54 protein-coding genes (1 of these 54 only partly in view) are annotated in these 57552 nt (G+C 55.7%); 30 read left to right on the forward strand and 24 right to left on the reverse strand.

Annotated elements, in window-relative coordinates; all coding sequences use genetic code 11:
• From OCA8868_RS17025 to OCA8868_RS08785, 4 genes are all read right to left on the reverse strand, one after another.
• The coding region (locus OCA8868_RS17025) for a TnsA endonuclease N-terminal domain-containing protein (protein ID WP_143849584.1) at positions 1–695 on the reverse strand (695 nt) is incomplete at its 3' end.
• 306 nt (positions 696–1001) lie between these two features.
• Positions 1002–1235: an RNA 2'-phosphotransferase gene (locus tag OCA8868_RS08770; RefSeq protein WP_245848147.1), complete on the reverse strand. Its 234-nt coding sequence runs from the start codon at positions 1233–1235 to the stop codon at positions 1002–1004.
• A 641-nt stretch (positions 1236–1876) separates the two neighbouring features.
• Positions 1877–3292 carry an AAA family ATPase gene (locus tag OCA8868_RS08780; RefSeq protein WP_143849588.1) on the reverse strand — a complete coding sequence of 472 codons (1416 nt, stop codon included), beginning with the start codon at positions 3290–3292 and terminating at the stop codon, positions 1877–1879.
• 551 nt (positions 3293–3843) lie between these two features.
• Positions 3844–6105: an adenosylcobalamin-dependent ribonucleoside-diphosphate reductase gene (locus tag OCA8868_RS08785; RefSeq protein WP_093996755.1), complete on the reverse strand. Its 2262-nt coding sequence runs from the start codon at positions 6103–6105 to the stop codon at positions 3844–3846.
• Between the two features lie 102 nt (positions 6106–6207).
• Between OCA8868_RS08785 and OCA8868_RS08790 the strand changes: the two genes are divergently transcribed.
• The 3 genes from OCA8868_RS08790 (at position 6208) to OCA8868_RS16500 (ending at position 7354) form a co-directional block, all read left to right on the forward strand.
• The gene (locus OCA8868_RS08790) at positions 6208–6639 is read left to right on the forward strand and encodes a DUF1489 family protein (protein ID WP_093996224.1); all 432 of its coding nucleotides are present in this window, start codon (positions 6208–6210) and stop codon (positions 6637–6639) included.
• A 1-nt stretch (position 6640) separates the two neighbouring features.
• Positions 6641–6997: a hypothetical protein gene (locus tag OCA8868_RS08795; RefSeq protein WP_093996225.1), complete on the forward strand. Its 357-nt coding sequence runs from the start codon at positions 6641–6643 to the stop codon at positions 6995–6997.
• 168 nt (positions 6998–7165) lie between these two features.
• Positions 7166–7354: a hypothetical protein gene (locus OCA8868_RS16500; RefSeq protein WP_143849590.1), complete on the forward strand. Its 189-nt coding sequence runs from the start codon at positions 7166–7168 to the stop codon at positions 7352–7354.
• Positions 7355–7456: 102 nt separating this feature from the next.
• On the opposite strand, the gene hisG is transcribed toward OCA8868_RS16500, so the two are convergent.
• Genes hisG through hisS form a run of 3 tightly spaced genes read right to left on the reverse strand, consistent with a single transcriptional unit; the run spans position 7457 to position 10718 of the window.
• Positions 7457–8149 (reverse strand): ATP phosphoribosyltransferase, encoded by a 693-nt coding sequence (gene hisG / locus OCA8868_RS08800; protein ID WP_093996226.1) that lies wholly within the window; start codon positions 8147–8149, stop codon positions 7457–7459.
• The gene (locus tag OCA8868_RS08805; protein WP_093996227.1) at positions 8146–9228 is read right to left on the reverse strand and encodes an ATP phosphoribosyltransferase regulatory subunit; all 1083 of its coding nucleotides are present in this window, start codon (positions 9226–9228) and stop codon (positions 8146–8148) included. Before OCA8868_RS08805 ends, hisG begins: the two co-directional genes overlap by 4 nt.
• Positions 9229–9230: 2 nt before the next feature.
• The gene (hisS, locus tag OCA8868_RS08810; RefSeq protein WP_093996228.1) at positions 9231–10718 is read right to left on the reverse strand and encodes a histidine--tRNA ligase; all 1488 of its coding nucleotides are present in this window, start codon (positions 10716–10718) and stop codon (positions 9231–9233) included.
• 109 nt (positions 10719–10827) lie between these two features.
• On the opposite strand from hisS, the gene OCA8868_RS08815 reads away from it, so the two are divergent.
• Entirely contained in the window at positions 10828–11031 is a 204-nt protein-coding gene (locus OCA8868_RS08815) for a SlyX family protein (protein WP_093996229.1), read from the forward strand.
• A gap of 3 nt (positions 11032–11034) precedes the next feature.
• Here the strand turns inward: OCA8868_RS08815 and OCA8868_RS08820 are convergent, their stop codons facing one another.
• Together OCA8868_RS08820 and dnaE are read right to left on the reverse strand one after the other, a co-directional pair.
• Positions 11035–11907, reverse strand: coding sequence for a hypothetical protein (locus tag OCA8868_RS08820; protein ID WP_093996230.1), 873 nt, complete (start codon positions 11905–11907; stop codon positions 11035–11037).
• 104 nt (positions 11908–12011) lie between these two features.
• The gene (dnaE, locus tag OCA8868_RS08825) at positions 12012–15515 is read right to left on the reverse strand and encodes a DNA polymerase III subunit alpha (protein ID WP_093996231.1); all 3504 of its coding nucleotides are present in this window, start codon (positions 15513–15515) and stop codon (positions 12012–12014) included.
• A 138-nt stretch (positions 15516–15653) separates the two neighbouring features.
• Between dnaE and OCA8868_RS08830 the strand changes: the two genes are divergently transcribed.
• The 11 genes from OCA8868_RS08830 (at position 15654) to OCA8868_RS08880 (ending at position 27823) form a co-directional block, all read left to right on the forward strand.
• Positions 15654–15968, forward strand: coding sequence for an ArsR/SmtB family transcription factor (locus OCA8868_RS08830; protein ID WP_093996756.1), 315 nt, complete (start codon positions 15654–15656; stop codon positions 15966–15968).
• 117 nt (positions 15969–16085) lie between these two features.
• Positions 16086–17447 carry a xanthine dehydrogenase small subunit gene (gene xdhA, locus OCA8868_RS08835; RefSeq protein WP_093996232.1) on the forward strand — a complete coding sequence of 454 codons (1362 nt, stop codon included), beginning with the start codon at positions 16086–16088 and terminating at the stop codon, positions 17445–17447.
• The gene (xdhB, locus tag OCA8868_RS08840) at positions 17444–19798 is read left to right on the forward strand and encodes a xanthine dehydrogenase molybdopterin binding subunit (protein ID WP_093996233.1); all 2355 of its coding nucleotides are present in this window, start codon (positions 17444–17446) and stop codon (positions 19796–19798) included. The genes xdhA and xdhB overlap by 4 nt, the downstream gene beginning before the upstream one ends.
• Positions 19795–20571: a xanthine dehydrogenase accessory protein XdhC gene (gene xdhC / locus OCA8868_RS08845; RefSeq protein WP_093996234.1), complete on the forward strand. Its 777-nt coding sequence runs from the start codon at positions 19795–19797 to the stop codon at positions 20569–20571. Before xdhB ends, xdhC begins: the two co-directional genes overlap by 4 nt.
• Positions 20568–22088 carry an ABC transporter ATP-binding protein gene (locus tag OCA8868_RS08850; RefSeq protein ID WP_093996235.1) on the forward strand — a complete coding sequence of 507 codons (1521 nt, stop codon included), beginning with the start codon at positions 20568–20570 and terminating at the stop codon, positions 22086–22088. The genes xdhC and OCA8868_RS08850 overlap by 4 nt, the downstream gene beginning before the upstream one ends.
• A 69-nt stretch (positions 22089–22157) precedes the next feature.
• Complete coding sequence (locus OCA8868_RS08855) at positions 22158–23240, forward strand: ABC transporter permease (protein ID WP_093996236.1); 1083 nt, start codon at positions 22158–22160, stop codon at positions 23238–23240.
• Positions 23237–23557: a hypothetical protein gene (locus tag OCA8868_RS08860; RefSeq protein WP_093996237.1), complete on the forward strand. Its 321-nt coding sequence runs from the start codon at positions 23237–23239 to the stop codon at positions 23555–23557. Before OCA8868_RS08855 ends, OCA8868_RS08860 begins: the two co-directional genes overlap by 4 nt.
• Positions 23557–24633, forward strand: coding sequence for an ABC transporter permease (locus OCA8868_RS08865; protein ID WP_179214824.1), 1077 nt, complete (start codon positions 23557–23559; stop codon positions 24631–24633). Before OCA8868_RS08860 ends, OCA8868_RS08865 begins: the two co-directional genes overlap by 1 nt.
• A 39-nt stretch (positions 24634–24672) precedes the next feature.
• A complete protein-coding gene (locus OCA8868_RS08870) occupies positions 24673–25755 on the forward strand; it encodes a BMP family ABC transporter substrate-binding protein (protein ID WP_093996239.1) in 1083 nt (360 codons plus the stop codon).
• 595 nt (positions 25756–26350) lie between these two features.
• Positions 26351–26746: a hypothetical protein gene (locus OCA8868_RS08875; protein ID WP_093996240.1), complete on the forward strand. Its 396-nt coding sequence runs from the start codon at positions 26351–26353 to the stop codon at positions 26744–26746.
• A 3-nt stretch (positions 26747–26749) separates the two neighbouring features.
• Complete coding sequence (locus OCA8868_RS08880) at positions 26750–27823, forward strand: NAD(P)/FAD-dependent oxidoreductase (protein ID WP_093996241.1); 1074 nt, start codon at positions 26750–26752, stop codon at positions 27821–27823.
• On the opposite strand, the gene OCA8868_RS08885 is transcribed toward OCA8868_RS08880, so the two are convergent.
• Positions 27820–28362, reverse strand: a complete 543-nt coding sequence (locus OCA8868_RS08885) for a Hint domain-containing protein (protein WP_179214825.1) — start codon at positions 28360–28362, stop codon at positions 27820–27822. The two genes, OCA8868_RS08880 and OCA8868_RS08885, sit on opposite strands and share 4 nt — an antisense overlap.
• A 182-nt stretch (positions 28363–28544) precedes the next feature.
• Between OCA8868_RS08885 and OCA8868_RS08890 the strand changes: the two genes are divergently transcribed.
• Positions 28545–29510, forward strand: a complete 966-nt coding sequence (locus tag OCA8868_RS08890; protein WP_093996243.1) for a phosphotransferase — start codon at positions 28545–28547, stop codon at positions 29508–29510.
• A gap of 10 nt (positions 29511–29520) precedes the next feature.
• On the opposite strand, the gene OCA8868_RS08895 is transcribed toward OCA8868_RS08890, so the two are convergent.
• On the reverse strand, positions 29521–32031 hold the full coding sequence (locus OCA8868_RS08895; RefSeq protein WP_093996244.1) for a GcvT family protein: 2511 nt from the start codon (positions 32029–32031) through the stop codon (positions 29521–29523).
• Positions 32032–32406: 375 nt separating this feature from the next.
• Here OCA8868_RS08895 and OCA8868_RS16505 point away from each other — a divergent pair, with 375 nt between their 5' ends.
• Both OCA8868_RS16505 and OCA8868_RS08900 read left to right on the forward strand, forming a co-directional pair.
• On the forward strand, positions 32407–32607 hold the full coding sequence (locus OCA8868_RS16505; protein ID WP_143849593.1) for a hypothetical protein: 201 nt from the start codon (positions 32407–32409) through the stop codon (positions 32605–32607).
• Positions 32608–32713: 106 nt separating this feature from the next.
• On the forward strand, positions 32714–33349 hold the full coding sequence (locus tag OCA8868_RS08900) for a lipase family protein (RefSeq protein ID WP_093996245.1): 636 nt from the start codon (positions 32714–32716) through the stop codon (positions 33347–33349).
• On the opposite strand, the gene OCA8868_RS08905 is transcribed toward OCA8868_RS08900, so the two are convergent.
• Positions 33350–34336: a 2-hydroxyacid dehydrogenase gene (locus OCA8868_RS08905; protein WP_093996246.1), complete on the reverse strand. Its 987-nt coding sequence runs from the start codon at positions 34334–34336 to the stop codon at positions 33350–33352.
• Positions 34337–34446: 110 nt separating this feature from the next.
• Between OCA8868_RS08905 and OCA8868_RS08910 the strand changes: the two genes are divergently transcribed.
• Positions 34447–34986, forward strand: coding sequence for an SH3 domain-containing protein (locus tag OCA8868_RS08910; RefSeq protein WP_093996247.1), 540 nt, complete (start codon positions 34447–34449; stop codon positions 34984–34986).
• A 58-nt stretch (positions 34987–35044) separates the two neighbouring features.
• Here the strand turns inward: OCA8868_RS08910 and OCA8868_RS08915 are convergent, their stop codons facing one another.
• From OCA8868_RS08915 to coaBC, 6 genes are read right to left on the reverse strand one after another with little or no spacing between them, the layout of a single operon-like run.
• Positions 35045–37060, reverse strand: coding sequence for a M3 family metallopeptidase (locus OCA8868_RS08915; protein WP_093996248.1), 2016 nt, complete (start codon positions 37058–37060; stop codon positions 35045–35047).
• A gap of 56 nt (positions 37061–37116) precedes the next feature.
• The gene (locus tag OCA8868_RS08920; protein ID WP_093996249.1) at positions 37117–37914 is read right to left on the reverse strand and encodes an amino acid ABC transporter permease; all 798 of its coding nucleotides are present in this window, start codon (positions 37912–37914) and stop codon (positions 37117–37119) included.
• 6 nt (positions 37915–37920) lie between these two features.
• Positions 37921–38706: a transporter substrate-binding domain-containing protein gene (locus OCA8868_RS08925; protein ID WP_093996250.1), complete on the reverse strand. Its 786-nt coding sequence runs from the start codon at positions 38704–38706 to the stop codon at positions 37921–37923.
• Between the two features lie 60 nt (positions 38707–38766).
• Entirely contained in the window at positions 38767–39810 is a 1044-nt protein-coding gene (locus OCA8868_RS08930) for a HesA/MoeB/ThiF family protein (protein ID WP_093996251.1), read from the reverse strand.
• A gap of 11 nt (positions 39811–39821) precedes the next feature.
• Positions 39822–40274 carry a dUTP diphosphatase gene (gene dut / locus OCA8868_RS08935; RefSeq protein WP_093996252.1) on the reverse strand — a complete coding sequence of 151 codons (453 nt, stop codon included), beginning with the start codon at positions 40272–40274 and terminating at the stop codon, positions 39822–39824.
• Positions 40274–41461 (reverse strand): bifunctional phosphopantothenoylcysteine decarboxylase/phosphopantothenate--cysteine ligase CoaBC, encoded by a 1188-nt coding sequence (coaBC, locus tag OCA8868_RS08940; protein WP_093996253.1) that lies wholly within the window; start codon positions 41459–41461, stop codon positions 40274–40276. Before coaBC ends, dut begins: the two co-directional genes overlap by 1 nt.
• Before the next feature lie 172 nt (positions 41462–41633).
• On the opposite strand from coaBC, the gene cobU reads away from it, so the two are divergent.
• The 4 genes from cobU (at position 41634) to OCA8868_RS08960 (ending at position 45086) form a co-directional block, all read left to right on the forward strand.
• Positions 41634–42167, forward strand: coding sequence for a bifunctional adenosylcobinamide kinase/adenosylcobinamide-phosphate guanylyltransferase (gene cobU / locus OCA8868_RS08945; protein ID WP_093996254.1), 534 nt, complete (start codon positions 41634–41636; stop codon positions 42165–42167).
• Positions 42164–42739 carry a histidine phosphatase family protein gene (locus OCA8868_RS08950; protein ID WP_093996255.1) on the forward strand — a complete coding sequence of 192 codons (576 nt, stop codon included), beginning with the start codon at positions 42164–42166 and terminating at the stop codon, positions 42737–42739. Before cobU ends, OCA8868_RS08950 begins: the two co-directional genes overlap by 4 nt.
• 59 nt (positions 42740–42798) lie before the next feature.
• Positions 42799–43488 carry a glutathione S-transferase gene (locus OCA8868_RS08955; RefSeq protein WP_093996256.1) on the forward strand — a complete coding sequence of 230 codons (690 nt, stop codon included), beginning with the start codon at positions 42799–42801 and terminating at the stop codon, positions 43486–43488.
• Positions 43489–43574: 86 nt separating this feature from the next.
• Complete coding sequence (locus OCA8868_RS08960; RefSeq protein ID WP_093996257.1) at positions 43575–45086, forward strand: YifB family Mg chelatase-like AAA ATPase; 1512 nt, start codon at positions 43575–43577, stop codon at positions 45084–45086.
• On the opposite strand, the gene OCA8868_RS08965 is transcribed toward OCA8868_RS08960, so the two are convergent.
• The 4 genes from OCA8868_RS08965 to rsmI all read right to left on the reverse strand — a co-directional run bounded on the left by OCA8868_RS08965 (position 45056) and on the right by rsmI (position 48185).
• Positions 45056–45946, reverse strand: a complete 891-nt coding sequence (locus OCA8868_RS08965) for an alpha/beta hydrolase fold domain-containing protein (RefSeq protein WP_245848152.1) — start codon at positions 45944–45946, stop codon at positions 45056–45058. The two genes, OCA8868_RS08960 and OCA8868_RS08965, sit on opposite strands and share 31 nt — an antisense overlap.
• On the reverse strand, positions 45943–46878 hold the full coding sequence (gene gshB, locus OCA8868_RS08970; RefSeq protein WP_093996757.1) for a glutathione synthase: 936 nt from the start codon (positions 46876–46878) through the stop codon (positions 45943–45945). The genes OCA8868_RS08965 and gshB overlap by 4 nt, the downstream gene beginning before the upstream one ends.
• Before the next feature lie 78 nt (positions 46879–46956).
• A complete protein-coding gene (locus OCA8868_RS08975) occupies positions 46957–47328 on the reverse strand; it encodes a YraN family protein (RefSeq protein ID WP_093996259.1) in 372 nt (123 codons plus the stop codon).
• Positions 47325–48185, reverse strand: a complete 861-nt coding sequence (rsmI, locus tag OCA8868_RS08980) for a 16S rRNA (cytidine(1402)-2'-O)-methyltransferase (protein WP_093996260.1) — start codon at positions 48183–48185, stop codon at positions 47325–47327. The genes OCA8868_RS08975 and rsmI overlap by 4 nt, the downstream gene beginning before the upstream one ends.
• An 86-nt stretch (positions 48186–48271) precedes the next feature.
• Between rsmI and OCA8868_RS08985 the strand changes: the two genes are divergently transcribed.
• Genes OCA8868_RS08985 through murJ form a run of 5 tightly spaced genes read left to right on the forward strand, consistent with a single transcriptional unit; the run spans position 48272 to position 54698 of the window.
• Positions 48272–49468, forward strand: coding sequence for a penicillin-binding protein activator (locus OCA8868_RS08985; protein ID WP_093996261.1), 1197 nt, complete (start codon positions 48272–48274; stop codon positions 49466–49468).
• Positions 49458–52247, forward strand: coding sequence for a [protein-PII] uridylyltransferase (locus OCA8868_RS08990; protein WP_093996758.1), 2790 nt, complete (start codon positions 49458–49460; stop codon positions 52245–52247). Before OCA8868_RS08985 ends, OCA8868_RS08990 begins: the two co-directional genes overlap by 11 nt.
• Positions 52248–52275: 28 nt before the next feature.
• Positions 52276–52860, forward strand: coding sequence for a dimethylsulfonioproprionate lyase family protein (locus OCA8868_RS08995; protein ID WP_093996262.1), 585 nt, complete (start codon positions 52276–52278; stop codon positions 52858–52860).
• Between the two features lie 16 nt (positions 52861–52876).
• On the forward strand, positions 52877–53122 hold the full coding sequence (locus tag OCA8868_RS09000) for a YdeI/OmpD-associated family protein (RefSeq protein WP_093996263.1): 246 nt from the start codon (positions 52877–52879) through the stop codon (positions 53120–53122).
• Position 53123: 1 nt separating this feature from the next.
• A complete protein-coding gene (murJ, locus tag OCA8868_RS09005; RefSeq protein ID WP_093996264.1) occupies positions 53124–54698 on the forward strand; it encodes a murein biosynthesis integral membrane protein MurJ in 1575 nt (524 codons plus the stop codon).
• 39 nt (positions 54699–54737) lie between these two features.
• On the opposite strand, the gene OCA8868_RS09010 is transcribed toward murJ, so the two are convergent.
• On the reverse strand, positions 54738–55136 hold the full coding sequence (locus tag OCA8868_RS09010) for a VOC family protein (protein WP_093996265.1): 399 nt from the start codon (positions 55134–55136) through the stop codon (positions 54738–54740).
• Positions 55137–55138: 2 nt separating this feature from the next.
• Complete coding sequence (locus tag OCA8868_RS09015; protein WP_245848153.1) at positions 55139–55831, reverse strand: rhomboid family intramembrane serine protease; 693 nt, start codon at positions 55829–55831, stop codon at positions 55139–55141.
• A gap of 79 nt (positions 55832–55910) precedes the next feature.
• Here OCA8868_RS09015 and trpS point away from each other — a divergent pair, with 79 nt between their 5' ends.
• A complete protein-coding gene (gene trpS, locus OCA8868_RS09020) occupies positions 55911–56930 on the forward strand; it encodes a tryptophan--tRNA ligase (protein WP_093996266.1) in 1020 nt (339 codons plus the stop codon).
• Positions 56931–56949: 19 nt separating this feature from the next.
• Positions 56950–57552: the 5' portion of a hypothetical protein gene (locus OCA8868_RS09025; RefSeq protein ID WP_093996267.1), read on the forward strand. 456 nt of this gene lie beyond the right edge of the window; only the first 603 of its 1059 coding nucleotides appear in the window; its start codon is at positions 56950–56952; the stop codon falls past the right edge of the window.

Here is a 57552-nt window from a genome sequence, read left to right on the forward strand (position 1 = left end):
TCCAGAACGTCCAAATACTCTTTCACAGCGCGCGGCGCATCGTTTGGATCAATGGCGCTGCGTTCCCAATCTTCCTTTGGCGTGGAGTTTTGTTTGTTCGCATCGGCCTCGATTAAGCTAGCGTCTGGATGCTTACTAAATTCATGCAAACGACGTGCATCAGCGACAAACCATTTAGGGCAGCTTTTCTCAGTGAAGAGGGATATTTGGTTTGCAAATTCCGGCGGTACGAACTGCGCAATATACTTCAGCTTAAGCTCTGTATTTCGCCTTTGAGCGATCGCAAATGGTTTTGTCTCGAGTAAAACCCTGAAACCAGATCGATACTCAATAAGTGCATCCGCCGTATAAGCCACCTCACGACCATCCTCGCATGTGTACGTAACTGAACTGGGCTGATCCCAGATATGAACAACCTCCGGATCAGCCATGGCGACAAACAAGCCAGCCCCCTCAAGGTGGCTTTCGGTTTTCAGAGTGATGTATTTTTTTAGCTTCTGGCTAAAGAATGGGATCCCGCCCCGGCTGCTTTGTCGAGATCGCTTGCTGAGTTTTCTAGTTCCAGCGCTTTCCAACGGAATCTTAACGACTCCTTGAAAGCAATCAACGTAGGACTGGCGAGCACAAAGCTCAGGTTTCGATGTTCTTGATGGTTGTTCTTTGACCATAAGGTCATCTGTTGGTGACGACATCATGCGCCTCCCTCATTTGCGTGAAAACAATAGCTAACGCCGCCGCAAAAAGCGGCGTCGCAGCTTGACTTTTGGCGTATGAGAAGGGAAATTCGTCTGAGGTGGCGTCGAAATCTACCTACAGAGAGCCCTCAATCGTCTATGACGAGCGAGGGTTTTCGCCTTCTCGGAGAATTATTAGCTATCCATCCGAGACCTCCATGTTTTCATGGGTTGGGCCAAATATCTCATCGACCGGAGTGCCGAGTTGAAGCGCGATGAAATCTTGGACCTTTTTTGAGCGACGACTTCTATGAAGCACTTTGCTGACTAAGCTACGAGAGCCGCCCTAATCTTCAATCCGTCTTCGGACAACGTGAAGCGTTTTTTTTCGTTGGCCTCGACGATCTGGACCAATTCCTCGCGGCTTAGTTTTCGGTTGGCTTTTTTCATTTTTCGCAACAGCTGGTCAACATCAACCCAGCCGTGCTTGTCCACCTGAAGACCTATCTCTTCAGGTTTGTGCCGGAGTACCAAGCTCAAAAACTTACTCTCTTTGCTCATGATTAGACTGCGTTACCATATTGATTGATCCGCAATTATCATGGCACCCGATGGATAGGAACCGTGGAGATATCCCTTTAAGAGATATGGCTCCGCCAAAAGGCCCTTCTACAGCGTCGTCGACTAAGCCCGGGTGCACGCATTACCGTTTACCTCACCTTTCAACGTTTCCCCCAAGAAATCTCTTTCGACCGAGAGGCCAACCACTGCAAAACCCCATTGCTAGACGGCATGTTATCGGCATCTCAAAACCGCCTCATAGCATTTGGGAAAGTACGACTGATCGTGTTCTGATAGTGCTGCAACGGCACCTCTACTCTTTGCTGAGATTCTTAAGGGAACTTTGACTGACCCAACGCCAGGAACCACCACTGCAGCAGTCTTTGTTGCAAACTTTCCATCGTATTCTCCAGATTTGATGTACCTTTGAATTTTGACCAAAATGATTAGGTTGCGCTGCCGTGAACTAAGGAAGGATTTGAGTTTGTCGGTGTCGACTGCCAGCCTCTCCCCAACTGTTTCCGTCTCATGTCGGCCTTGTCCTTTCCGCATTCCCCACGCCTCTGAACGCAGGAACACATTTTGGCTTTCATCCATCCAAAAACGACCAAAATCATCAGTCCGCTTTAGTGATAACGCTGCTATCGTTTTGTCGTTTGGCCTTGTTCTTCCGGCGACATGCTTGACAGCGTATGGATCAGAAGCATCGATAGATGCAGATCGCCCACGGCATCTCCGATACGTTCGGTCCTGCATGAGGCGACCAAAAGCAATCCATCGATTGGCTCAATAAGCAAAGCCTCGATGAGCTGTTTCGCAAACGAGTTGGTGTTGGTTGCTGCTGCTCTCAGTCCGGCGTGATCCACGGCGTCAAGGAGCAAGACTATCTTCGCGGCACTACTCCGTCTTTGGACAGCAGCAGTTGCCTGCTTTAGGCGCTTAAGGCCCGTTCGCAAAAGTGAAGCTTCGTCCGCGCCAGGCAGCAAAGGGTCACAAAGTCCTTTCACCGCTATTGAGTTGACCAAGTGGACCAAACTCCGATTTACCAAGTGACGTTCGTCACCCGGCATTCTCCATCGGCCGCCGCCAAATCCATCGTGAAGTATGCAAAGACAGTTCTCACCAAAACGTTGAGCTAACGCTTGCAGAGTAACTGTTTTACCTGAACCACCAGCGCCATGTATCAACATAGGGCTTTGGGCATTGAGTAGGTCCGCAACAACGATGTCTAGGAAAGAACGAGCAACTACGTTTTCAACATCTGGAAACGATTGAGGCACAGGAAATAGGTCGTCCTCATCACTCAACTCAAGAGCTCCAAGAACATCAGTGCGTTTTACAACGTTGTCTTTGTATCCCTCCGTACCCGCCTTATCCCTTAAAAGCTGGCAAAGGCTATGGTAGCGAAGTTTAGCGAACACGTCGTTTGCGCCGCCCCAATCCGCCAAAATATTTCTAACGCTTGCTTTTTCTCCACGAAGTGAGCGACCAGCCCCGACGATATTGAGCGTGGCCAACAGCTCTACCAACTCGACCGAAGCGGTTTCTTCGCCCCCTGTCAGCGTACGATATTGTCGTTGTTGCAAACCGTTAAGAGAAGAATAGGGTTTCTCTTCGGAAATTGCCTTGATTGTTGCCCTTAAGTTATCACCGACTTCGCGATTGGTCGCAAATTCAAATTCCAAAGAGGCTTCGACCCAACTCGCCCCATTCTGCTCAATAAAGTCATGCCTCGTTTCGAGAAATTTAGATATGGTCTTTGAGATGTGGCCGGCGGAGAGCGTTGTATCAACTTCCGACGCAACGTATTTAAATTGCGTCACGATTACTTTTTTGGCGTTTTCTGACGGATGGCCTCCAAAATACTGGACCATGTCTGCTATATCCATGGTTTCGCTGGAAAGACCTTCAGATTCTTCTTTTGCGAAACCCTCCATGGCGATTGCATGGAGTTCTGAGCCCGGCAGCAATAGTGCTAATGTAACACGGGAAGCCCAAGCCTCATGATATTCGTGGCCATCTCTTGAGGCAGCTACAGTAATAGGGTCGTTTGACAAAAAAACCTCCAACAAACTCAAGCAAATATTACAACTATCGGTATAGTCTGTGCCTTTGGCCAGCGAAATTCTTCATTCGTTTGGTTGAACAACTTCGAATTCATTTTTTAATAGGTGTTATGCCCTTTTTACACATACCATCAGCAGATAATCACAGTATCTCACTACTAGAGTAGTATTGGTTTTGGCTGTCCGCGCTGCAGATATTAAGCTAAGGCCAGCACCTAAATTTCGCGCAAGCGACCATGTGCTGAAACAAAGGTGGCCACCGCAGCATAGCAACCTTCTGGTCGACGGCAGACTTAGGCAGAGGAGCTACGATGTGACCTTATTCTTACCCACAATACTCCATCGATGAATACCAGAAAATGTCGAATGCGCTCCAGACAGACTACCGCGAACGTTTGAAAACTGCTCCATTGGAACACTCTTGAGAAATTAAATCCAGCCATGCCATTTACGCAAAACTGCAGGTTAGATGTCAAAAACTGGCGGCTCGGCGTCAAAAAGTTTCACCTTATCTGTCATTCCAGAAAGGAGAACGAACCCAATCAGCCACACTTGGAATAGCCGCAATCCGAGCAGGTCATGCAGCCTTCAACCATACGAAGCGTATACTGGCCACAGCTGGAACAAGCATTGCCTTTAGGCTTCATGTTCACCACCTCAGCGTGTGGGTCCGTTTTCAAACCCATACCCTCTCCGGCCAAAAAACCAGTCGAAACCATGTGCTTTTCGATCACCCCACCAATCGCGGCGAGGATAGACGGCACGTATTTGCCGTTCATCCATGCCCCGCCACGCGGATCAAACACCGCCTTAAGCTCTTCAACAACGAAGGACACATCGCCACCACGACGGAATACCGCCGAAATCATACGTGTCAATGCAACGGTCCATGCGAAGTGTTCCATATTTTTGGAGTTGATAAACACTTCAAACGGGCGGTGCTGCCCTTGATGCAAAATGTCGTTTACGGTGATGTAAATCGCATGCTCTGAATCCGGCCATTTCAGTTTATAGGTCTGACCTGTCAGTTCGCCTGGGCGGTCCAGCGGTTCGGTCATGTAAATGACGTCGCCAGCGTTTTCATCGGCGATGACTTCGGGCTTTTTGTCTTCGGCAACCGACAATACGGACCCAGTTACATCATTGGGGCGATAGGTCGTGCAGCCCTTACAGCCTGAATCCCACGCCTCCATGTAGACCTCTTTGAAATCATCAAACGAGATGTCTTCCGGCACGTTGATTGTCTTGGAGATCGAGCTATCGACCCATTTCTGTGCAGCCGCTTGCATGCGGACATGCTCAAGCGCGGGCAGCGTTTGGGCGTTGACGAAATAGTCCGGCAATTCAGCGTCACCGTGCAGATCGCGCCACATTTTGACAGCGTAATCGACGACCTCTTCTTCGGTCCGCGAACCGTCCTTTTGCAGAACTTTGCGATTGTAGGCGTAGGCGAACACTGGCTCGATACCGCTGGACACGTTGCCCGCGTAAAGGCTGATGGTGCCTGTTGGGGCAACGGAGGTCAGCAACGCGTTGCGGATGCCATGCTCACGGATCGCGTCACGCACATCATCGTCCATCTGCATCATGTTACCCGACGCCAGATACTGATCCGCATCAAACAACGGGAACGCGCCCTTTTCCTTGGCCAAGTCCACCGACGCCAGATACGCGGCGCGGGCGATCGTTTTCATCCAGACTTCCGTCTGACGCGCCGCCTCCTCTGAGCCATAGCGCAGGCCCGTCATCAAGAGCGCATCCGCCAACCCTGTAACGCCAAGCCCGATCCGACGCTTTGCGGCGGCCTCTTTCGCTTGCGCTTCCAATGGGAATTTTGATGCATCCACAACGTTGTCCATCATGCGAACGGACGTCGCGACCAGCTCGGTCAATTCAGCTTCGTCTACATTCGCTGCTTTCTCGAACGGGAAATGCACCAAACGCGCAAGATTCACAGAGCCGAGCAAACAGGCGCCATAAGGTGGCAAGGGCTGTTCGCCGCAGGGGTTGGTCGCTGCGATAGTTTCCACGTAGTTCAGGTTGTTCATCTCGTTGATACGGTCGATGAAAATCACACCGGGCTCGGCATGGCTATATGTGGACTGCATGATGCTGTCCCAGAGTTCGCGGGCTTGAACGGTGCGCACAACAACGCCATCCCAAACAAGATCCCACGCTTTGCCTGCTTTTACCGCTTCCATGAACGGGTCTGTGACAAGCACAGACATATTAAACATCCGCAAACGGGCGGCATCGGATTTCGCGGTAATGAAGTCTTCAACGTCAGGGTGATCACACCGCATCGTCGCCATCATCGCACCACGGCGGGACCCCGCAGACATAATCGTGCGGCACATCGCGTCCCAGACATCCATAAACGACAGCGGGCCTGACGCATCCGCCGCAACACCGTGCACAGTTGCCCCCTTGGGTCGAATGGTTGAAAAGTCGTAACCGATCCCCCCACCCTGCTGCATCGTCAGCGCAGCCTCACGTAGGTTGTCAAAAATGCCAGACATCGTGTCTGGGATTGTGCCCATCACAAAGCAGTTGAACAGCGTGACAGACCGATCCGTCCCTGCGCCTGCGGTAATGCGGCCCGCTGGCAAATATCTGAAATCTTCCAATGCCTTATAAAACTTAGGCTCCCACTCAGCAGGCTTCTTTTCCACGGACGCCAGTGATTTCGCGACGCGCGACCATGTTTCTTCTACCGTTGCATCAATCGGCGTGCCATCCGCCTCTTTCAGGCGGTACTTCATGTCCCAAATTTGTTCGGCAATAGGGGCGGCAAAGCGGGTCATGTGACATCCTTTTGATTGGCTGGCAGAATCGAGAGCAGACATCTACCCTACCGAACACGGAACGAAATTGGAACATTCTTTAACTATTTGAGGCGAAAATCTGTGACCCCAAAACTGCACCTACAAAAGCTCAGCGTGGGTACAGAAAGTGTCGCAGGTTTGGCTGAATGGCACGCTTTAACGCGCACTCAAACCCCTGACGGGCTGCCACGCCACATCACGCGCATGTGGCCTAAGCGAGAGGCAGAGTTACTCGAAGGTGGGTCGATATTCTGGGTGATTAAGGGCGAATTGGCCTGTCGCCAGCGCATTATGCGTTTTGACGAAGTGATCGGCAGTGACGGCATCCGCCGCTGCGCTTTCGTTCTAGACCCCGAACTTATTCGCGTCGTTCCGACGTTAAAACGTCCTTTTCAGGGATGGCGGTATTTGAAGCCAGAAGACGCACCGATGGATCTGCCGAAGGGACGGGAGGCGGAAGAAGCGCTACCTGCTTCGCTATCTGCTGCCTTGGCAGAGATCGGGATTCTTTAGAATGAAACCACCCGAAGGCGTCAGTGCTGTGGCCGCAGCATCTGGTGCATTCAGCGCGGCAAAACGCCTGGCCCCAACGTCCGCTAACACTTTATCAACCATTATTTTTGTGTTGCTGGCGTGTTTCTTGCCAGCAAGAACAAGTCCCTATTTTTTAACGACTGATATTTTTAGAAGAACTACGATGAAAACCCTATTTATAAGTACAGCCATCGCTGTCAGGGCTGTCACCGGAGCCGCGGCGCAGGAACTTAGCTACGGTCAACTTTTTGCCAACTACGGTATGTGGTCTACGCCAGGTGGCGATGCAGACGTACCGATCCTCGGCGCAGAAGCTGGTGTGCGTTCAAGACTTTGATTTCTGGATAGACGGTGCGCAGGTAACAATATCGCCTGATGGCGCCCCAGTGAACCTGACGGGTGACGTATTCACAATTGGTGCAGGTTACACATTCGCTGACACTTACCGTGTAGACGTGTCGTCTTCTAACCTAAGTGTTGGATTTTGCGGACCTGATCCGCATTCGTGGCACGTACAACGTACCCGACACATACACATTGTATGCTGGCCTTTCGCGCTGACCTTGGCGGCACTGAATTGGACGGCTTTAACTTCGGCATGTCCATGAACTTTGGCGACAAGCCTGCCTCATACGAAACAACTGCAGATCGTCTGTTTAGTGTCGTTGAGACAGCAGCTGCGTTCGACTACTAAGTTTTTTCTTAAGTTTGCATTGGAGTAGGGCATCCTTTGGGTGTCCTATTTCGCGTTTAAGATCAGTGAATTGACAGCATAACCACCACCATCAATCCCAATCTATCGGGCTAGTTTCGCGTCAAGCGTCTTTAGGATTTCGCGTTGCTCTTTGGACCAATTGCTGCGGCGGCCGCGGAAAAGCGTGGCTTGGCTGGCATGGATTAGCCCATCACCCAATATTTTCAGCCCGTTAGCGCGCAGGGTCTCGCCCGTTGACGTGATGTCAGCAACCGCTTCAGCGGTTTCGTTGCGGATTGTGCCTTCTGTCGCGCCTTGGCTGTCGACCAACTGGTAATCTGCGACGCCATTCTCGCGCAGGAAGTCCCGCACAAGGCGGTGGTATTTTGTGGCGATCCGCAAACGGAAGCCGTGGTTGGCACGGAAAGCAGCGGCAACGGCATCGAGGTCGTCCAAATTGTCGACGTCAATCCATGCTTGCGGCACGGCGATGATTAGGTCCGCCCCCCCGAAGCCCATCTTGGCGACTTCGACAACCCGTTGATCCCAAGAGCTGAGCTTTTCACGCACGAGGTCAGAACCCGTCACGCCAAGGTGGATGCGCCCAGCATCCAACTCACGCGGGACTTCTCCGGCGGACAAAAGCACCAATTCGATGCCGTCAATTCCGTCCACAGCGCCCGCGTATTCGCGGTCGGACCCGGATTTGCGCAGCGTCACACCGCGTGCAGCGAACCAATCAAACGTCTTTTCCATCAACCGCCCCTTGGACGGCACACCGAGCTTGAGGGTCATTGTGCAGCCTCCGCGATTGCAACAAGATCTGGGCGGATCACGCCACCAACGGCGGGAACGCCTTTGCCAGCGCCCAAAACCGTTGTCAGCGCGTCATAGCGCCCACCTGTCGCCACAGGTGGAATGTTCAGGTCTGCAGCGGCCGAAAAGCCGAACACGAAACCGTCGTAATACTCCATTGAGGTCCGCCCATAAGCGGCCTCAAACGGAAGCGTCTCGACGTCGATTCCACGTGCAGACAGTGCGTCGAGCCGTGCGGACATGCCGTCGACCGCAGTAGAAATTGACGGCAAATCAACCGCAATATCGCCAAGGAGCGTCATCGCATTGGGTGCGGTTTCACGAACGCTTAGCAACGCGTCCAACAGGTCGCGCTCCATGTTCGAAATGGGGTCAGCGGCGGCATCGTCGCGTAGCGCTTCGATCCGCAATGCAATCTCAGATTCAGACCGCAAACCCAACACCGAAGGTAAGTTCGCCATCGGGTCAGCCTCGGCCAGCAACGCGGCGCGGGCTGCGGGAACCGGTGTGATACCACCAAACCTGTCCAGCAACGCCTTAAAGCGGCGCGGACGCCAAAGGTGGCGCATAAGGGCCGCGCGACGGCGTTCCGTAGTTTTAAGCCCCATCACGGCGGCACGAAGTATACCGATGTCTCCTGTAACAGGCGTAACAGGCACATCCGCGAGAATTTCAGCAAAGGTCGCGAAGACCTCGGCGTCTGCGGCTGCGACATCACTGCCGTCAAACACCTCAAACCCTACTTGAACAAACTCGGACGGACGGGCCTCGTCAATTTCCTGCTTCCGGAACACTTTGCCAAAATAGGTGTAGCGCGCAGGTTCCGCGCCAAAGGCCATGTGTTGCTGTACGATTGGCACCGTGAAATCGGGGCGCAACATCTGCTCACCGCGCAGTGGGTCTTGAGTTGTGAACGCACGGGCGCGGATGTCTTCGCCGTAAAGATCCAAAAGCGTTTCAGCAGGTTGTAGGTAATCCGCATCCGTTATCACGGCGCCGCGTTCGGCAATAGCTGCTTGATAGCTCCGCGCGCGGTCCCAATTGGATTGTCCGGTCATTGTCACTGGTTTTGCTCGTCCAATAAGGCTTTGATCCGGCTGACCAGATCGGCACGTGGAATTTCGAACTGTTGTGGGCGTTCGCTCCATTCTTCCTGCGATGCAGTCTCGGCAATCTTCGCGCCAAGGATCAGGTCTTTGACTTGCAGCGTTCCCGCCGCCAACTCGTCTCCGCCTTGGATGATTGCAATTGGGGAATTGCGCTGATCCGCATACTTCAACTGGTTGCCAAAGCTTTTGGGGTTACCAAGGTAGACTTCGGCGCGAATGCCCGCATTGCGAAGCTCGGACACAATCGCCTGATAGTCCGCCATGCGGTCACGATCCATAACGGTAACCACGACGGGGCCCGTTGTGTCCATGTTCAGACGGCCCTTCATGTGCAGGGCTGCAAGCAGGCGATCAACGCCGATAGACACACCCGTCGCCGGAACTTCTTGGCCGGTGAAGCGTTTCACGAGGTCGTCGTAGCGACCACCACCAGCAACAGAACCGAAGGAACGCGGACGGCCCTTTTCGTCTTTGATCTCGAACGTCAGTTCGGCCTCAAACACGGGGCCAGTGTAATATCCAAGACCACGCACAACCGACGGGTCAATGACGATACGGTCAGGACCATAACCGCCAGCCGCCAAAAGGTCTGCCATTGTTTGCAATTCATCCACGCCCTTTGCGCCAACTTCGCTGTCACCGATAGCGGCCCGCAGGTTCGCCAATGTGCCCTCAGTTGTGTCAGACTTGGATGTCAGAAATGCGACAACAGGCTCGGCCTGAGCATCGGACAGGCCCACGCCGTCGATATAGGCACCAGAGGCATCCAAGCGTCCCTTGCCCAGCAATTCACGCACGCCGCTTTCGCCAACTTTGTCGAACTTGTCGATGGTACGCAGGACGTTGGCGCGTTGGTCGTCATCAAACAGGCCCATAACCTCAAGCACACCGTTCAAAACCTTGCGGTTGTTGATGCGCACGACGTAGTCGCCACGATCAATTCCAACGGCTTCCAGCGTATCCGCCAGCATCGCGCAGATTTCGGCGTCTGCGGCGACATTACCAGACCCAACAGTATCCGCATCACATTGATAGAACTGACGGAACCGTCCCGGACCCGGCTTTTCATTGCGCCACACAGGACCCATCGCAAAACGACGGTAGGGCGTCGGCAAATCGTTGCGGTGCTGGGCGAAGACGCGGGCCAAAGGTGCGGTCAGATCATAGCGTAGGGCCAGCCAGTCACCGTTGTCGTTTTCATCTTCTTCCTGCCACGCAAAGACGCCCTCGTTCGGGCGATCCACGTCGGGGAGGAACTTGCCGAGAGCCTCAACGGTTTCAACAGCCGCTGATTCAAGCGCTTCGAACCCGTAGCGATGATAAACCCCAGCAATCGTGCGCAACATGTCTGTGCGCTGCGCGACTTCTGCACCGAAATAGTCGCGAAACCCTTTTGGGGTCTGCGCCTTGGGTCGTTGGGGTTTTTTCTGCTTGGCCATTGGTTTGGCTCCCGCTCAGGACATTGAATACCCGCGCTTTACCGCGCCCACACGCGCCACGCAACAGCAGGGGCTAGCAAAGCGTCGCCCAGCGCCTTAATGGATGTGTATGAGTGATCAAACAAACCTAGAAGAACAGCTCGCGCACCTTAGCCGCACGGTGGATGATTTGTCCGATATCGTCGCCCGCCAAGAAGGTGAGATCAGCAAGCTGACGTACCGCGTGCAGATGTTGATGGAACGCGAGGCGAGCCGTGAGATGGACACGGGTAGCAGCGTGCCCTTGGCAGACCAACGCCCGCCGCACTACTAGGTGTTAGCCGTCCTTTAGGGACATCGCCAAAACTTCGCCGTCATGGACAAGGATTTGCGCCCACTGCGTTGGCACAGAACTGAACGTTCCGCCAAAGAAGTTGTAGACGGTTATGAAGTGCGTATCGCGGTTCAACCGCTCTGTGCGTTCACCGCAGGGCTGACCACGACCCACGCGACATTCGCTTGCCTTTAACGCCTCATAGGCGTTGTCGGTTGTTGTGTAGTCGATGCGTTCGTTGCTGCTTTGGTAGCGGACGAATTCATGGGTTTCGATGTCGCCTGTTACGACCACAGCACCCGTAAATGTGCGCGCGCAGTTGTCGTCAAACCCAGTGATGTAAAAGGGTCGAAGGGACGTCGTGTGGGGGATTGTGTCGTAGATTTTGAAGCCTCCACCGCCATCAATTTGCGTGCCAAGCTGGTTTGAGCGTAAACCACACACACGGGCGATTTCACCGAAGGGCATTACGGTTCCGGCATCGACGTCCGTTGCATCAGGGCCTGTGCGCGGGCGATCAGCGCGGCCATTACCGCTAAACAAACCACGCAAGCCACGGCGCGGCGCCTCCGCTTGCGCAGGTTCTTGCGGAGTAACAGCGGCGGAAACTTCGACCGGTTCATCTGTGTCAGAGACTGCCGTATCAGCCAAAGCCGCTTCCACAGCGGCATTTGTCGGATCGTCAGGTTGGCGATTTAGCATCCGGCGAAATAAGCCACCGCCGCCAGCGTTATTGCGTGCCTCGGCCGGAGTTTCGGCGACGTTTGCTGCGCCATCCGCAACGGCCACATCACCCAAACGCGCCACATCGCGCAACGGATCTCCACATGCGGAAAGCCCTGTAGCTACTACCAATCCCAACAAAATATGGCGCATTAAGCGTCCTTCACCTTACCGTTTCGAATGTCTTAACGGATGGGCTGGCGTGCGTCCACCGGCCCCTTTGGACAGGCGAGGTTTTGCCGCATCTGTTGGCGGCATTAGATTTCCTGAACTTCGATCACACCAGTAAGACTGCGCAATGCGCCCTTGATCTGCGGGTTCACTGGGAATTCAGCACCGAGTTCCACGTCAATCTCGCCCAGTTCTGCATCATCAATGGTGAAGGTAATTGGCCCACGGCCACCCTTAACCTTATCGCGGATCGCGTTTTGCAAAATCTCATCGACCGTCGGGATTGCGGTGAGGTCGCCAAGGAACACCCGCAACCCGGTTGAGCCTGCATCAGCCACGGCCAGATCAATCGGCGACACGGACCGCCCGAGGAGTTTGAGCTGCTCGCTTTCCATCGTGGCTTCGACGCTTAGGACAACCTGCGCGCCTGTTTCCAGAAAATCACGCGAGGCCTCCAGCGTGTCGCTGAACATCGTGACCTCGTACTGACCCGTCGGATCAGAAAGCTGTACAAACGCAAACCGGTTGCCACGTGCAGATTTGCGTTCCTGACGGCCCGCAACTGTGCCCGCCATTTTGGACACATGCGGCCCCTGCTCGGCCTTGGCTGTCACTTCATCAAGCGTCAGCACGCCTTTGCGTTTGAGCGGGGCAAGATAGTCATCCAGCGGGTGGCCAGACAGATAGAACCCGACGGCCTTGAATTCTTCGGCAAGACGTTCGGCGGGCAACCAGTCTTCACATGCAGGCAAACGAGGTTCTGGCAGATCATCACCAGCCTCGCCAAACAACGAAACCTGATTGGAGTTTTTCTGATCGTGGATCGCAGCGGAATAGCCCACAAGCGCATCCAGTGCGCCCAGCACCTTGCGGCGGTTCGGGTCCAGCACATCAAAGGCGCCAGCGCGGGCCAGCATCTCCAGCGGGCGCTTACCGACACGTTTCAGGTCAACACGGCGGGCAAAATCGAAAAGCGTAGAAAACGGTTTTGCGCCCTCGGCCAGTCGCGCGTCTACGATCAGGCCCATCGCGTCCGCACCGACGTTCTTCAGACCTCCAAGGCCGTAAACCAACGCCCCATCCTGCACATCAAACGTGGCAAGCGATGTGTTCACGCAAGGCGGCTTCCAAGGCAGCCCAAGCCCCTTCTTCACCTCTTGGAAATACACCGCCAGTTTGTCCGTCAGGTGGATATCGCAGTTCATCACGCCGGCCATAAACTCAACCGGGTGGTTCGCCTTTAACCAAGCGGTTTGATAGCTGACCACCGCATAGGCAGCGGCGTGGGATTTGTTGAAACCGTAGTTGGCGAACTTATCCAGAAGGTCCCAGACTTCCTGCGCCTTCTTTTTGTCGACACCGTTTTCAGCGGCACCGGAAATGAACTTCGGCTTCTCGGCGTCCATCGCCTCTTGCAGTTTTTTACCCATCGCGCGGCGCAGCAAATCCGCGCCCCCAAGGGAATAGCCCGCCATTTCTTGGGCGATCTGCATAACCTGTTCTTGGTAAACGATGATGCCTTGGGTTTCGTCCAAGATATGGTCGATCGACGGGTGCAGCGTGTCACGATCGGATGTGCCGTTCTTCACCTCACAGAACTTCGGAATATTCTCCATCGGGCCGGGGCGATACAGCGCCACCAGCGCGATGATGTCTTCGATACAGTCCGGTTTCATGCGCCGCAGCGCATCCATCATGCCGCTGGATTCCACTTGGAACACGGCGACAGTTTTGGCGGCGGCATAAAGCTTGTAGCTGGCTTCATCATCCAGCGGGATCGCGTTGATCTCGTTCACGGCGCCTTCGGCAGGAACATACAATTCGGTTCCATCCGCCGCTGTGTGAATATCGCGGCCCGTTTTGCGGATCAGATCAATAGCGTTCTGAATCACGGTTAGGGTTTTCAGGCCCAAGAAGTCGAACTTAACCAGACCCGCTTGTTCCACCCATTTCATGTTGAACTGCGTCGCAGGCATATCAGATCGAGGATCCTGATAGAGCGGCACAAGTTCGTCGAGCGAACGGTCGCCAATCACAACACCCGCCGCGTGTGTCGATGCGTTCCTCAGCAAGCCTTCCAGCTGTTGCCCATAGGTGAGCAAACGATCAACGACTTCTTCGTTGTTCGCTGCCTCGCGCAGGCGCGGTTCATCCGCCAGGGCTTTGACGATGCTGACGGGTTTGACGCCCTCAACGGGGATCATTTTTGATAGCTTATCGACCTGCCCGTAAGGCAGCTGCAAAACCCGCCCAACATCGCGCACCGCCGCCTTAGACAACAAAGCACCAAAGGTGATGATTTGGCCAACCCTATCGCGGCCATATTTATCCTGAACGTAGCGAATGACTTCTTCGCGGCGGTCCATACAAAAATCGATATCGAAATCGGGCATGGACACACGTTCGGGGTTCAAGAACCGCTCAAACAGCAAGGAATACCGCAACGGATCGAGGTCGGTAATCAACAACGCATAGGCCACCAATGACCCCGCACCAGACCCACGACCAGGCCCCACCGGAATATTGTTATCCTTGGACCACTTAATGAAGTCCGCAACGATCAAAAAGTAGCCGGGGAAGCCCATGCCCTCAATGATGCCCAGCTCGAACTCGAGCCGTTTTTCGTATTCAGATACATCCGCCGCATGGGGGATAATCGCCAGACGGTTCTTGAGGCCAGCCTCAGCCTGACGGCGCAATTCGGCGACCTCGTCATCGGCGAACTTGGGCAAAATCGGGTCGCGTTTGTAGACTTTGAAGGCGCAACGTTTGGCGATTTCAACTGTGTTGGCGACGGCCTCTGGCAGATCAGCGAACAGCGTGACCATCTCTTCTTGCGACTTGAAATAGTGCTGCGGGGTCAGGCGACGGCGCGGCTCGTTTTGGTCGACGTAAGCCCCATCCGCGATGCAGATCAACGCATCATGCGCTTCATAGATCGCGGCCTTTGGGAAATAGACATCGTTGGTTGCAACCAGCGGCAGGTCCATTGCGTAGGCCATTTCAACATGGCCTTGTTCCGACAAAGCTTCGGCCTCTGGCAGGCCACCGTCAACAGGATGGCGTTGCAGTTCCACATACAAACGGTCAGGAAAAGTTTTCGCCAACCGAGTCATTAACGCCTCGGCGGCGGGTCGCTGTCCTGCACGCAACAGCCGCCCGACAGGTCCATCCGGCCCACCGGAAAGACAGATCAAACCGTCGGAATGCTTGGTTAGATCATCCAGTGAAACCTGCGGCAACTCGCCATTCGCGTTTAGATACGCACAAGAGTTCAGCTTCATGAGGTTCATGTAACCCGCCTCGCTTTGCGCGAGCAAAACAAGGGGCGCAGGTGGTTCAGGTCGGCGACCTGGCTCATCCGTACCTAACCCCAGATCGACCTGACACCCGATGATCGGCTGCACGCCAGCCTTCGCCGCGTATTCAGAAAACTCCAATGCGCAAAACAGGTTATTAGTGTCCGTCACGGCCACCGCTGGCATCCCGGCCTTTTCCGCGAGACCACTCAGCGTTTTCACGGGAACCGCCCCTTCAAGCAGGGAATACTCCGTGTGCGTGCGCAGGTGTATGAATCGCGGATCAGCCATGATCAGCACCCTAGCTGGGGCGCGAAACAGGTTAAAGCGTTGATGTGGGTTGCGGGCACTCACGGCCCTCAAATTTAAAGCTTAGCTTTTTTGCTAAGTAACTTGACGACGGCACAGAACGGCGACAAAATTCTCTACATGCCCAGAGACCTGAACGCCATTTTTGCCGCCCTTTCGGACCCAACCCGCCGCACCGTGATTGAGCAGTTGGCCAAGGGCCCGGCGAGCGTCACAACCCTCGCAAGCGACTACGACATCGCCTTACCCACCTTCATGCGCCACTTGAAAATTCTGGAAACCAGCGGCCTCGTGCGCTCGGTGAAAAAGGGGCGCGTGCGCACCTGCCACATCGAAGCCGCCCCCATGATGGAGCTGCAAGGCTGGCTTGAATGGCAGCGCCGCGTTTGGGAAAGCGGCATAGATAACAGCCGAATTGAGCCCCCAGAACCTTAGCCTTCTTGGGCCAAGGGCTTGCCAAAGCCGCCCTTTCTCGCTTTGATCGGGCACGCAGGGTCTACGCCGCATCGACCCAGCCACCAACTTTCCTTGGTACCGCGGCAGAGCTATATCATGAATGTAACGTTTCTTCTCAACGGAGAGACCGTGGTCGTGGACACACATCCCACACAAACGCTGCTCGATTGGCTGCGCGAAAAGCGCCACCTAACTGGCACGAAGGAAGGTTGTAACGAAGGCGACTGCGGCGCCTGTTCTGTGATGGTGACGGACCAAAACGGCGCACGCACCTTAAACGCCTGCATCCTGTTCATGCCGCAGCTTCATGGGAAGGCTGTGCGCACTGTCGAAGGCCTCGCCGCGCCGGACGGAACCTTGCATCCCGTTCAACAAGCGATGATCGACAATCACGGCAGCCAGTGCGGTTTCTGCACACCCGGTTTCGTGATGTCGATGGCGACTGGCCACCTGAACGGGCGCACCGATCACGATGATATTCTTGCGGGCAATCTATGTCGTTGCACGGGCTACGCCCCGATTATCCGCGCAGCCAAGGCCAGCGAGGGTGCGACTGTCCCCACCCACATGAACGACGCACCACTTAACCTAGAAGAGAATTCTCAAGTTCCAGCGCCGGAAACGAGTGACGCACTGGCGGAATGGTATATGGCGCACCCTGAAGGCACCCTCATCGCGGGTGCGACGGATGTTGGTCTTTGGGTAACGAAACACTTCGCCGATCTAGGCGATGTGGCGTTTCTAAACCGCTGCGCTGACTTGCAACAAGTTGAGGACCAAGGTGACAGACTGCGCATCGGCGCAGCCGTCACTATGACAGATGTGATGGCGGCGATGCGCGACTTGCATCCATCCTATGCTGAGATGATCCGCAGATACGGGTCCGAACAGGTGCGCAATGCGGCGACCATTGGTGGTAACATCGCCAACGGATCACCCATCGGGGACAACCCGCCTGCCCTCATCGCGCTTGGCGCCAAGTTACACTTGCGTTGTGGCGACACACGCCGCGACATGCAGATCGAGGATTTCTTCGTTGCCTATGGCAAACAAGACCGTCAGTCGGGTGAATTCGTCGAGGCTGTGACGATCCCTAAAAAGGCACCCGCTTTGCGCTGCTACAAACTGTCGAAACGGTTCGACCAAGACATTTCGGCAGTTTGCGGCTGTTTCAATGTTTCCGTCGACCGCGACACAATCACTGACGCACGCATCGCATTCGGCGGCATGGCGGGAACGCCTATGCGCGCCGCGCAGGCGGAAGCCGCTTTGGTCGGGCAACACTGGTCGCTTAAGGTCGTGCAAAGTGCCGCCAGTGCGCTCTCCCAAGACTTCCAGCCTTTGAGTGACATGCGCGCCTCCGCCACGTACAGAATGGAAGCAGCTCAGGGGCAGTTATTGCGCTATTTTGATGACCTAAATGGCAACCAAACAAATGTTCTGGAGGTCCGCGCATGAGCGTTTCAAAACCCCTCCCTCATGACGCTGCAAAGCTCCACGTTACGGGAACAGCGCGCTATGTCGATGACGTTCCAATGCCTGCCGACACGTTGCACCTTGCATTCGGCACGAGCACGATTGCACGCGGTACAGTCAAGTCGGCAAACCTAGAAAAGGTGAAACAAGCGCCGGGCGTCGTCGCTGTTTTGACGACACAGGATTTACCCTTCGCCAACGACGTCTCCCCCTCGATCCATGACGAACCATTGCTGTCAGACGGGGCCGTTCACTATGTCGGGCAACCGCTTTTTCTGGTTGTCGCGCAAACCCATTTACAAGCCCGCTTCGCAGCGAAGCAAGGGAACATTGAATACGTCGAAGAAACGCCGATCCTAAGCATCGAAGACGCGCTCGCCGCTGATGCGCGTTTCGAGGAAGGCCCACGAGTATACTCCAAGGGCGATGTCGACACCGCATTGAACTCTGCCCCCAATCGTCTTCAAGGACGGCTCGAAATGGGCGGACAAGAACACTTCTACCTCGAAGGCCAAGCTGCGCTCGCGTTACCGCAAGAAGGTGGCGATATGGTGGTGCATTCTTCAACCCAGCACCCGACAGAAATCCAGCATAAGGTGGCCGACGCGCTGGGTGTTGAGATGCATGCGGTACGTGTTGAAATCCGCCGTATGGGCGGCGGATTTGGTGGCAAAGAAAGCCAAGGCAACGCTCTCGCGGTGAGCTGCGCCATTGCCGCGCGTTTGACGGGGCACCCCTGCAAGATGCGCTATGACCGCGATGACGACATGACGATCACCGGAAAGCGCCATGATTTCCGCATCGACTACGATGTTGGCTATGATGCGAGCGGGCGCCTGACCGGTATCGACTTCACCCACTACACGCGCTGCGGATGGGCGCAGGATCTGTCGCTGCCTGTCGCGGATCGCGCCATGTTACATGCGGACAATGCCTACCTATTGCCTGCCGCACGCATAACGTCCCACCGCCTGAAAACCAACATGCAAAGTGCAACCGCCTATAGGGGCTTTGGTGGTCCTCAAGGCATGCTAGGCATCGAGCGCGTTATGGATCACGTCGCACATGCCCTAGGCAAAGACCCTGCCGAAATACGGCGCGTGAACTACTATGCCGCGCCTAATGCGCTGAGCGGGTCGCCCGAGGAAAAAGCGGGAACAGGCAAGCGTTTCGGTGGTAAGTATTCGCCTGTTGTAGAAGCTGAAAACACAACGCCCTACGACATGGAAGTCACTGACTTCATCCTGCACGAGATGACTGAAAAGCTACTTACGGATGCTGACTACGAAAGCCGTAAAGCTGCCATTTCTGAATGGAACGCAACTCATGAGACCCTCAAGAAAGGGATCGCTTTCAACCCGGTAAAGTTCGGCATTTCATTTACTTTGACGCACCTAAACCAAGCGGGCGCGCTGGTGCATGTATATCAGGATGGATCGATCCAACTGAACCATGGCGGCACAGAGATGGGTCAAGGGTTGTTCCAGAAGGTCGCGCAGGTCGCTGCGGCGCGGTTCGGGGTGGATTTGAGTGCAGTTAAAATCACGGCAACGGACACTGGTAAGGTTCCGAACACGTCGGCAACGGCGGCATCTAGCGGGACGGATTTGAACGGCATGGCTGTGCAGAACGCCTGCGATATCATTCAGAACCGCATGGCGGAATGCCTTGGCGGGCTACATGGAATTGCGGCTGAGGATGTTGTTTTCCGCGACGGATTGGTTGTGGTTGGGGATACGAAAATGTCCTTTGCGGACGCTGCAAAGGTGACCTACGAAAACCGCGTCAGCCTAAGCGCAACGGGCTTCTACAAAACCCCTGAAGTCGCGTGGGACCGGATTGCTGGAAAGGGGCGCCCGTTCTTCTATTTTGCCTATGGCGCTTCGATTTCCGAAGTCGTGATCGACACGCTAACGGGTGAAAATCGCCTTTTGCGCGTGGATGTACTTCATGATGCGGGGGCGTCCTTGAACCCCGCGCTGGACATTGGCCAAATCGAAGGTGGCTTTGTGCAAGGGGCGGGTTGGCTGACGACCGAAGAACTTGTTTGGGACGACGCAGGCCGCTTGCGCACGCATGCGCCCAGCACCTACAAAATTCCCGCGTGCAGTGACCGACCCGAAGTTTTCAACGTCGCTTTATGGGACGGCGAAAACCGCGCTGAAACTGTCTACCGTTCCAAAGCGGTCGGTGAGCCACCCTTTATGCTTGGGATATCGGCGCACATGGCCTTGGCGGATGCGTGTAGTGCTTGTGGATCGAGCTATCCGGACCTACAGGCCCCCGCGACAGCGCAAGAGGTGTTGCAAGCCGTGAAACGGGCCCGGGCATGAGCCAGAACGAAGACCCTTTCATTGCGGTGACCGTTGGTGGAGTCAAAGGCTCTGCACCGCGCGAAGTTGGTGCCGCCATGAGGGTATGGGCGGACCGTCAAGATGGGTCTATCGGTGGCGGAGCGCTGGAATTTGAGGCGGCGAAGATTGCGCGGCAAATGCTGCACGACGACATAGCGCAGGCCCGTCGGATTATGCCCCTTGGTCCCGACTTAGGCCAATGTTGCGGCGGTGCCGTGACTCTTGATTTCATCCAGGATGCCGTGCGGGTCGAACCAACTCAGCCCCCGCTTTGGATTTGGGGCGCGGGTCATGTTGGGCGTGCGATTGCGCATGTCTTAGCGCCCTTGGAAGATCGCCAAATTACGTTGATCGACACCACCGCTGAGAGGATGCCGGATGTGCTGCCGGTTACGGTTGCCCCCCTCGTTGCGGCTAACCCGATCCTTGCGGTACCGCATGCACCTGATGACACCGATCATATCATTTTGACCTATTCGCATGACCTTGATCTGGCGCTTTGTGATGCGCTTTTGCGGCATGGATTCGCCAGTGCAGGTTTGATCGGGTCCGCGACGAAATGGGCGCGGTTTCGATCAAGACTCGCCTCAATGGGGCACACCTCCGCACAGATATCACGCATAGCTTGTCCCATCGGGGATCCGAGCCTTGGAAAGCACCCGCAGGCCATTGCCGTTAGCGTTGCGGCTGCGTTAATCTCTGCTTCGGCGAACGGCGCAGTACGTCACGGGATAGGGGAACGCACAGGATGACCGAACCGCTTGTGAAGCTCGAAGGGCTGACCAAAGCCTATCCGGGAGTTGTTGCAAATTCCGATGTATCTTTTGATATACAAGCGGGCGAAGTGCACGCGCTTCTGGGCGAAAACGGCGCTGGTAAATCCACCTTGGTCAAAACGATCTACGGATTGGTTAAGCCTGACTCTGGCACGATGACACTGGACGGGCAGCCGTTTACCCCAGCAGAACCACGTGCTGCGCGTGCGGCTGGTATCGCGATGGTTTTCCAGCATTTTTCACTGTTCGAGGCCTTGAACGTTGCCGAAAACGTTGCCCTTGGGATGGAAAACCCGCCCCCGATGAACACCCTCGCCCAGCGCATCAAAGAAGTGTCCGAAACCTATGGATTACCACTGGACCCGACGCGTATTGTTGGTGATCTGAGCGCGGGCGAACGCCAAAGGGTTGAGATTATTCGCTGTCTTTTGCAGGACCCAAAGGTTCTAATTATGGACGAACCGACGAGCGTTTTGACACCACAGGAAGTCGATATTCTGTTCGAGACTTTGCGCAAGTTGAAGTCCGAAGGGACGGCGATTTTATACATCTCTCATAAGCTTGAGGAGATCCGTGCGCTCTGTGATCACGCCACGGTTTTGCGCCTTGGAGAGGTCGTTGGGACATGTGTGCCAAAGGAAACCTCGGCACGGGAAATGGCTGAACTGATGGTGGGCGGCACGCTCCATGTGCCGGAACGCGAGACTGGAGAAACCGGTGAAACATTGATGAAAATCAGTGGCTTGTCAGCCGCTTCACCGGCGGAGTTTGGCACCTCATTGAAGGACATCACGCTGGAAATTCGGGCGGGCGATGTCATCGGGATTGGTGGCGTGGCAGGTAACGGGCAAGATGAATTACTTGGGGCGTTGTCGGGCGAAATTCGGGTTGGTGCGGGACAGGTTGCCTTTATGGGGCGAGACATTGGCCAGCTCGCGCCGGATGCGCGACGAAGCCTTGGGATTTGTGCCGCGCCAGAGGAGCGCATGGGCCATGCGGCCGCGCCTGACATGTCGCTTACAGAAAACGCGGCCCTGACAGGGCGCAAACGTAAAGCACTGACGAGCAACGGTTTTATCGACTGGGGGAAGACGCGGAACTTCGCGGAAGAGATCATCGAGCGCTTTGATGTGCGCACCCCGGGGGCGGGCAATGCGGCGCGGTCTTTGAGTGGCGGAAACTTGCAAAAATTCGTCATTGGGCGGGAAATTCTACAAGATCCTCAGATACTTATCGTCAATCAGCCGACGTGGGGCGTTGATGCGAGCGCGGCGGCGGCCATTCGGCAAGCGTTGCTTGACCTCGCGGCCAAGGGGGCTGGGGTCATTGTGATCAGCCAAGACCTTGATGAGCTTATGGAAATTTCAGATCAGTTCGCCGCGTTGAACGAAGGGCGGTTGTCGAAACCGCGCCCTGCGCAGGGGCTGACGGTTGAGGAAATCGGCCTGATGTTGGGCGGCGCGCACGATATGGAGGTGGCCCATGTTGACTAATTTCACACCAAAAATGACCGTATGGAACGCGTATGGGTTTGATATGGGTTTGGTATGGGTGGATGCCGTATGATTATTCTTGAGAAACGCCCGCAACCGTCGCAGTTTTGGTCCTACGGTGCACCGATTGTTGCCGTCTTTGTGACGATGATCTTTGGGGCAGCCCTATTCGCAGCCCTTGGCCAACCACCTATCGAAGCGCTTAGTAAGATCTTTTGGGAACCGCTGTTTGGCGAGTTCAGCTTTTTCTACTTGCCGCAACTTTTGATCAAGGGTGCACCTTTGGTTGCCATCGCTCTGGGCCTGTCGCTTGGGTTTAAGGCAGGGATTTGGAACATTGGCGCGGAGGGGCAGTACATTATCGGGGCGCTTTGCGGTGCTGCCGTGGGCCTTGCGTTTTATCCGATGGAAGCGCGTTGGCTTGTCCTTCCAGCCATGTTGATTGCGGGGGCACTGGGTGGTTTCGCATGGGCCATGATCCCCGGCATTTTGCGGGTGAAGTTCAACACGAACGAGATTTTGGTGTCTTTGATGTTGGTCTATGTGGCCGAACAACTGCTGGCGGCGATGGCGCTGGGCGCGATGAAAAACCCCGAAGGCATGGGGTTTCCGGGGTCGCGCAACCTGTCGCAGTACGGTTCGGCTAGCTCGTGGATTGACCAAGGGAACGGGATGCATTGGGGCGTCGTGATTGCGCTAATCGCTGTGATTTTCGCCTATATTCTTTTTGCCCGTCACATCCTTGGGTTTCAGATCAAACTGGCAGGCCAAGCACCACGTGCGGCAGCATTTTCGGGTGTTAGCCCAGCGCGGTTGGTGCTGTTTTGCCTTGGCGTGTCAGGGGCGTTGGCGGGGATTGCTGGCCTGACGGAAGTGTCCGGCCCTGCGGGGGTTGTGAGCATCGATTTCAACGTCGGCTACGGTTTCACAGCGATCATCGTGGCGTTCTTGGGCCGCTTACATCCGGTAGGTATTTTGATGGCGGGGGCGTTGATGGCGCTGACCTATATTGGCGGCGATGTCGCGCAAAGCTCGCTTGGGTTGCCTAAGGCCGCGATCCAAGTGTTCCAAGGGACGCTTTTGTTTTCGCTGCTAGGGATTGATGTGCTGACGAACTACCGCGTGCGGATAAAGCGGGGGGCCGTGGCATGAGGATTTCCAAGCATAATACACCGATCATCATGGGTGGCCTGATGGGGCTGATGATGATGTGGATGTTGCACGGTGCCTTGACCGGTGAGGGAACGATTGGTGCGGGTGCTTTGATTGCGTTTATTGCGGCACATGTTGTTTTGGCCGCAATTGCGATTGGGATGGCTGTGTTTGCGGCCCGTTTGTCACCGCGCGTACGCCAATTCATGGACAGGCTGCACCACCCATCGCTGTCACACGTGGCTGCAATGTTCTCGAGCGCGGCAGCCGTGGCGCTGGTTTTGCATTTCGGCATTCATGGATTGGGAGGCATCTGATGTTTGGATCTATTGACCCGCAGCTGTTGCTTGCGTCCCTTATGGTGGCTGCGACCCCTATTATGCTTGCCGCGATTGGCGAGCTGGTGGTGGAACGTGCCGGGGTTCTGAACCTTGGCGTTGAAGGCATGATGATTACGGGATCTGTCATCGGGTTTATTGCTGCGATCAAAACGGGCAACCCGTGGATCGGGTTTGCTGCCGCCGCTTTGGGAGGTGCCGCGCTATCGCTGCTGTTTGGCGTGTTGACGCAGTTCTTGTTGTCCAATCAGGTGGCGACGGGTTTGGCGTTGACGCTGTTTGGGCTGGGGCTGGCTGCGTTGCTTGGGCAGGGTTATCTTGGTGTGAAGGCACCTGTATTCCCCGATTGGCATATCCCGCTGCTGGGGGACATTCCGATTATCGGGCCGATCGTTTTCCAGCATGACCCGATGGTTTACCTCGGGCTTGGCATTGTTGCTGGTGTTTGGTGGTTCCTGAAGAAATCCCGCGCCGGGCTGGTCTTGCGCGCTGTCGGTGAAAACCACGAGGCGGCCCATGCGCTGGGCTATAATGTGATCCGCGTGCGCATGTTGGCGATCATGTTTGGCGGGGCCTGTGCGGGGCTTGGCGGGGCGTATCTGTCTATCGTGCGGGTGCCGACCTATGCGGCGGGGTTGACGGCCGAGATGGGTTGGATTGCTTTGGCGATTGTGGTGTTCGCGGGCTGGAAGCCGGGGCGGTTGCTACTCGGTGCTTATCTGTTTGGCGGCGTTACGGCGTTGCAGCTCAACCTGCAGGCGGCGGGGCTTTCGTTGCTGGATGTTCTCACGATTGTCGCGCTTGTGGCAGCTGTGGTCGTCGTAAGTGTCGGGTTTATTCAGAATCGGGCGTTCACGGCAAAGATGCTATGGTGGGCTGCAAGTCTTTGCATCGCGGCGGCATTCTTTAGCTTTTATAAATGGCTTGGATGGGTTTTTAACGAAACTCTTTGGCTTTCGTCCTCGCCTTATATTGCCACCATCTTCGTTCTGGTCATTATGTCCAGCGGCGGAGCGCCAGGCTCACTTGGCAAGTCGTTCCATGCCTCACGTTGAGGCCAATTAAAAACTTAAGAAATCCTAGGGGGATTACACATGTTGAGAAGAACACTATTGGCGAGCGCTGCTGCTGCCACGTTCGTTGGTACAAGCCTCGGCGCGCAAGACGTCACAAAAGTCGGTTTCGTATACGTTGGCCCAGTCGGTGACGGCGGTTGGACGTATGAGCACAACCAAGGCCGTTTGGCGGTTGAAGCAGAATTTGGCGACGCGGTTGAGACTGTGTTCGTTGAAAGCGTTCCAGAAGGCCCAGACGCAGAACGCGTGATGACACAGATGGCGCTTGAGGGTGCTGACCTGATCTTCACAACGTCCTTTGGCTACATGGACCCGACAATCAACGTTGCGGCTCAGTTCCCAGACGTTCGTTTTGAGCACGCGACAGGCTACAAGCAGGCGGACAACGTTTCTGTTTATTCAGCACGTTTCTACGAAGGCCGCGCAGTTCAGGGCCACATCGCGGGTCAGATCACTGAATCCAACGTGATCGGCTACATCGCGTCCTTCCCGATCCCGGAAGTTATCCGTGGCATCAACTCTGCCTACTTGCACGCCAAGGAAGTGAACCCAGACGTCGAGTTCAAGATCATCTGGGCCTACACATGGTTCGACCCAGCAAAAGAAGCTGAAGCGGCTAATGTTCTGATCGAACAAGGCGCGGACGTGATCTTGCAGCATACTGACTCCACAGCTCCACAGGCTGCGGCACAGGCGGCTGGCAACGTTTACACATTCGGCCAAGCGTCAGACATGTCCGAGTTCGGCCCAATGCCGCGCGTTTCCTCCATCATCGATGACTGGGCACCGTACTACATTGCCCGCACACAGGCTGTTATGGACGGCACATGGGAAAGCACATCCACGTGGGATGGCATCGGTGCTGGCATGGTTGGCATCGGTGAAATCTCTGACGCGATCCCTGCGGAAGTGAAAGCATCTGCTGAAGACATGGTCGCGCGTTTGGCGTCTGGTGAATACCACGCGTTCACTGGCCCGATTAACAAACAAGACGGTTCTGCATGGTTGGCTGAAGGCGAAACAGCGCAGGATTACACAGACGATGGTTTGGCCGGCATGAACTTCTATGTTGAAGGTCTGACCGGTGAGATCCCGCAATAAGCGATAGTTCGAATTGACGAAAGGCCCGCCAGAGATGGCGGGCCTTTTGCGTTTGAAGGGCAGGCAAGAAAAAGCCTCGCAAAACGCGCGAGGCTTTCTCAATGGAATTGAGAATGTTGACGAGAAAACCCTCTCAACCAACAAACACGACTTCGAACAGATCCCTCCAGACCCATATTCGCCTATCGCCAGCCCTCCGTTAAAATGATCGCGAATGATCGCACGGCCCATTTGTGCTGCACTGGCCAAGCCAGAAATCGTCCAATAAACATCGGAAAATGTCATCAAATATAGAGCAACGATCGATTTGTTGCGGATCAACCCCGACTTGGCGACCGTCGAAATCAGGTCCAATCCAACCAGCTCAATCCTATGTCGTCGCACCGCTTCGTCGAAGTTCACGGCATGCCTTAACCCTACACAGTTTGAGCCAGTTGACGTTGACGTAAACCCACATACATCACAAGACCAAATGGCGATTGTCGCGATGCGCGACTAAGTCTTTGCACCTAATAGTTAAACGTTTCCCCAAAACCTCCACTTCCCTCCCCTCGCACCCTCCCCTAAGCTCGCGAAAAATTCTAAGGAACGTAAAATGCCATATCGCGGTGCAGGTGGAACGAACGGCGGGGAAGGTAGCTTTCTGATCGGGATTATCATGATGATTGCAGGGGGGTATTTGCTCCTGAAAGGGATCATGGTGCGGCCGCAATTCGGGTTCGGTAATCAAATGTTCGCTGTGGGTGGCTTTCCCGTCACAACAGGGCTGGTTCTGGTCCCTTTCGCATTCGGCGTTGGCATGATCTTTTACAACAGCCGGAATTGGATTGGCTGGGTTCTGGCGCTGGGGTCTGTCCTTGCGCTGGTTGTCGGGGTGATTGCATCTATCAACTTCACCTTGGTGCGGATGAGCGCGTTTGATTTGCTGATGATCATGATCTTGTTGATCGGTGGTATCGGGCTGTTTTTACGTTCGCTTCGGGGGCGCTGAGGTATGATTGATTTTCTGGTTATTGGCGGCGGCATTGCTGGCACGTCTGTCGGTGCGCGGTTGTCCCACCATGGGCATGTTGTTGTTTTGGAACGTGAAAGCGCGCTGGCGTATCACGCATCGGGGCGCTCTGCCGCGTTGTTTGAGGAAAGCTACGGGTTGGCGTCGACCGTTGCGTTGAATGAAGCCAGTCGCGACTATCACTTCGAGGCGAATGGCGGCGTGACCAGCCCGCGTGGGTTGATGTTGGTTGGGACGGCCGACGACAAAGACACGTTTGAAGCGGATTTGGCGGGGATGCATCTGGACACTATCAGCGTTTCAGAGGCGCGCGCGATGCTGCCGATCCTGAACGATACGGTAACGCGGGCTGGCTATGACGCGGATGCGTGGGATCTGGACACGGACCGTCTCGTGCAGAACTTTGCGAGCGAAGTGCGAGGGAATGGCGGCGAAGTACGAAGCTCGGCTGAAGTTTCAGCCGTGACCCGCACTTCGGCAGGCTGGGACGTTCGCGTTGGAGAAGACGTTTTGAACGCCCGCGTTGTCGTAAACGCCGCTGGCGCATGGGTGGATGTGGTCGCTGAAATGGCTGGTATTGCGCCGCTTGGTGTCACGCCATTGCGCCGGTCTATGGCCCGCATCCCTGCCCCCGGTGGGCATGACGTTTCAGACTGGCCGATGCTGTTTGGCCCCGGTGAAGATTGGTACGCAAAGCCTGACGCAGGTGCGCTGATTGTGTCGCCTGCCGAAGAGGTTTTCATGCCACCGATGGATGCTTGGGCGGATGATATGATGCTAGCGGAAGGTTTGGCGCGGTATGAGGCGCATGTGACGGAACCCGTAACGCGATTGCTTTCCAATTGGGCAGGACTGCGCACCTTTGCGCCAGATCGCAATCTGGTTTTGGGGCCGGACAAGGCTGATCCGTCATTTGTTTGGATGGCGGGACAAGGTGGTTATGGTTTTCAGACCGCACCCGCGGCGAGTCAATTGGCCGCCGATCTAGCAGTTGGAAACACACCGCAAATCGCAGCGGATATGGTCGCGAAGCTGTCCCCTGCCCGTTTCGTTTAGGCGACGGCGACCATCAGTTCCCAAGATCGCAATGTCATGTAGCCCAAATCGCATTCGCCCTCAGGCATAATCGACTCAATTGGAACGCCTTCTGCGAACAAGATGTGCTGTTCGGCCAGTGAAATCTGAATGTAGCTAACGGGAATTTTTGCGCGGACCACTTTCACGTTCGGGTGGCTCACGGCGAGGGACTTTGCCCGAACCAGCACCGCGTCCGCCCCAAACATTAAAGGGACGCGGATGTGTTCAAACAAAACGCGGTGCTGCGGCCCGACGTTTAGGTCAGAATGTGGAAGACCAAACCCAAGTGCGCCCTGCGCGATACAAACTGGGAAATGATTGCGTTCACTCGGTGCCGCAAATGCTTCACGGATGTTGGCAATTGGCTGTGGGCCATGATCGCGGGTTTCAACCATATCACCGATCTGCAAATCACGCGCTGCACGTTGCCCTGTGGGGGTTAAAATGCGGGTCTGTGGTGTGATGCCAAACGCTGCAATCCATGGGGCAAGCGCCTGTAGCTCTGGTTGAAATCTCATATCTGCTCTTTCCGATGTCGTTCCTCGGTTTAAACAATTTCTAATGTAGCAAACTGGCGCCATCGTGACGCAATTGAGGCAAGTGTTGTCAGTTTTACCTGTACTTTTGGACAGTTCGTTTTAAATGTTCGACGCTAGACCGTTCACGTTGACCCCACGAGAGAGACGCGCAAAAGTACCCCATGCTGAGTGAATCTGACCCTAATTTTCAAGCAATTAGCGCGATGCTGCGTGAGTTCTCGGATGCGATGGGTTTTCATGGTCTCCCAAAGGTTACGCGCATTTTCACCTCTCCGGTTTTGCCATTGGAACGTCAAGTTTTGCGAGTCGCCTTGGGCAATGACCTCTATGCGATGAAGATTGACTTCACATCTGATGTCACCGCGAGACTGGCGAAAGAATTTGATGGCTTGAAACAACTGAACGCGCATTTTCAGACCTACGAAAAACTGGGAACAGCGACGCCGATTTACCTATCCAAGGCGGGCACGTTCTTTGCCATGGATTTTCTTGCTTTTTTGACAGCTGGGCAAAGGTTGCAGCAATCACAGCAACTGCAAACAACCCGACAGGTCTACCGCCGTGCAGGGCTTTGGCTGACCGCAATGCACGAGTTTAAAGAGCCGAAACAGGGAAAGTTTGACGGCAAATGGATGGTGCATGAGATCAACGCACGGATCGAAGACGGTCAGATGGAAGCGCCATTAGCGAACGTGGAACGGATGCGTGATATCCTGCGCGAGGAGATCGTTGACGTTCACCACACAAAGAGCACCCGCGCCTGGAGCCACGGGGATTTTCACAGTGAAAACATAATGATGGCCCCCGGAATGACGTATGCCTTTGATCTAACCGAGGCACGCATGAAAATGGCGCTATACGATACTGTGGATTTTCTAAAGGTTGATATCTACCGACAGGTGCCCGGTGAAGAAATCGACCGATCCGGTATTATCGCCAAACACCGCGAGATGTTTTTCAAAGGCTACAAGCACGCGATCAAACCCAAGCTGTTTGACGTCGCGATGCGGGGACGGCTGTTGATTGACTGGGCCTCGATTGAAAGGTCCAGCTACGCCAAAAACGAAAGCCAGCAGTTGCAGTTTTTGCGGTTGAAGCAGCGTTTGGATATTGCGTTTAAAGCTTAGCCCACAGGGGCTAAGCTCCGTCAGCGTTTTTGCGAATGGTTTCGTTTTTCGGATCATAGGGGCTGTCTTCGACAACCACTGCGTCCCACAATTCACGGAACATGCGCACCTTTACCTTCGTGCCGACCTCGCACAGTTCCGGCGGCAGGTAGCCCATACCGATGGATTTGTTGAAGGCCACGGAATAGCCGCCCGAGGTTAGACGCCCGACCTTTTGGCCGTCATGGATCAGCGCTTCGCGGCCCCATGGGTCTGCGTCGGCGGGCCCGTCAATCAGCAGCGTGACGCATTTTGAACGGATGCCGATTTTCTGCATCGCTTCTTTGCCGTGGAAGTCCTTTTCGAGGTCCACAAAGCGCGGCAAGTCGGCCTCAAGCGGGGTCGCATCACGGCCCAGTTCGGTGCCGAAGGCGCGGTAGGATTTTTCCTGACGCAGCCAGTTTTGCGCCCGTGCACCGACCAGTTTCATGCCGTGCGGTTCACCCGCTTTTTCAAGCAAATCAAACAGATAGTTCTGCATTTCCATCGGGTGGTGCAGTTCCCAGCCGAGTTCACCGGTGTAGGCCACGCGGATGGCGTTGACCGGACACATGCCCAGTTCAATCTGCTTGGCAGACAACCACGGGAAGTTTTTGTTGTGTAGCGCCGTTTCTGGATTTGCGTCATTGATGACCGCGTTCAACACGTCACGGGATTTCGGGCCCGCGATGGCGAAGACGCCCCATTGGGTGGTGACGTTCTGGCAGTCGATGCGGCCAAATTCGGGTTCTTTGTCCTCGATCGCTTTGCGCAGGAAGTCGGCGTCATAGTCCGTCCATGCGCCCGCAGAGACGAGGTAATAGCTGTCCTCGCCCGTGCGCACGATGGTGTATTCGGTGCGTGTGGTGCCGTGGGACGTAAGTGCGTAGGTCAGGTTGATGCGGCCGATTTTCGGGAGTTTGTTGGTGGTGAACCAGTCAAGAAACGCGGTCGCGCCGGGGCCCTTTACGACATGTTTGGTGAAGGCTGTGGCGTCGATTAGGCCGACGCCTTCGCGGATAGCTTTGGCTTCATCCACGGCATGTTGCCACCATGCGCCGCGGCGGAAGGAGCGGCTGTCGTGATCGAAATTGTCAGGCGCATCCAGCGGGCCGAAGTAGTTCGGGCGTTCCCAGCCGTTGACGAACCCGAACTGTGCGCCGCGTGCTTTTTGGCGATCATATGCGGGGGCCGTGCGCAAGGGGCGACAAGCGGGGCGTTCCTCGTCTGGGTGGTGCAGGGTGTAGACGTGGTCGTAGCATTCCTCGTTTTTGCGGGCGGCAAACTCGGTGGTCATCCAGTCGCCGTAGCGTTTGGGATCGAGGCTTGCCATGTCGATTTCGGCTTCGCCGTCCACCATCATCTGCGCGAGGTAGTAGCCTGTACCGCCAGCAGCGGTGATGCCGAATGAGAACCCTTCGGCGAGCCACATGTTACGCAATCCCGGCACAGGGCCGACCAGCGGGTTGCCGTCTGGGGTGTAGCAAATCGGGCCGTTGAAATCGTCCTTCAGCCCGCTTTCTTCGCAGGATGGGACACGGTGGATCATCGCCATGTATTGTTCTTCGATGCGTTCCAGATCGAGCTGGAACAGATCGGCACGGAAGCTGTCTGGCACGCCGTGTTCAAACACTGCAGGCGCGTTCTTTTCATAGACGCCGAGGATCCAGCCCCCGCGTTCTTCGCGCACGTAGGATTGGGCGTCGGCGTCACGGACAACGGGGTGTTCAACACCACCGTTTGCGCGAAATTCGACCAGCGCAGGATCTTGATCCATAACGATAAACTGGTGTTCAACAGGGATCGCGGGCATCTTGATGCCGAGCATTTTCGCGGTGCGTTGGGCGTGGTTGCCGGATGCGGTGACAACGTGTTCGGCGGTGATAACGATTTGTTCGTCGGACGACACAAGATTGCCGCCCTTTTCGACCATCTTGGTGCAGGTGACTTCCCAAGCAGAGCCGTTCCAGTTGAACGCGTCGGCCTGCCATTTGCGCACGACTTCAACGCCGCGTTGACGCGCGCCCTTGGCCATCGCCATGGTGACGTCGGCTGGGTTAATGTAGCCGTCTTCTGTGTGGTAGATCGCTCCTTCGAGGTCTTCGGTGTTGATCAGGGGCCAGCGTTCTTTGATCTGTTCGGGTGTCAGCCATTCAAATGGCACATCGCAGGTTTCAGCCGTGGACGCATAAAGCATGTATTCTTCCATGCGTTCCTTGGTTTGGGCCATGCGCAGGTTGCCGACGACAGCGAAGCCAGCGTTCAGGCCTGTCTCGGCCTCAAGTTCTTTGTAAAAGTCGACCGAGTATTTGTGGATGTGGGTCGTCGCGTAGGACATGTTGAACAACGGCAGCAAGCCCGCTGCGTGCCATGTGGACCCTGACGTAAGTTCGTCGCGTTCCAGCAACATCACATCATCCCAACCTGCCTTGGCGAGGTGATATGCGATTGACGTTCCGACGGCACCGCCGCCAACAACCAAGGCTTTTACTGTAGTTTTCATCCGTGCGACTCCCTAGCGGTACTTGCACGTAATTTGGCGCAATTACGCGGGCTTCGCCAAGCTTCGCCGACTCCAAACGCACCAAAACCGACCATGTGCTAAAAATCATGAGAAAAAGGCAGGAACCGATCCCATCTTCAACGACGGCCATGCACCGTCAAAACAGCCTACTTTCGCCCACATTCCCTTAACGTAAGCTATTTTCAACTTTGGCAAGAACGTGAAGTATTATCAAAAGGTTAACGAGTGCGGTAATTTTGCGACAGGCGGTAATATGGGTGCAGTTCCCCCTAGGAGAATGAACAGACTGCGCCTATGTTGACGTCAGAGTAACGTGAGAGAGCCGTGTTAAGCGGCCCCACGAGGAGAGCAGTAATGACACGTATTTCACTAACAGCGCTTGGCGCTGCGATGGTTCTTGGGGCATGTACACCGCCCGAATTCGCTTCACGGATGGATACCAGCGATACGCTGTATTCAGGCTTTGAAGCAGCTGAAAGCTATACACCGCGCCCAGTCGGTACGCGTTCGGAAAATGATTTCATGCGTTTTTCAACCATGAGCCTTGTACGTTAACACCTTATTTTACGGGTAGTGCCGCACACTTCTTGAGGTGCGGGAAACCCGACTCGACTTATGTCAGTGCATAATTGACCTTAGGGAAACCAAAGGGAGTATAGTTATGCGTAATATGGATCTGATGGACGCCGCCGAACTTGTCGCCAACAGCTATCGGGGCAAATCCCACCTGCCCCCTGTTCGTACAACCGTTCGCGAGGGTCACGTTGAGGCTTACCTGTTATCAAACAACACATTGGTCATTCCAGGAACGAACGATACCGAAGATTGGACCAAGTCAAATCTTGTAATCGGGAAGCAGAAAGTTTCTTGGAAGTTGAAAGGCAAGGCAGGTGGGAATGCGATTTGGCATAGGGGCTTTGCTGGGCATGCGGCGACCATCTCCAATAAACTTGGAAGCGCGAGGCCAACATTCATCGTCGGCCATTCTTTAGGCGCGGCGGCTGCTCAGATTCTTGGCTGTATTTACGGCGTTCCCGCAATTGGGTTTGCCTCACCGATGCCACGGCAAGGATCCCGCAAACTGTCGAGCGAACACCTCGTGTTGAACGTGGTGCGCAACGATGATCCTGTGGGGCGATTGCCCCCGAAGGGCCTTGGGTACCGACGCGTTGGAAACACCGAGGTCATGCATCCCGTGAAAAAAGAGAAAGGGCTGCGGCACGCGATGGAGCACTACATCGATCTGATGAAGATTGAGCGGCGTGCGGGGAAAATCGTTAAAAGCTGGCCGCGATAGTTACAGCATTGCCGGAACGACGAGATCAGGCGGGCGGTGGCCGTCGTCGAATGTTTTGATGTTCAGCAGGACTTTCTCGCCCATCTCAACGCGCCCCTCGACTGTGGCAGAACCCATGTGAGGGAGCAGCACGACGTTCTTCAGCTCGCGCAAACGCGGGTTAATGTCTGTGCCGTTCTCGTAAACATCCAAACCAGCGCCCGCGATTTCACTGGCGCGCAACATGCGGGTTAGGGCGTTCTCGTCGATCACTTCGCCGCGGGCTGTGTTCACGATGACTGCATCCGGTTTCATCAGTTTCAAACGGCGTGCGTTCATCAGGTGGAACGTCGCGGGCGTATGCGGGCAGTTGATGGATATGATGTCCATGCGGGCGACCATTTGGTCGAGGCTGTCCCACCATGTCGCGTCCAGATCGCCCTCGACCTCGGGGCGCAGGCGGCGGCGGTTGTTGTAGTGGATTTGCATTCCGAACGCGCGGGCACGTCTGGCGACGGCTTGCCCGATACGCCCCATGCCCAAGATCCCCAGCCGGCGGCCCGCAATGCGCCCGCCCAACATGGCCGTTGGCGCCCAGCCGTCCCAGTCGCCAGTCTGCATCAGCGCGAGGCCTTCGGGAATGCGGCGTGTGACCGACAAAATCAACGCCATCGTCATGTCGGCGGTGTCTTCGGTAACAACGCCCGGTGTGTTGGACACCAAGACCCCCCGTTGGCGTGCGGTTTGCACATCGATGTGGTCCACCCCTGCCCCGTAGTTCGCAATAAGTTTCAGCCGATCCCCCGCCTGCCCGAGAACCTGTGCATTGATTTCATCGGTAACCGTCGGGACCAGTACATCGCAGGTCTGCATCGCCGAAATCAGCTCTGCCGTGGTCATCGGCGTGTCATCGTCGCGCAGGGTCACGTCGAACAATTCGCGCATCCGCGTCTCAACTGCATCGGGCAACCGTCGCGTGACGGTAACACTTAGACGTTTGCTTGGCATGATGGTGTCCCTTTGCTTGCCCTACGGGGCGGTTATTGCCAAGTTGCCCTCAAAGGTCCGGTGGCACAAGAACCACCATATAAATTCAGGGCCAGACGAGAGCAGAGATTATGATTTTTACACGTACAGTTTGTCTGGCGATCGCGATGGCGTTTGGTGCGCCTGTTGTTGCACAAGAAGCGGCCCCCGAAACCGTGACGCCGATTACCGCCGTTCAAGGTGAACGTGGGCCGGTGACAAACTTGCCGATGCCGCGTTTTGTGTCGCTGAAGGCCAATGAGGCGAACGTGCGCCGTGGTCCTTCGCTTTCCCACCGGATTGACTGGGTCTTTCAACGCCGTGACATGCCGCTGCGTGTTGTGGGCGAATACGGCCACTGGCGCCGTGTTGTAGACCGTGAAGGTATGGGTGGCTGGGTGCATTATTCCCTGCTGTCGGGCAACCGCACGGTTATTGTTGATCGCGATCTTTTGGTCCTGCGTGGGCAGCCTGTCGCGGATTCTGCCGAGATTGCCATATTGGAGCTTGGTGTGATTGCTGACCTTGGCGAATGCAGTGCGGACTGGTGCCGCCTGCGGGCGGACGGATACCGTGGTTGGGCGCCGAAAACCGCGCTGTTTGGCGTCGCACCGGACGAGTTGCGCGACTAGCCAATCGGCCCTGCGGGGCTTGAGTATTTAAGAGCCAAAGAAAGAGATGGGACGCGCCTTAGTTTGCTAGGCCGCGCCCTTTTAGCAATGCAGTTGCGTCTGGCATGGACCCTCGGAATTTTTGGTAGAGGACGGCGGCGTCTTCTGATCCGCCAGCGGATAGAATGTGTTTTTCCAGCTTCGCGGCCATGGCGGGGTCGAATGGGCCGCCGTTTTCCTCAAACGCTTGGAAGGCGTCAGCGTCCATGACTTCGGACCACATGTAGCTGTAATAGCCGCTTGAATACCCGTCGCCCGCGAACACATGGGCGAAGTGCGGTGTGGCGTGGCGCATGCGGATTGCGTGGGGCATGCCGAGGCTTTCAAGGACTTCGGCCTGCTTTTGCATCGGATCGGCGGGGGCATCTTCGGTTTCGTGGAACGCCAGATCGACCATCGCGGAGGCGACATATTCGACGGTGGAAAAGCCCATGTCGTAGGTTGCAGCCCCAAGCATCCGGTCCAGCAGATCGCGCGGCATGGGTTCGCCCGTTTCGGCATGGGTGGCGAATTTCTCAAGAACGTCAGGGACTTCGAGCCAGTGTTCGTAAAGCTGGCTGGGAAGTTCGACGAAATCACGCGGCACTGAGGTGCCTGAAATCAGCTCGTACGTCACATCGGATAGCATCTGGTGCAGGGCGTGGCCGAATTCGTGGAATAGGGTGCGGGCGTCGTCGTATGACAGCAAGGCGGGCGCGTCTTTCGGCGGTTTGGCGAAGTTGCACACGTTGATCACATGAGGGCGGATGTCGCCCGCCAGTTTCTGTTGGCTACGCATTGCTGAACACCACGCGCCGGAGCGTTTGGAGCCGCGTGCGAAGTAATCCCCGATGAAAACCGCCACGTGTTCGCCGTTGCGTGTAACATCCCAAGCGCGGCAGTCTTCGTGGTAGAGCGGCGCGTCGATGGGCGCAAATTCCAGACCGAACAGCCTGTTTGAACAGTCAAATGCTGCTTCGATCATGCGGTCCAATTGCAGGTAGGGTTTGAGCTCTGCCTCATTGAGGTCGTGTTCGGCGGCGCGGCGCTTTTCGCTGTAATAGCGCCAATCCCACGGTTCCAGCGGGCCGGTTTCGCCATCATTGTGCATTGTGGCTTGTAGGACTTGCGCGTCCGCTTCGGCAGCGGATTTGGCGGGTTCCCAGACTTGCATCAAAAGCGCACGCACGGCGCCTGGTGTTTTCGCCATTTCGGTTTCGAGTTTGTAGTCGGCGAAGCTGTCATACCCGAGCAGGTTCGCGCGTTCGGCGCGTAAGGCGAGGATTTCAGCGGCCAAGGCGCGGTTGTCAGTTTCACCACCGTTTGCGCCACGGGCTGTCCATGCTTCATAGGCTTTTTCGCGCAGGTCGCGTCGCAGCGAGAACTGTAAGAACGGCACGATCAAGGAGCGTGAGAGGGTAACAACGGGGCCGCCAGCGTCTTTGTCTTCGCCAGCCGCTGTTGCCGCTTGGATCACAAAGTCAGGCAGGCCTGCCATGTCATCAAGGGGCATGAACCAACTGCGCTCATCCGCCAAAAGGTTTTGTGTGAATTGGGTTCCAAGCACGCTAAGGCGTTGCTTTACCTCGGCCAAGCGGTCAGCGGCGTAGCCCGTCAGTTCCGCGCCAGAGCGCACGAAGTTGCGGTGGACCAGCATCAAGACGCGGTGTTGTTCGTCGTTCAGATCAAGGCTCTCGCGGGTTTCCCAAAGCTTTTCGATCCGCGCGAACAGATCGGCGTTGGCGGTGATTTCTGACGAATATGCGGACAGCATTGGCGAGAAGTCCCGCATCAGGCCTTCGCGGACCTCGTTGCTGTCAGCCCCCGCCAAGGCGAAGAAGGGTGAAAGTACCTTTTCAAGAGGCGCATCAGCGAGGGACAGGGATTCGATCGTGTTGGCGAAAGTCGGTTCGGAGCCATCACAGATTGCGGCGATTGCGACGCGCGCTTCTTCCAAGGCTTCCTCAAGGGCGGGGGCGAAATGAGCGTCTTCGATCAGATCGAAGGGTGGCAATTCAAACGGTGTGTTCCAAGGCGCACGCAACGGATTTGTCATGAAAGTCTCCTTTGTTGCCAACCTAGGCAGCTGTTGGGGAAGGTGCCACCGCCAACTTAATGGTCCGGTGTTTTCTGCCGAAGATGCCGTTCCAGACGGCGCAAGGCGAGGCTCAGTCCGATGGTCATCGTTAGATAGATCAGCGCGACGACATTATAGGTTTCAAAATAACGGAAGTTGCCTGCCGCGGTGACCTTGCCAGCCTGCGTGACGTCCAAAACACCCAATACGGAAACAAGCGAACTATCCTTCACCATCGCAATGAAATCATTGCCCAAAGGAGGAAGGATACGGCGAAAGGCTTGTGGGAATATGATGTGACGAAAGCGGTGCCATTTACCAAGGCCTAAAGCCTCTGCCGCTTCGATCTGTCCCTTATCGACGCTTTGAAGTCCGGCGCGAAAGACCTCGGCGATGAATGCGGAATACCCGATTGTCAGGGCAATTACAGCGCGCCAAAGCATGCTGAAATCGCGGTTGCGGATGGGATCAAAACCCAGCCCTTCGATGACCAAATTGAAGCCGGCCACAAGAAGCGGGGCCAGCACAAAGGCCACGTATAAAAGGAGCACAATAATTGGCACGCCGCGCACGACTTCGATGTAAAGCCGGGCGGTTTGGCGTACGACGATCCATCGCGACATGGACATCAGCGCGAGGCCAAGGCCGATGCTGGCTGCCAAAGCGAACCCAATGATCGTGACGAATAGCGTTATTTTTATGCCCTTTGATAGGGTTCTCAGAACGTCTGAATACAGATCATCCGCGACCACCTGCCAAAACAAATAGCCGCCCACCGCCAAAACGATGAGCAGCCAATACGGGAAATCCCGATCTTGCTGGGGCGTTATCACGCCGCCTTACTCGCCAAGTTTATAGTCCAGGAACCAGCGCACATTCAGCGCCTCAATGGTGCCGTCCCCCTGCATGTCAGCGATTGCCGCGTTGATCGGCTCAACAAGGTCGGAACCTTGCGGGAAGATGAAGCCGAAGTCTTCAGTGCCAAGCTTCTCTCCGACGATTTTCAGCCCGCCATCTGAGGCGTCAACATAACCGTTGGCAGCTGTACCATCCGTCAACACAAGGTCGACGTCCCCGTTTCGAAGGGCAGCAACCCCCGCACCGAAGGTTTCAAAAAGCTGAATGCGCGGGTTGGCCTCATCTGCATCAAGCACATCGTACACAGCGACGTAAAACGGCGTGGTGCCCGGCTGTGCGGCGACAAGCAGGTCATCATCAGCGGCAAAGCCGGCGGCGTCCGCAAAGCGTTCCTCGTCACTGCGTACAAGCATCACCATTTCAGACGTCATGTAAGTGTCTGAAAAATCGACGATTTCGGCGCGATCTTCGCGAATAGTGATACCGGTCATGCCCATATCGAATTGGCCTTCGGAGACCGCAGGGATCATCGCGTCCCAGCTGATGTTTTCGTAAGTGATCGTCGCGTTCAGGCGCTCCGCGACTTCGGCCATGGCGTCATATTCCCAACCAACGGCATTGCCGTCGCCATCGATGAACTGAAGCGGCGGATAGGCGTTTTCCGTAACAACGACAATTTCGCGACCTTCAAGGTTCGGCAAATGCCCATCGGCCAGCGCGGTTGTGGCGAATAGGGCGGTGGTAATAGCGATCAATTGTGTCTTCATGGCAGTCTCCCTCAGGTTGGATTGGGTCGAGTATGGCGCAGCAGGCTATGGTGGCAAGCATTAGCCACAAATCAAACAATCTGTGCGCGGCTTTATCGTGATAATGCGCGTTTCGGCGTAAAGTGCATCGTAGATCAGCAAGCGTCCGCGCAAGCCCTCGCCCGCAACTGTTAAGGACTTAACGGCCTCGACAGCCATCATTGCACCAAGCACGCCAGGCAGCGGACCGAGCACGCCGCCTTCTGCGCAACTTGGCACCAGCGATGGGTCGGGACGCTCTGGAAAAATGCATTGATAACATGGCGTACCAGCATGTGGGACGTATTCACTGATCTGCCCTTCCCACTGGGTTAAAGCAGCTGAAATCAGCGGTTTTTGTGCTTTAACGCAGACCTCATTTACCAAATAGCGTGTCTCGAAGTTATCCGTACCATCGAGCACGAGATCATATTCCGCGACCAATTCTGATGCGATCTCTCGGGTCAGTCGACGCTGATATGGTTTTACGGTGACATTGCTATTTAGCGCGCGCATGGCCTCAGCCGCGGATTGCACCTTTGGCTTGCCGATACTCGGTTCGGTATGAATGACTTGTCGCTGGAGGTTGGAGTTATCGACCACGTCGTCGTCAATAACGCCGATCGTGCCGACACCAGCAGCGGCAAGATATTGCAGCGCCGGTGCGCCCAAGCCCCCCGCACCGACGACCAATACAGAAGCATCCTTCAACGCCTTCTGCCCTGCCCCGCCGATTTCGCGCAGCACGATATGGCGGGCATATCTGGTGAGTTCGGAATCGGTAAACGGTCCTTCGTCGCTGTTCGCTTGGATACTGTCATTCGTCACGGGGCCGGAGCGCGCGCGCAACGCTGATAGCAAATTCGAATACCCAAAGACCACCAATCCAGCAAAAACAGCAAATATCCACACTTCAGGTTCATCACCCGTGTTACGCCTGATCGGATGACCATCCGGCAAAACAAAGTGCAGAACGATCACGACGGCAAGCAATACTGCGATCATTGCAAAGCGGTAGGATCGTGGCAGTTTCATCGCCAACCCGATGCCCCAAAGGGCCGCTGCGAGACCGATAACAATCATCATCGCGTGACCACCTATGTCGTTCCGGTTGAGCCGAACCCGCCTGTGCCACGCGCGGTTTCATCGACTTGTCCAACCTCAAACACGCCCTGCACCACGGGCGCGACAACCATCTGCGCAATCCGCATGCCGTGGGTGATTTCGAAAGGCTCATCGCCACCATTTTGCACGATCACACCAAGAGGGCCACGATAATCGCTGTCGATGGTGCCGGGGCTGTTGGGCAGCGTGATCCCGTGTTTCAACGCGAGGCCAGAACGCGGTCTGATTTGCACTTCATACCCGTCTGGGATGGCCAAACGTAGGCCCGTTGGCACCAGCGTTCGTGCGCCCAGGGCAAGGGTAACACCCTGACAATCAGCGAAATTTGCTTTTAGATCAGCGCCAGCAGCGCCGGACGTTTCATATGTTGGCAGGCCGAGCGTTTCGTCTGCGCCATCAAGCCATTCAAAGCGGATTGTCACCATCAGCCCAATGCCTCGGCGATTTTTTCAGCTAAGCGTTGCGCGACCTGATCCTTGCCCATGCGTGGCCAGTTTTCTGCGCCATCTTCTGAGATCAAGGTAACATCATTCTCGGATCCACCCATAATGCCCGTGCTGGGCGACACATCATTCGCCACAATCCAATCGCAGCCCTTGCGCTTACGCTTTGCGGTCGCGTTTTCGATGACGTTTTGTGTTTCCGCCGCGAACCCAACGACGAGCTTTGGCTTTTGCTTCCCCGCACAAACGGAGGCCAAAATGTCTGGGTTCTCAGCGAACTCTAAAACAGGTAACCCATTGCCATCTTTCTTTATTTTCTGATCGGCAGCGTTCGCCACGCGCCAATCTGCGACCGCGGCGGCAAATATTGCGGCGTCGGCCGGCAGCGCTGAATTGACCGCCTCAAGCATCTGGTCTGCCGTTTGGACTTCAACCAAATCGACACCCATCGGGGCCGCCTTATCCGCAGGACCAGTCACGAAAGTCACCTGCGCACCAAGGCTGAGCAATGCGCGCGCGATCGAGGTACCCTGAGCGCCGGACGAGCGGTTCGCGATGTAGCGAACAGGGTCGATTGGTTCATGTGTCGGGCCAGAGGTTACCAAAATATGCCGCCCCTTAAGGGGGCCGTCGTTCACGGCCGTTTCAACCGCGCCTACGATTTCCAGTGGCTCAGCCATTCGGCCAAAGCCAAATTCACCACAGGCCATATCACCCTCATTAGGGCCACATATCAAAATACCATCTTCAAGAAGGATTTTCAGATTTCGCTGGGTCGCAGCATGTTCCCACATACGTACGTTCATGGACGGCGCTATCAGCACGCGTTTGTCCGTCGCCATCAGCAAGGTCGAGGCAAGATCGTTCGCCAAACCAGCGGCCATCTTTGCCATCAAATCAGCCGTTGCGGGGGCAACGACGACCAAGTCAGCGGCGCGGCTTAACTCAATGTGGCCCATTTCGGCCTCATCGTTCAGATCGAACAGGTCTTGGTAAACCTTTTCGCCCGCCAAAGCGGAAACGCTAAGTGGCGTTACGAACTCGGTTGCCGCATTGGTCAAAACCGGAGTCACGGAATGCCCGCGTTCGCGCAACCTGCGGATCAGGTCGAGCGATTTAAATGCCGCGATACCGCCGCCGATGATCAACAGAATTTTCTTGCCAGCCATACGCTTGCCCTCTCATTAACGCGTAAAGACTAGGGGGTCGCGCGGGCGGTGGCCAGACACGAATATCCGAACTAGGCAGACATAAACCTTATGGTTCAATCCGAGCGCTTTGCTTTTGGCGGGGTTCTGTTTACGAATTACGCAACGCCACGGATCACAGAAAGGTCCTTCTTTGCCTCTGCCCCAATTCACACTCGTCTTAGGTGGCGCCGCATCGGGCAAGTCTTCCTTTGCAGAAGCCCTTTGCTTTCAATCCACTAGGTCACGTGTGTACATTGCTACCGCTCAAGCCTTTGACGATGAAATGCGTGCGAAGGTCTCAGCGCATAAGGCTCAACGTGGGTCTGAATGGTTAACTATTGAGGCCCCTTTAGAGATTGCAGATGCAATTTCAGAACGGGCCGAAGGCGAAGTCGTTTTGCTAGATTGCGCGACCCTTTGGCTTAGCAACGTGCTGCTTGCCGAGCAGGATGCATCGGAGGCGACTGTAGTTCTTTTGGCCGCGATTGCAGCGTGCCCCGCCCAAGTCATCGTCGTTTCCAACGAAGTCGGCCACGGGATTGTCCCTGATAACGCCCTCGCGCGGCAGTTTCGCAATGCACAGGGGCGGCTGAACCAATCGCTCGCTGCGCGCGCCGATTTGGTTGTGAATGTTATTGCCGGGCTACCGCAAATCCTCAAAGGGGATAAGGACATGTTAACGTGACGGTCATATATTGGGTGCGCCACGCGCCAACCCATGAAAAGACCTTTGTGGGTCATCGCGATGTCCCCGCAGACCTGTCTGACGAAGCGCAGATTGCGCGGTTGGATGGAGCGTTACCCCAAAATGCGCTTGTCGTTTCTTCTGATCTTTCCCGCAGCGTGGACACGGCGACAGCGATCCAAGGCCGCCGATTGCGGCTTCCCCATCGGGCGGGCCTGCGCGAATTTGATTTTGGGGATTGGGACGGGCTGCATTTTTCTGAGGTTGCCGAAAAATGGCCAGATTTGTCGCGAACGTATTGGCAAAATCCGGGCGACGTTGCTGCGCCAAATGGTGAAAGCTGGCATGCCGCCGCTGATCGTGTTTCTAGCGAAATTTCCTCAGTCATCGCAGACAACCCGCGCCGCGATATCATTGCCGTCGCGCACTTCGGTGCGATCCTGACACAGATGCAACGGGCTGCGGGTATCACTCCCTATGCCGCCCTCGCCCATCGGATCGACAACTATTCAATTACTGAAATTCAAGTTCGCCCAACCTACGGCGTCGCGAGGGTCAATCACGTTCCGTGAAAGGCCCCAACACAAATTACGATTTGCGCTGATGCGGTCTCCCAAAGTAGCGTTGGCTCATGACATATCAATTAATCCTCGGAAATCGCTTGTATTTTAGCTGGTCCATTGCGGCCAATATGATGGTTGAAAAGTTCGGCTTGTCTGAACACTTCGACATTCAAATCGTGTTGCCCAAAGAAGAAGCAGACGTTGCACGCTTTCTAAAAGACATCCCACCAGCACGAACATTGCCAACAATGGTGACGCCAGACGGCATTGTCGTGTCCGATAGCCTCGCGATTGCTGAGGAGCTGGCATCGCGTTTTCCCGAAGCGAACATGTGGCCAACAGACCCAGCAGCACGCGCTTTAGCGCGAACAGTTGCGGCGGAAATGCATTCCAGTTTTGGCGGTTTGCGCGGCAATTGGCCAGTCAATTTACGCCACGTATTTACAGGTGCGGTCGCACCTCCGGAGATAGAAAAAGAACTCGATCGGTTGGAGACCATCTGGGCCAACGCACGAGAAAAATCAGATTCCACCACGCCTTGGCTCTGCGGAGATTACTGTATTGCGGACGCGATATTTGCGCCCATGGCCGCGCGTTTGGCTGCCTACAAATTCGACACGCGACCTGTGACGAAGGCCTATGTTGCTGCGCATCTTGCCGATCCCGCATTTCAGAAGTGGCGTGCAGATGGATTGCAAAACGATCCAGTCATGCCGAAGTTCGACCTTGATTTACCAACTGAGCCGTGGCCGGTCTGAACGTATCCTGTGTAATTTCCGGAGCATTTACCATTCAGTAACCACCCTGCTGTTAATGATCATTAACGGTAGGGAAAGGGTTTGAAATGGTAGCACGCGCCTACACGGTCGCGTTCGAGGGTGTTGAGGCGCGGTTGGTCGAGGTTCAATGCGCAACCGCCCCGGGGATGCCGGCATTTTCAATTGTAGGCTTACCTGACAAGGCCGTTTCCGAAGCGAAAGATCGCGTTCGCGCGGCGCTCAGCGCTTTGTCGATCGCCCTGCCCTCCAAAAAAATTACTGTTAACCTCTCGCCTGCGGACTTACCAAAAATCGGGTCTCATTTTGACCTACCGATCGCGCTTGCACTGCTCGCGGCGCTCGACGTTATACCCCATGACAAGCTGGCGGAAACCGTCGCATTGGGGGAGCTTTCGTTGGATGGTACGCTCATTCCGGTTCTAGGTGCGCTTCCTGCTGCTATGGCAGCCGCCACTGAAAACAAATCACTTTTTTGCCCTTCAACTTGTGGCCCCGAAGCTGCTTGGGTCGATGCTGCGGCCGTGTTCGCGCCCAAAACGCTTGCCGAAACCCTACGCCACTTCACAGGCCAAGCACCGCTTTCACCCGCGGAACCAGGCGAGATCGCACCGCTTCAGGGAGGGCGAGATTTCAGTGACGTTAAGGGGCAAGAGAAAGCCAAACGCGCACTAGAGATCGCAGCAACAGGCCGCCATCATGTCTTGATGGTCGGCTCGCCCGGGTCCGGGAAATCTATGTTGGCCGCGCGACTATCAAGTATCTTGCCGCCACTAACACCTGCGGAAGCGCTTGAAACGTCGATGATCCATTCCCTTGCCGGGCTGTTAAACGAAGGAGGAATTAGCCGCGCCCGCCCGTTTCGAGAACCACATCACACCGCGTCGATGGCCGCAATTGTTGGGGGCGGGCGCGGAGCAAAGCCGGGGGAAATCTCACTCGCGCATAATGGTGTTTTATTCATGGACGAATTCCCCGAATACCCGCGCACCGTTCTGGAAACGCTCCGCCAGCCTATTGAAGCAGGCGAAGTCGTGGTGGCGCGGGCCAACGCACATGTCCGCTACCCTTGTCGGTTCATGCTGATCGCGGCCGCAAACCCTTGTAAATGCGGGTATTTAGCCGACCCGATGCGTGCCTGTGCTCGCGTTCCTGTCTGCGGTGAAGAGTATATGTCGCGCATTTCGGGGCCATTGATGGATCGATTCGATCTGCGGATTGAGGTGCCGCCGGTGGCGCTGTCTGACCTCGACCTTCCGCAATCTGGTGAAAACTCCGCGGCGATCGCAACGCGGGTCGCGAAGGGTCGAGACATTCAAGCGGAGCGGTTTGCGGGTACTGATTTGCGGGTTAACGCGGACCTTGAAGGCAGCGCGTTAGAGGAAGTCGCGACGCCGGACACCGAGGGAAAGGCCCTATTGTTGCGGGTAGCAGATCGGTTCGGCCTGAGCGCGCGTGGGTATCACCGCGTCTTGCGGGTCGCTCGCACAATCGCGGATTTGGATGGGTGTGACGATGTGCGTAAACCCCACGTGGCAGAGGCCGTGGGCTATCGCTTGGCGCTTTCAAAGGAGCTTTGAACAAAGGCCGCGGCTTTGCGCATTGCGGCGTTGGCTTCGGGAAGTCGGCCATCAAATATCTGCCAAACGTGCGGAACATGGGGCCAGATATCGACAGTTCCGCCCGTTGCCTTACCCATTCTCTCGGAATCACTTCGCAAAGCTTCGTCCTTGCCGACTTGGATCAAGACTGGCGGCGGGTTCTGGAAATCAGCAAACAGTGGGCTCGCGAGAGGGTGTTTCGCATCCGCGCCGTTCAAGTACAGATCGACCGCTTCTTGCATTCGGCTAACCGGGATCAGCGGGTCTTTTTCTTGGTTCGTCGTGATCGTTTCCCCTGACAGGGTTAGGTCTGCCCATGGCGAAAACGCGAGGACCGCGGCTGGGCGTTCGTTTCGCGCAAGTACAGTCGACAACAAACCGAACACCAAATTTCCGCCCGCACTGTCGCCCGCAATCACGATCTGATGCGGCTTCCTGCCATTCGCGATTAGGTGGTCCCATGCTTTGAGTGCGGCAATTGGGGCTGCTGGAAACGGCGCGTCCTGCAACACTGGATAATTAACAAGAAAAACGGCGGCCTTTGTGCGCTTGGCCAATCGGCCAGCGAAGGCGCGATAGCTGCGTTGTGATCCCGTTACGAACGCACCGCCGTGCAGGAACAGGATTGCGCGGTTTGCGATGGGTGTTCCGACGGTTATTCGGCTTGACGGGCCGTCTTGGGTTACTTCCAAGCCTTTGGGTTTGCTAAATAAAAATGGCGCGGCCCGCTCAAAACTGCGGTTCGCTTTTTCAGGGGTTCCGGTCCGCTTCAACTTGGGCTTCACCAGCCAAAGCATTCCGAACGTTAGTAACCGAAGCCTTATTGAGGGTGTCGTCATGGGCGTTTGGCCTCAATCGCCTCCCAAATCTTGGCGGCAATGTTGACGCCGTCAAAGCGTTCGAGTTCCTGAATACCGGTAGGCGACGTTACGTTGATTTCGGTCAGGTAGTCGCCGATCACGTCGATCCCGACAAAGACCTGTCCTTTTTCACGCAGCAGCGGGCCGATGCGGGCGCAAATTTCAAGGTCGCGTTCTGTCATGCCGATCTTTTCTGGGCGGCCTCCAACATGCATGTTTGAACGGGTTTCGCCCTTTGCTGGCACACGATTGATGGCGCCGACGGGTTCGCCATTCACGAGGATGATACGCTTATCGCCCGCGCTAACGTCTGGCAAAAATTTCTGCATGATCAATGGCTCACGGTTAATTCCGGCGAATAATTCATGCAATGACGCGAGGTTGCTATCGCCCTTTGACAGCTTGAAAACACCCGCCCCACCATTCCCATAGAGCGGCTTGAGGATCACATCGCCGTGGCGTGCGCGGAAGGCTTTAAGCGTTTCAAGGTCGCGTGCAATCGCTGTTGGGGGTGTCAGATCTGGGAAATCCAACACGAGCAGTTTTTCAGGGTAGTTTCGCACCCAGAATGGATCATTCACGACCAAGGTGTCAGGGTGAATCCGATCCAGAATATGGGTCGTTGTGATGTAACCCATATCGAAAGGCGGGTCTTGGCGTAGCCAGATCACGTCGACCTCTGCGAGGTCTTGTTCGCGCATTTCACCAACTGTGAAGTGATTGCCTTCTTCCCGACGAACAACCAAATCCTGCCCACGCGCAAGAACGCGGTCTTCCTGATAGCTCAGCTGATCTGGCGTGTAATAGAACAGTTTATGCCCACGCGCCTGTGCTTCTTCGGCGAGGCGGAAAGAGCTGTCGGCGTTGATATCAACAGCATCAATAGGGTCCATTTGAAAGGCAACGGTCAGAGGTTTTATAGCGGTCATAACGAAGTCCATCTAAAAGGGTCTCCCCTACATGGACCCGCCCCACGCCAAGCGCAATGATCAGGCAGCCATAAATGCGTTTTCGATCACATCGACGCGACCAACTCCATCTACTAAGGCAAGGTCAATGCGCACGTCCGTCAATTGGCCCCGTGGCTGGCTCGCAAGAAATTCGGAGCCCGCGCCATAAATCCGATCCATCTGGCGGCGCGTCAGGTGCGTGGCCGCCTGAGCGTGGCTGCGGCTTTTCTTTACTTCAATGAAAATTACGCCGTCACCGTCCTGCGCAACAAGGTCGATTTCACCGCATGACCCGCGCCAACGTGTTGCCAAGACAGGGTGCCCAGCGCGGGCATAGCGTTGCGCAACGATATCTTCCGCAGCGAGACCTGCATGATACGACGTTAAACCCCGTGCTTGTTTGGCTGTCATGCTTGATCCTTCAGGCTAAGTGCCAATTGGTACACGTCGCGACGGGCCATGCCTGTGGCACCCGCCACGGCCGTTGCCGCGTCTTTCACGCGCATGGTTTGCATGGCTGACAAAAGTGCTTCTTTCACGTCGTCCTCATTTAACTCTGCGACTTCACCGCGGTCGATCAGGACAACGATTTCGCCTTTTAGCGCGCGTCCATCTAACTGTTCCAACAGATCAGAGGGTGTACCTGTCAGCACTTCTTCGAACTTTTTCGTAAGCTCGCGGCAGATCACCACCTTTCGAGCCTCCCCCAAAACCTCGCGCAAATCATTTAACATTGCGTGAATCCGCTTTGGGGATTCGTAGAGAACTACGGTCGCTTGCAAATCTTTTAGGCCATCAAGCGCCGTGCGGCGCGCGCCTGAGCTGTTGGACAGGAATCCCGCAAAGTGGAACGCGTCGCTCGGAAGGCCTGACACCGTCAGGGCAGCCAACACAGCGGATGCACCAGGGGCTGTTGTCAGCGGTAGATCGGCCTCGCGCATGTCTGCGGCCAATTTATACCCCGGATCGGCAACAAGTGGCGTGCCTGCTTCGGAGACATAAGCGACAGATTTTCCGTCACGTACTGCGGCCAATAATCGGTCACGCACGGTTGCTTGCGAATGGTCATGATAGGCCACCATCGGACGTTTGCCTGCGGAAATTCCGTGGATTTCCATTAGCTTACGCGTGCTCCGAGTGTCTTCGGCGGCAATCACATCAGCGCTCGCCAGAATATCCAGCGTGCGCAGCGTGATGTCGCGCGCGTTGCCGATTGGCACGGCACATAGGTAAAGTCCGGCGGATAGGGGAATTGTGCGATGATTCATACCTAGACCCTCAGGATGGGCGCATTATGATGCGCGCCAAGATGCGGCGGCACAATGCCCGCCACCAAAAGGAAGTGAGATAGTCCATGTCAGCCCGTTTGCCCAGCCACCCTGCCGCTGTTCGCCCAATTGCAACCCGAATTTTCGCCTTTGCCGCGGTTGCGTTCTTGGCAGCGTGTGACCTTGCCTTGCCCGGTGTGGGGGGCAATTCCGGCCAGCAAATCGATCCGAATGCGCCCGTGCAGGTTGCGTTGCTTGTCCCCGGTGGATCAGGGCAAGCGGAAGCCAGCGCGATCGCTGCCAGCATTGAAAATGCTGCGCGTTTGGCGATTGCAGACCTCAACGGTGTCGAGATTGATCTGCGGGTTTACAACACCGCCCGTGATCCTGGTCAGGCAAGCCAGATGGCTGCAACTGCGATAGCGGATGGCGCCAAGATTATCCTTGGGCCACTCGATGCGGCCAGCGCAAACGCGGTTGGCGTCACTGTAGCGCCCGCAAACGTTAACGTTTTGGCGTTCTCGAATAACCCAGCGATTGCTGGCGGCAATGTCTTTGTTTTAGGGAACACATTTGGCAATGTTTCTGATCGTTTGGTAAGCTATGCGGGCACACAGGGCATCAATCAGTTCATGATCGTACATCAGGATGATCTTGCTGGTTCGATCGGACGCGATTCAATTGCAACATCCATCCGCTCGGCCGGTGGTACAGTGTCCGGTGTTGAGGCATACCCGTTCAGCCAAGAAGGAATTTTCGCCCGTGCACCAGCGATCGCAGCGGCGACAAACGCCAGCGGCGCGCAGGCTGTGTTCGTGACGGACAACGTTGCAGGTGGCTTGCCCATCTTGGCGACGTCCTTGGATGATCAGGGCCTGAACCCTGCCAATACGCCACTTGTTGGAATCACCCGTTGGGATGCGGCACCACAGGCGGCGACACTTCCGGGTTTGCAGGGCGGTTTGTTTGCAATGGCAAACGCTGGCCGCGAAGCTGCGTTCCGCAACCGCTATGAGGAATCCTACGGTTCCGCGCCGCACCCGCTTGCGAGCATTGCATATGACGGTATCGCCGCGATTGGTGCTTTGGCAGCCACAGGTGACCGCAACGCGCTTACGTCCGGGTCGTTGACCCGTGCGTCCGGCTTTGCTGGTGCGACAGGCATCTTCCGCTTTCGCCCAGATGGAACCAACCAACGTGCGCTTGCAGTTGCGCGGATCGTGAACAACCAAGTTTCGATCGTAGATCCGGCACCGCAATCTTTTGGACGCGGTGGATCCTGATCTGACCTTCGATCCAAACCAATTACCGGTCCCTGAGGACCTAATTTGCGCCGCGGAAGATATTCTCGACCGCGGCGCTTTGCGTGATGCGATCAACACAGCAATCGCTGATTGCGGAACAGGCGGCGGTGAGCGCCGCAGAGCGGTTGTGCCGATTCTTAAGGATGCGATCAAATCTGGGCGTGACCGGATTGCCGCCGCGTTTTTAGCCTCGCCGTTTGAATCTATTCCAACCACTCAGGCCTATGCCTGGCTGACGGATGCGATCGTGATCGAAGTCTTTGAATTGGCGAGAACGCATTTACATCCACTCAACAACCCGACCGAAGCAGAGCGTCTTGCTTTGATTGCTGTTGGCGGGTCCGGACGCGGCGAAATGGCACCGCAGTCCGACGTCGACCTGCTGTTCCTTGCGCCCTACAAACTGACACCTTGGTCCGAGAGCCTGATCGAATCGATGCTCTATATCCTTTGGGATCTGAAGCTGAAGGTCGGCCATGCTAGCCGCACGGTCAAAGACTGCCTGCGCTTGGCCGGCGAAGATTACACGATCCGTACGAGCCTTGTTGAAGAACGTTTCTTAGTAGGCGACGCAGCCCTTGCCGTAGAACTGACGGAACGCCTGCGCACCGAGCTATTCGCATCCACAATTCCTGAGTTCATCGAAGCCAAACTTGTTGAACGTGAAGAACGCCATCAAAAGCAAGGCGGCCAGCGCTATATGGTCGAACCGAATGTGAAAGAAGGCAAAGGCGGCTTGCGCGATTTGCAGTCGCTTTACTGGATCGGCAAATACATTCACGGGGTGAAAGACGCGTCTGAGCTGGTGAAATTCAAGGTCTTTACACAAGACGAATATGAAGAATTCAAAGCCGCGCATGAATTCCTTTGGGCCGTACGTTGTCACCTACATTTGCTGACTGGGCGCGCCACAGACCAGCTGACGTTTGACATGCAGGTCGAGGTCGCGGATCGCATGCACTACAAGGACCGTGGCGGACGTCGTGCGGTCGAACACTTTATGCAGGACTATTTTCGTTTCGCGACCGATGTTGGCGAATTGACTCGAATCTTCTTGGTTGCTCAGGAAGAAGCCCTGTTAAAAGCCAAACCCATGTTGCAGCGCCTGTTTATCCGCAAGAAAAAGGCGAAGGCCCCCTATGCGATCAAACACAACCGCCTGACTGTCGAGAACCCTGACGCTTTTCTGACAGACAAGCTGAACCTGTTGCGCATTTTTGAGGAAGCGCTGCGTACCGGTACGTTGATCCATTCCGATGCCATGCGCCTGATCAAAGCCAACCTGTATTTGATTGACGACGAAGTGCGCGCCAACAAAGAAGCGCGACGTATTTTCCTTGATCTGATGCTTAAACACGGCAATCCGGAACGCGCTTTGCGGCGGATGAACGAGCTTGGTGTTCTGGGCGCGTTTATTCCCGAGTTTGAAGCCATCGTCGCGATGATGCAGTTCAATATGTATCACCACTACACGGTGGACGAGCACACGATCCAAACGATCAGCCACCTCGCCAAGATCGAACGCGCGGAACTGGACGAAGAGCTGCCCGTCTCGGCGTCCATCATCAAAGGTGGCATCAACCGCAAGGTTTTGTATGTCGCGCTGTTGCTGCATGACATTGGTAAGGGGCGCGATGAGGATCACTCGATCCTAGGGGCGAAAATCGTGCGCAAGGTCGCGCCGCGTCTTGGGTTGTCCAAGAAGGATTGTGAAACGGTTGAGTGGCTGGTGCGTTATCATTTGCTGATGTCGGACATGGCGCAAAAGCGCGATATCGCCGACCCGCGCACGGTGCGTGATTTTGCTAAGGCGGTGAAGACGACTGAGCGGCTTGATCTGCTGTGCGTGCTGACGGTGTGTGACATTCGCGGCGTTGGGCCGGATACATGGAACAACTGGAAGGCCGTGCTGATCCGTGGGCTGTATCGTCAGACGCGGTTTGCGCTTGAGAACGGCATGGAAGCCCTCAACCGCGAAGAACGCGGCACGGAGGCGCGCAAAAACTTGCGTGCGGCGCTTCCCGATTGGTCCGAGAAAGCCTTGCGAGCAGAAGTCGCGCGTCATTACCCGCCCTATTGGCAGGGCTTGCACGTGACCGCCCATGTTGATTTCGCAAATCTACTGGCAGGGATCGGCACGGATGAAGTCCGCATCAACCTGACACCTGATGATGACCGCGACGCGACGCGTGTTTGTTTCGCAATGGCCGACCACCCCGGTATTTTCAGCCGTATGTGTGGGGCTTTGTCCCTTGCAGGCGCCAACGTCGTAGACGCCCGAACGTTCACATCAAAAGATGGTTTTGCAACGGCGGCGTTCTGGGTGCAGGACAGCGACGGCCACCCCTATGAGGAAGCCCGCCTGCCCCGCCTGCGTCAAGTGATTGAGCGAACGCTACAGGGTGAGATCGTTCCGCGTGAAGCACTTGCGGACAAGGGCAAGTTCAAGAAGCGTGAAAAAGCGTTCAGGGTTCCGACCTCTATCACCTTTGATAACGAAGGCTCGGAGATTTACACGATCATCGAAGTCGACACCCGTGACCGTCTTGGCCTTTTGCATGACCTGACCCGTACGCTTGCGAACGCTAACGTTTATATCTCAAGCGCGGTTATCGCGACCTATGGTGAACAGGTGGTGGACACGTTCTACGTCAAAGACATGTTTGGCCTCAAATTTCACGCCGAGAGCAAACGAAACGCTTTAGAACGAAAGTTGCGTGACGCTATCATGCAAGGTGTTGAGAGGGATTCGGGTTAGCAACTGCACGGGACAAGAAGGGTTTGAGATGCACGGTCATACTTGGAACGATCTTCTCGCCGAGGTTCAAAGCCTGCATGAAACTTCCCCGTCCCTGCAAAGCTTTTGCCCATTCCCGAACGACGCCGCTGCGCAGGATGTGACGCCGTTTCATATTGTGTCGACCGACCTGCTGCAGCGCGAAGAAGGGTTGGTTAGCGATCGATACGGCCCGCTACGGGACGCATTCATTGCCGCGGCCCCACACGCACAATGGCGCGAAACCTATAAGGACACAGATATCGGGCAAGATTTCTTGGATCGCTTCGGATGCTATTGTCTGATCGGGGACGGCGGGGCGTTCACCAGTGAAAGCATGCGCGCCTATATGGTCTATATGCCTGCTGGGCTTCACTATCCTTGGCACGACCATGTTGCCGAGGAAATCTACTTTGTTGTGGCGGGAGAAGCGGAATTTCATCGCCACGGTGAGGCATCAGAAACCCTCACGGCCGGCGATACGTCCTTTCACGCCAGCAGCCAGCCCCACGCAATGACGACCCATGATCATCCCGTGTTGGCGCTTGTGCTTTGGCGCAACGGATTTGACAGCGGCCCCAAATTAACACCCTAAATCCTAAAGATGCCCAATGGCCCTAACGCGAGACATTCATCCAATGCCTGCTTTTGTTAGCGCAGCACTAGATGCACGTAACCTGCGCATGGTGTTTGATGCGCGCCCTGCCTATCAGCAAAACGACTGGATTGGCTGGATCACAGCGGCAAAGCGCGAGGACACAAAGCAACGCCGGTTGGAAAAGATGCTTTCAGAGCTTGCGGCAGGCCACGGCTACATGGGAATGGAGTGGCAACCAAAGCCGTGTAAGGAAGACTGACTTGAAACCGATCCGCCTACTCTCCGGCTTTTTGACCGTTGGCGTTTGGACGTTGCTTAGCCGCATCCTTGGTTTTGTACGCGACATTCTGATCGCAGGGTATTTGGGTGCTGGCCCCGTGGCGCAGGCATTCCTGATCGCATTTTCATTGCCAAACATGTTCCGGCGCTTCTTTGCAGAGGGCGCGTTCAACATGGCCTTTGTGCCGATGTTTGCAAAGAAGCTTGAAACGGACTCTGACGCGAAAACATTCGCACAGGACGCCTTTACCTTTATGGCCTTTGCGCTGACCGCGTTCACGACGATCGGCATTCTGTTGATGCCGTGGCTGGTGACCGCGATGGCATCCGGTTTTGTCGGAGATGAACGCTTCGATCTTGCAGTCGCTTACGGGAAAATCGCGTTTCCCTATATTTTATTCATCTCATTGGCGGCATTGCTGTCCGGTGTGCTGAACGCGACAGGCCGTTTTGTTGCGGCAGCCGCGGCGCCCGTCTTGTTGAACGTGATCTTCATTGCCGCAATTGGTTTTGCCGCATTCAGCGCAACTTTTGCAGTCGAAGAAGGCGCTGAAACAACCCGCTTTATCGGCAGCCACCTCGCGTGGGCCGTGCCTTTAGCTGGGATCGCGCAATTGGCGCTGGTTTGGTTTGCGGCAAAGAGGGCGGGTTTCGCGATGGCGTTGCGCCTTCCGCGCCTAACGCCTGATTTGAAGCGGCTATTTATCATCGCTGCGCCTGCGATGTTGGCGGGTGGTGTTGTGCAAATCAACCTGCTGGTTGGTCGCCAAGTGGCCAGTTATTTTGATGGGGCCATCGCATGGCTGTCCTATGCAGACCGCCTCTATCAACTTCCACTGGGCGTCGTGGCGATTGCGCTCGGCGTGGTGCTGCTGCCCGACCTTAGCCGCCGTTTGGCGGCAGGCGACGAAGTTGGTGGGCGAGATGCCTATAACCGCGCGACTGAGCTTTCGCTGGCGTTGACGATCCCCGCAGCGGTCGCGCTGATGGTGATCCCTGTTCCACTTGTCGAAGTCCTGTTTATGCGCGGGGCGTTTGATTCTGATGACGCTGCGGCGACGGCGCTTGCCGTGATGGTTTACGGCGCAGGGCTGCCTGCATTCGTTTTGCAAAAATCCCTTCAGCCGCTGTACTTCGCGCGCGGAGACACGAAGCGCCCGTTCTATTTTGCCGCTGTTGCGATGGTGGTGAATGCTATCGTCGCTATTGGTCTGTCGATTTACATCGGCTACATCGCTGCCGCCGTTGCCACCACGCTGGCGGGTTGGATCATGGTTTGGCTTCTCTGGAGTGGTAGCCGGTCTATGGGGGACGCCGCGAAATTTGATGCGCGGTTCAAAACACGTTTCTGGCGGATCGTACTTGCGTCCATATTGATGGGTGCGTTGCTATTGGGTGCTGTCCTGGCGATTGGCCCTTATCTTGGGATGGGGACAATACGCTATTTCGCGCTAGCCATTGTCGTCTTCATCGGGATTGGCAGCTACTTCCTGATCGGCCATTTGATTGGCGCATTCCGGCTTTCAGAATTCAAGGCAGCGATGCGTCGCGGCTAACGTATTTGAGTATTTAAGAGCCAAAGAAACCGAAGAGAGTCAGGCCCCTGACCAGAGCAATTCAATCCGCAAACCACCTGGTTCTGCAAACATCATGTGTTGGCGAGGGCCGCTGCCTATTGGTTCGGGCATAAACTCGATTGCGACGCCCTTCGTCTGGGCGAGTGTAGCGGCAAGGGCGTTTAAGGTTTCTTCATCTGCCACCTCAAGCGCGAGATGGTGCAGGCCCAACCCTGTCTTGCGATCAAACGGCGCGGGGGTGTCCGTTTGCACCTGCCACAGCGTGAGGCGCAACGAACCGTCCGTGACCGTGGTGCGTGGATAGCTTTCGTCACGCGCAGTCACGTCCCAGCCCAAGGTGTCCTCAAAGAAGCGCGTTGTCTGGTCCAGATCGCGCACAGTGAGACCGAGGTGATTGAGGCCGATGGTTTTAGACATATCTATTCCCTTTGACGGATGCGGTTTAGGAAAGCGGCCCAGCCACCCGGTGCAAGAAGCGGGGCGATGAATAGGCCAACCAGAAAGCCAGCAACTTCGGCGATCCAAGTCGGGGAGGAGCCGAAGATCATTGAGTAGACGAGGAGGATGCCCAGCAAGATGCCAATCAGCGTGAAGGCCTTGAACTGATTGTCCCCCATGCGCCCGAGCGTGAGCCACATGAGATAGGTGTACGCCCCGATCAGCCCGTAGACGCCGGGATATGCGCCGATGAGTTGGGTGTTTTGCCATGACAGAAGGCCATAGATCGCGGCGCCGAAGATCGAGCACGCGAAGAACAGGATAAGAAATGAAGCGGCGCTGAAGATTTCTCCGACAAATTTACCAAGCGCAAGCAGGAGCACGCAGGCCCAAAGCGCGTGGGAGAAATTGGCGTGCACGAAGGGGTACGTGACAAAACGCTTATAGTAGTCGAACGATCCGCGCCCGCGTTCAAACACTTCGGTCATGATTTCGGGGTAGAATTGGATTTCCCCGAAAACGGCAGATCGCCAGCCGACGCCCTGTGCCCCACCGATCATGCCATTGGCAGCAGCACTCAGCGTAAATTCAACACCAGCGATGATCAAAACCAATATTAGCGGCACAAACGGGACGGCGTTAAACGGGTTTTCTGCGGGCTCGGAGTCGTGCATGGGGCGGTCCATTCGGTTGACGGCGTTAAGGGGCATGGGTAAGCGGTTGTGAAACCGAAATCCAGCTTTGGAACGCATCATGACTGAAACCAATTTCACACCGCGCGTCTTTTCCGGCATCAAACCATCCGGTGGTTTGACGCTTGGCAACTATCTGGGTGCGATCAAGCGTTGGGTCGACATGCAAAGCAGCGACACGGAAAGCATCTATTGCGCGGTGGACCTGCACGCGATCACCGTTTGGCAGGACCCTGAGGCGCTGAAATCCGGCACCCGTGAACTGGCGGCTGGGATGCTGGCGTCTGGCATTGATCCTGAACAGTCCATCCTGTTCAACCAGTCCCAAGTGCCGGAACATGCGCAGTTGGGGTGGATTTTCAATTGCGTGGCCCGTGTGGGCTGGATGAACCGCATGACGCAATTTAAGGACAAGGCCGGTAAGAACGCCGAGAAGGCTTCTCTTGGTTTGTACGCCTACCCGTCCCTAATGGCTGCGGATATTCTGCTGTATCACGCGACGCATGTTCCTGTGGGCGAAGACCAAAAGCAGCACGTTGAACTGACCCGCGACATCGCCAACAAGTTTAACAACGACTTTGGCGTCGACTTCTTTCCAATCACTGAACCAGTGATCGAAGGTCCGGGCATGCGGGTTATGAACCTGCGCGACGGCACCAAGAAAATGTCCAAGTCCGGCGAGAGCGACATGGAGCGCATCAACATGCTTGATGACGCTGACAAGATCGCCAAGAAGTTCAAGAAGGCGAAGTCCGACGCTGAGGCGCTGCCAGAAACCGTTGAAGGGCTTGCTGGGCGACCAGAGGCGAAAAACCTTGTCGATATTTACGCCGGTCTGAATGACATGACGCCGGATGCCGTGATTGCGGAATATGCGGGGGCACAGTGGGGTCGGTTCAAACCTGCGTTGGCGGAACTGGCTGTGGCCAAGCTTGCGCCGATTTCTGACGAAATGAAGCGTCTGATGGATGATCCGGCCGAGATTGACCGCAAACTGGCCCGTGGCGCAGAGAAAGCGCGCGCGATTGCAACGCCTATTTTGGACAAAACCTACGACATCGTTGGTCTACTACGGTCATAATCAAAATGAGGCAGGCTGGATGAGGCGACTTGTTTACCTAAGCCTGCATCTAACACCTTTTGCGGCAACCGCTGTTTGTACTGCATGGTTGCTTGCACATTCCCCGTTTGCTGCGCCGTTAGTTGAGCGAACGTCAAACCAGATCGAAGCGCAGCTGACCCGTGTGATGGCCCGCGAGGTGGATTTGGCGTGGTTGTTGCCGCGCATTCAGGTCGCCATTTTTGAACAGGACTTGATGCAACTTGATCTGCTGTTGGGGCTGGCCAACGACTTCGGCGTGGTCTTGCCGCCTGATTTGGTGGCTGACATCGCCGACTTGGATGCGGCGGCGTCTGGATTTTTAGCGCGCAGTACGGCTTGCGGCGCGTGTGCGGTTGATATCACGTCCTGCGGTACTCTGGCCCAGATCGGAACCTGCGCTTTACCATTTGAACTTACCCCTGCTGGCGACGTGAACGCGTTAAGGCGAGCAGGAGTTACATATATAGAAGGCGGCGACGTGGATCGCCTTGATGTCGGGTTGGCGATTGTCGGATTGGGCGCAACGGGTGCGGTACTGGCCACTGGCGGCACCAGTTATTCATTGAAAGCCGGCACATCAGTGTTGCGCATGGCGCGCCGG

This window comes from Octadecabacter ascidiaceicola (assembly GCF_900185015.1).
Taxonomy (GTDB): domain Bacteria; phylum Pseudomonadota; class Alphaproteobacteria; order Rhodobacterales; family Rhodobacteraceae; genus Octadecabacter; species Octadecabacter ascidiaceicola.

Coding starts and splice junctions, on each gene's coding strand:
- OCA8868_RS08890 (WP_093996243.1), top strand. CDS start 28,545: ATGCTGAGTGAATCTGACCCTAATTTTCAAGCAATTAGCGCGATGCTG.
- OCA8868_RS08960 (WP_093996257.1), top strand. CDS start 43,575: ATGGTAGCACGCGCCTACACGGTCGCGTTCGAGGGTGTTGAGGCGCGG.
- OCA8868_RS08925 (WP_093996250.1), bottom strand. CDS start 38,706: ATGAAGACACAATTGATCGCTATTACCACCGCCCTATTCGCCACAACC.
- OCA8868_RS08820 (WP_093996230.1), bottom strand. CDS start 11,907: ATGCGCCATATTTTGTTGGGATTGGTAGTAGCTACAGGGCTTTCCGCA.
- OCA8868_RS08830 (WP_093996756.1), top strand. CDS start 15,654: ATGCCCAGAGACCTGAACGCCATTTTTGCCGCCCTTTCGGACCCAACC.
- OCA8868_RS08875 (WP_093996240.1), top strand. CDS start 26,351: ATGCCATATCGCGGTGCAGGTGGAACGAACGGCGGGGAAGGTAGCTTT.
- xdhA (WP_093996232.1), top strand. CDS start 16,086: ATGAATGTAACGTTTCTTCTCAACGGAGAGACCGTGGTCGTGGACACA.
- OCA8868_RS08995 (WP_093996262.1), top strand. CDS start 52,276: ATGCACGGTCATACTTGGAACGATCTTCTCGCCGAGGTTCAAAGCCTG.
- OCA8868_RS08915 (WP_093996248.1), bottom strand. CDS start 37,060: ATGACAAATCCGTTGCGTGCGCCTTGGAACACACCGTTTGAATTGCCA.
- OCA8868_RS08860 (WP_093996237.1), top strand. CDS start 23,237: ATGAGGATTTCCAAGCATAATACACCGATCATCATGGGTGGCCTGATG.
- OCA8868_RS08930 (WP_093996251.1), bottom strand. CDS start 39,810: ATGATGATTGTTATCGGTCTCGCAGCGGCCCTTTGGGGCATCGGGTTG.
- OCA8868_RS16505 (WP_143849593.1), top strand. CDS start 32,407: ATGACACGTATTTCACTAACAGCGCTTGGCGCTGCGATGGTTCTTGGG.
- OCA8868_RS08795 (WP_093996225.1), top strand. CDS start 6,641: ATGAAACCACCCGAAGGCGTCAGTGCTGTGGCCGCAGCATCTGGTGCA.
- dnaE (WP_093996231.1), bottom strand. CDS start 15,515: ATGGCTGATCCGCGATTCATACACCTGCGCACGCACACGGAGTATTCC.
- OCA8868_RS08880 (WP_093996241.1), top strand. CDS start 26,750: ATGATTGATTTTCTGGTTATTGGCGGCGGCATTGCTGGCACGTCTGTC.
- hisG (WP_093996226.1), bottom strand. CDS start 8,149: ATGACCCTCAAGCTCGGTGTGCCGTCCAAGGGGCGGTTGATGGAAAAG.
- trpS (WP_093996266.1), top strand. CDS start 55,911: ATGACTGAAACCAATTTCACACCGCGCGTCTTTTCCGGCATCAAACCA.
- coaBC (WP_093996253.1), bottom strand. CDS start 41,461: ATGGCTGGCAAGAAAATTCTGTTGATCATCGGCGGCGGTATCGCGGCA.
- xdhB (WP_093996233.1), top strand. CDS start 17,444: ATGAGCGTTTCAAAACCCCTCCCTCATGACGCTGCAAAGCTCCACGTT.
- dut (WP_093996252.1), bottom strand. CDS start 40,274: ATGGTGACAATCCGCTTTGAATGGCTTGATGGCGCAGACGAAACGCTC.
- OCA8868_RS08910 (WP_093996247.1), top strand. CDS start 34,447: ATGATTTTTACACGTACAGTTTGTCTGGCGATCGCGATGGCGTTTGGT.
- OCA8868_RS08965 (WP_245848152.1), bottom strand. CDS start 45,946: ATGACGACACCCTCAATAAGGCTTCGGTTACTAACGTTCGGAATGCTT.
- OCA8868_RS08955 (WP_093996256.1), top strand. CDS start 42,799: ATGACATATCAATTAATCCTCGGAAATCGCTTGTATTTTAGCTGGTCC.
- rsmI (WP_093996260.1), bottom strand. CDS start 48,185: ATGAATCATCGCACAATTCCCCTATCCGCCGGACTTTACCTATGTGCC.
- OCA8868_RS08855 (WP_093996236.1), top strand. CDS start 22,158: ATGATTATTCTTGAGAAACGCCCGCAACCGTCGCAGTTTTGGTCCTAC.
- OCA8868_RS08870 (WP_093996239.1), top strand. CDS start 24,673: ATGTTGAGAAGAACACTATTGGCGAGCGCTGCTGCTGCCACGTTCGTT.
- OCA8868_RS09010 (WP_093996265.1), bottom strand. CDS start 55,136: ATGTCTAAAACCATCGGCCTCAATCACCTCGGTCTCACTGTGCGCGAT.
- OCA8868_RS08895 (WP_093996244.1), bottom strand. CDS start 32,031: ATGAAAACTACAGTAAAAGCCTTGGTTGTTGGCGGCGGTGCCGTCGGA.
- OCA8868_RS08985 (WP_093996261.1), top strand. CDS start 48,272: ATGTCAGCCCGTTTGCCCAGCCACCCTGCCGCTGTTCGCCCAATTGCA.
- OCA8868_RS09015 (WP_245848153.1), bottom strand. CDS start 55,831: ATGCACGACTCCGAGCCCGCAGAAAACCCGTTTAACGCCGTCCCGTTT.
- OCA8868_RS08815 (WP_093996229.1), top strand. CDS start 10,828: ATGAGTGATCAAACAAACCTAGAAGAACAGCTCGCGCACCTTAGCCGC.
- OCA8868_RS09000 (WP_093996263.1), top strand. CDS start 52,877: ATGGCCCTAACGCGAGACATTCATCCAATGCCTGCTTTTGTTAGCGCA.
- OCA8868_RS08885 (WP_179214825.1), bottom strand. CDS start 28,362: ATGAGATTTCAACCAGAGCTACAGGCGCTTGCCCCATGGATTGCAGCG.
- hisS (WP_093996228.1), bottom strand. CDS start 10,718: ATGGCCAAGCAGAAAAAACCCCAACGACCCAAGGCGCAGACCCCAAAA.
- OCA8868_RS08900 (WP_093996245.1), top strand. CDS start 32,714: ATGCGTAATATGGATCTGATGGACGCCGCCGAACTTGTCGCCAACAGC.
- OCA8868_RS08850 (WP_093996235.1), top strand. CDS start 20,568: ATGACCGAACCGCTTGTGAAGCTCGAAGGGCTGACCAAAGCCTATCCG.
- OCA8868_RS08905 (WP_093996246.1), bottom strand. CDS start 34,336: ATGCCAAGCAAACGTCTAAGTGTTACCGTCACGCGACGGTTGCCCGAT.
- OCA8868_RS08975 (WP_093996259.1), bottom strand. CDS start 47,328: ATGACAGCCAAACAAGCACGGGGTTTAACGTCGTATCATGCAGGTCTC.
- OCA8868_RS08865 (WP_179214824.1), top strand. CDS start 23,557: ATGTTTGGATCTATTGACCCGCAGCTGTTGCTTGCGTCCCTTATGGTG.
- OCA8868_RS08805 (WP_093996227.1), bottom strand. CDS start 9,228: ATGACCGGACAATCCAATTGGGACCGCGCGCGGAGCTATCAAGCAGCT.
- OCA8868_RS08785 (WP_093996755.1), bottom strand. CDS start 6,105: ATGACCCGCTTTGCCGCCCCTATTGCCGAACAAATTTGGGACATGAAG.
- OCA8868_RS08770 (WP_245848147.1), bottom strand. CDS start 1,235: ATGAGCAAAGAGAGTAAGTTTTTGAGCTTGGTACTCCGGCACAAACCT.
- xdhC (WP_093996234.1), top strand. CDS start 19,795: ATGAGCCAGAACGAAGACCCTTTCATTGCGGTGACCGTTGGTGGAGTC.